Origin of the sequence: Ruegeria lacuscaerulensis, assembly GCF_013031245.1 — a bacterium.
In the GTDB taxonomy this organism is placed as follows: Bacteria; Pseudomonadota; Alphaproteobacteria; order Rhodobacterales; family Rhodobacteraceae; genus Ruegeria; species Ruegeria lacuscaerulensis_C.
This window is the reverse complement of sequence record NZ_WPZL01000013.1, coordinates 57,672-108,808: the sequence shown is the minus strand read 5'-3', so window position 1 is coordinate 108,808 and position 51,137 is coordinate 57,672. Positions and strand designations below refer to the sequence as shown.

General features: G+C 57.6%; 47 protein-coding genes. 18 read left to right on the top strand and 29 right to left on the bottom strand.

Annotated elements, in window-relative coordinates; genetic code table 11:
• The first annotated feature begins 116 nt into the window (after positions 1 to 116).
• The 4 genes from GOX66_RS15710 to GOX66_RS15695 all read left to right on the top strand — a co-directional run bounded on the left by GOX66_RS15710 (position 117) and on the right by GOX66_RS15695 (position 4,512).
• On the top strand, positions 117 to 1,124 hold the full coding sequence (locus tag GOX66_RS15710) for a helix-turn-helix domain-containing protein (protein ID WP_170763680.1): 1,008 nt from the start codon (positions 117 to 119) through the stop codon (positions 1,122 to 1,124).
• Positions 1,125 to 1,295: 171 nt separating this feature from the next.
• Positions 1,296 to 2,867 carry a DUF4153 domain-containing protein gene (locus tag GOX66_RS15705; protein WP_170763679.1) on the top strand — a complete coding sequence of 524 codons (1,572 nt, stop codon included), beginning with the start codon at positions 1,296 to 1,298 and terminating at the stop codon, positions 2,865 to 2,867.
• Entirely contained in the window at positions 2,864 to 3,541 is a 678-nt protein-coding gene (locus GOX66_RS15700; RefSeq protein WP_170763678.1) for a response regulator transcription factor, read from the top strand. Before GOX66_RS15705 ends, GOX66_RS15700 begins: the two co-directional genes overlap by 4 nt.
• Positions 3,538 to 4,512: a sensor histidine kinase gene (locus GOX66_RS15695; protein WP_170763677.1), complete on the top strand. Its 975-nt coding sequence runs from the start codon at positions 3,538 to 3,540 to the stop codon at positions 4,510 to 4,512. Before GOX66_RS15700 ends, GOX66_RS15695 begins: the two co-directional genes overlap by 4 nt.
• A 6-nt stretch (positions 4,513 to 4,518) precedes the next feature.
• Here the strand turns inward: GOX66_RS15695 and GOX66_RS15690 are convergent, their stop codons facing one another.
• The 4 genes from GOX66_RS15690 to GOX66_RS15675 form a co-directional block, all read right to left on the bottom strand.
• The gene (locus tag GOX66_RS15690) at positions 4,519 to 4,884 is read right to left on the bottom strand and encodes a hypothetical protein (protein ID WP_170763676.1); all 366 of its coding nucleotides are present in this window, start codon (positions 4,882 to 4,884) and stop codon (positions 4,519 to 4,521) included.
• A 197-nt stretch (positions 4,885 to 5,081) separates the two neighbouring features.
• Entirely contained in the window at positions 5,082 to 6,887 is a 1,806-nt protein-coding gene (locus GOX66_RS15685; RefSeq protein ID WP_170763675.1) for a BCCT family transporter, read from the bottom strand.
• Positions 6,888 to 6,989: 102 nt separating this feature from the next.
• On the bottom strand, positions 6,990 to 10,112 hold the full coding sequence (locus tag GOX66_RS15680; RefSeq protein ID WP_170763674.1) for an efflux RND transporter permease subunit: 3,123 nt from the start codon (positions 10,110 to 10,112) through the stop codon (positions 6,990 to 6,992).
• An 8-nt stretch (positions 10,113 to 10,120) separates the two neighbouring features.
• Positions 10,121 to 11,221: an efflux RND transporter periplasmic adaptor subunit gene (locus GOX66_RS15675; RefSeq protein WP_170763673.1), complete on the bottom strand. Its 1,101-nt coding sequence runs from the start codon at positions 11,219 to 11,221 to the stop codon at positions 10,121 to 10,123.
• A 201-nt stretch (positions 11,222 to 11,422) separates the two neighbouring features.
• On the opposite strand from GOX66_RS15675, the gene GOX66_RS15670 reads away from it, so the two are divergent.
• The 4 genes from GOX66_RS15670 (at position 11,423) to sstT (ending at position 14,490) form a co-directional block, all read left to right on the top strand.
• Positions 11,423 to 11,836 (top strand): VOC family protein, encoded by a 414-nt coding sequence (locus tag GOX66_RS15670; RefSeq protein WP_170763672.1) that lies wholly within the window; start codon positions 11,423 to 11,425, stop codon positions 11,834 to 11,836.
• Positions 11,837 to 11,880: 44 nt separating this feature from the next.
• Entirely contained in the window at positions 11,881 to 12,348 is a 468-nt protein-coding gene (locus GOX66_RS15665) for an isochorismatase family protein (RefSeq protein ID WP_170763671.1), read from the top strand.
• Between the two features lie 36 nt (positions 12,349 to 12,384).
• Complete coding sequence (locus GOX66_RS15660; protein ID WP_170763670.1) at positions 12,385 to 12,912, top strand: hypothetical protein; 528 nt, start codon at positions 12,385 to 12,387, stop codon at positions 12,910 to 12,912.
• A gap of 348 nt (positions 12,913 to 13,260) precedes the next feature.
• Complete coding sequence (sstT, locus tag GOX66_RS15655) at positions 13,261 to 14,490, top strand: serine/threonine transporter SstT (protein WP_214652673.1); 1,230 nt, start codon at positions 13,261 to 13,263, stop codon at positions 14,488 to 14,490.
• 27 nt (positions 14,491 to 14,517) lie between these two features.
• On the opposite strand, the gene GOX66_RS15650 is transcribed toward sstT, so the two are convergent.
• Positions 14,518 to 15,840, bottom strand: coding sequence for a tetratricopeptide repeat protein (locus tag GOX66_RS15650; RefSeq protein ID WP_237212630.1), 1,323 nt, complete (start codon positions 15,838 to 15,840; stop codon positions 14,518 to 14,520).
• 121 nt (positions 15,841 to 15,961) lie between these two features.
• On the opposite strand from GOX66_RS15650, the gene GOX66_RS15645 reads away from it, so the two are divergent.
• From GOX66_RS15645 to GOX66_RS15625, 5 genes are all read left to right on the top strand, one after another.
• Positions 15,962 to 16,225 carry a hypothetical protein gene (locus GOX66_RS15645; protein ID WP_170763668.1) on the top strand — a complete coding sequence of 88 codons (264 nt, stop codon included), beginning with the start codon at positions 15,962 to 15,964 and terminating at the stop codon, positions 16,223 to 16,225.
• A gap of 10 nt (positions 16,226 to 16,235) precedes the next feature.
• Complete coding sequence (locus GOX66_RS15640; RefSeq protein WP_170763667.1) at positions 16,236 to 17,873, top strand: sulfatase-like hydrolase/transferase; 1,638 nt, start codon at positions 16,236 to 16,238, stop codon at positions 17,871 to 17,873.
• A gap of 106 nt (positions 17,874 to 17,979) precedes the next feature.
• Complete coding sequence (locus tag GOX66_RS15635; RefSeq protein ID WP_170763666.1) at positions 17,980 to 19,647, top strand: sulfatase-like hydrolase/transferase; 1,668 nt, start codon at positions 17,980 to 17,982, stop codon at positions 19,645 to 19,647.
• 45 nt (positions 19,648 to 19,692) lie between these two features.
• On the top strand, positions 19,693 to 20,937 hold the full coding sequence (locus GOX66_RS15630; protein WP_170763665.1) for a DUF3179 domain-containing (seleno)protein: 1,245 nt from the start codon (positions 19,693 to 19,695) through the stop codon (positions 20,935 to 20,937).
• Positions 20,938 to 20,993: 56 nt separating this feature from the next.
• The gene (locus tag GOX66_RS15625) at positions 20,994 to 21,746 is read left to right on the top strand and encodes a porin family protein (protein ID WP_170763664.1); all 753 of its coding nucleotides are present in this window, start codon (positions 20,994 to 20,996) and stop codon (positions 21,744 to 21,746) included.
• A 246-nt stretch (positions 21,747 to 21,992) separates the two neighbouring features.
• On the opposite strand, the gene GOX66_RS15620 is transcribed toward GOX66_RS15625, so the two are convergent.
• From GOX66_RS15620 to GOX66_RS15570, 11 genes are all read right to left on the bottom strand, one after another.
• Positions 21,993 to 22,400 (bottom strand): acyl-CoA thioesterase, encoded by a 408-nt coding sequence (locus GOX66_RS15620; protein ID WP_170763663.1) that lies wholly within the window; start codon positions 22,398 to 22,400, stop codon positions 21,993 to 21,995.
• Entirely contained in the window at positions 22,400 to 23,086 is a 687-nt protein-coding gene (locus tag GOX66_RS15615) for an ABC transporter ATP-binding protein (protein ID WP_170763662.1), read from the bottom strand. The genes GOX66_RS15620 and GOX66_RS15615 overlap by 1 nt, the downstream gene beginning before the upstream one ends.
• A complete protein-coding gene (locus GOX66_RS15610; protein ID WP_170763661.1) occupies positions 23,083 to 23,832 on the bottom strand; it encodes an ABC transporter ATP-binding protein in 750 nt (249 codons plus the stop codon). Before GOX66_RS15610 ends, GOX66_RS15615 begins: the two co-directional genes overlap by 4 nt.
• Positions 23,825 to 24,811 carry a branched-chain amino acid ABC transporter permease gene (locus GOX66_RS15605; RefSeq protein ID WP_170763660.1) on the bottom strand — a complete coding sequence of 329 codons (987 nt, stop codon included), beginning with the start codon at positions 24,809 to 24,811 and terminating at the stop codon, positions 23,825 to 23,827. The genes GOX66_RS15610 and GOX66_RS15605 overlap by 8 nt, the downstream gene beginning before the upstream one ends.
• Entirely contained in the window at positions 24,808 to 25,728 is a 921-nt protein-coding gene (locus GOX66_RS15600; RefSeq protein WP_170763659.1) for a branched-chain amino acid ABC transporter permease, read from the bottom strand. Before GOX66_RS15600 ends, GOX66_RS15605 begins: the two co-directional genes overlap by 4 nt.
• A gap of 52 nt (positions 25,729 to 25,780) precedes the next feature.
• Positions 25,781 to 26,911 carry an ABC transporter substrate-binding protein gene (locus GOX66_RS15595; protein ID WP_237212629.1) on the bottom strand — a complete coding sequence of 377 codons (1,131 nt, stop codon included), beginning with the start codon at positions 26,909 to 26,911 and terminating at the stop codon, positions 25,781 to 25,783.
• A 105-nt stretch (positions 26,912 to 27,016) separates the two neighbouring features.
• The gene (locus tag GOX66_RS15590) at positions 27,017 to 27,388 is read right to left on the bottom strand and encodes a helix-turn-helix domain-containing protein (RefSeq protein ID WP_170763657.1); all 372 of its coding nucleotides are present in this window, start codon (positions 27,386 to 27,388) and stop codon (positions 27,017 to 27,019) included.
• Complete coding sequence (locus tag GOX66_RS15585; RefSeq protein WP_170763656.1) at positions 27,385 to 28,116, bottom strand: SDR family NAD(P)-dependent oxidoreductase; 732 nt, start codon at positions 28,114 to 28,116, stop codon at positions 27,385 to 27,387. Before GOX66_RS15585 ends, GOX66_RS15590 begins: the two co-directional genes overlap by 4 nt.
• Positions 28,117 to 28,407: 291 nt before the next feature.
• Complete coding sequence (locus GOX66_RS15580; protein ID WP_170763655.1) at positions 28,408 to 29,133, bottom strand: MbnP family protein; 726 nt, start codon at positions 29,131 to 29,133, stop codon at positions 28,408 to 28,410.
• Entirely contained in the window at positions 29,133 to 30,254 is a 1,122-nt protein-coding gene (locus tag GOX66_RS15575) for a cytochrome-c peroxidase (protein ID WP_170763654.1), read from the bottom strand. Before GOX66_RS15575 ends, GOX66_RS15580 begins: the two co-directional genes overlap by 1 nt.
• Positions 30,255 to 30,269: 15 nt before the next feature.
• Entirely contained in the window at positions 30,270 to 31,568 is a 1,299-nt protein-coding gene (locus GOX66_RS15570; RefSeq protein ID WP_170763653.1) for a hypothetical protein, read from the bottom strand.
• Between the two features lie 308 nt (positions 31,569 to 31,876).
• On the opposite strand from GOX66_RS15570, the gene GOX66_RS15565 reads away from it, so the two are divergent.
• From GOX66_RS15565 to GOX66_RS15550, 4 genes are read left to right on the top strand one after another with little or no spacing between them, the layout of a single operon-like run.
• The gene (locus tag GOX66_RS15565) at positions 31,877 to 33,976 is read left to right on the top strand and encodes a hydantoinase/oxoprolinase family protein (RefSeq protein ID WP_170763652.1); all 2,100 of its coding nucleotides are present in this window, start codon (positions 31,877 to 31,879) and stop codon (positions 33,974 to 33,976) included.
• Complete coding sequence (locus GOX66_RS15560) at positions 33,973 to 35,622, top strand: hydantoinase B/oxoprolinase family protein (RefSeq protein ID WP_170763651.1); 1,650 nt, start codon at positions 33,973 to 33,975, stop codon at positions 35,620 to 35,622. The genes GOX66_RS15565 and GOX66_RS15560 overlap by 4 nt, the downstream gene beginning before the upstream one ends.
• Positions 35,619 to 36,701, top strand: a complete 1,083-nt coding sequence (locus GOX66_RS15555; RefSeq protein ID WP_214652670.1) for a pyridoxal phosphate-dependent aminotransferase — start codon at positions 35,619 to 35,621, stop codon at positions 36,699 to 36,701. The genes GOX66_RS15560 and GOX66_RS15555 overlap by 4 nt, the downstream gene beginning before the upstream one ends.
• Positions 36,698 to 37,438, top strand: coding sequence for a maleate cis-trans isomerase family protein (locus GOX66_RS15550; RefSeq protein WP_170763650.1), 741 nt, complete (start codon positions 36,698 to 36,700; stop codon positions 37,436 to 37,438). Before GOX66_RS15555 ends, GOX66_RS15550 begins: the two co-directional genes overlap by 4 nt.
• A 22-nt stretch (positions 37,439 to 37,460) precedes the next feature.
• Here the strand turns inward: GOX66_RS15550 and GOX66_RS15545 are convergent, their stop codons facing one another.
• The 11 genes from GOX66_RS15545 to GOX66_RS15495 form a co-directional block, all read right to left on the bottom strand.
• Positions 37,461 to 38,561, bottom strand: coding sequence for an alpha-hydroxy acid oxidase (locus GOX66_RS15545; RefSeq protein ID WP_170763649.1), 1,101 nt, complete (start codon positions 38,559 to 38,561; stop codon positions 37,461 to 37,463).
• Positions 38,561 to 39,115 (bottom strand): sulfopyruvate decarboxylase subunit beta, encoded by a 555-nt coding sequence (gene comE / locus GOX66_RS15540; RefSeq protein WP_170763648.1) that lies wholly within the window; start codon positions 39,113 to 39,115, stop codon positions 38,561 to 38,563. The genes GOX66_RS15545 and comE overlap by 1 nt, the downstream gene beginning before the upstream one ends.
• Positions 39,112 to 39,618 (bottom strand): sulfopyruvate decarboxylase subunit alpha, encoded by a 507-nt coding sequence (gene comD, locus GOX66_RS15535; protein ID WP_170763647.1) that lies wholly within the window; start codon positions 39,616 to 39,618, stop codon positions 39,112 to 39,114. Before comD ends, comE begins: the two co-directional genes overlap by 4 nt.
• Positions 39,619 to 39,665: 47 nt before the next feature.
• On the bottom strand, positions 39,666 to 40,076 hold the full coding sequence (locus GOX66_RS15530; RefSeq protein WP_170763646.1) for a universal stress protein: 411 nt from the start codon (positions 40,074 to 40,076) through the stop codon (positions 39,666 to 39,668).
• Between the two features lie 23 nt (positions 40,077 to 40,099).
• Complete coding sequence (locus GOX66_RS15525; protein WP_170763645.1) at positions 40,100 to 41,080, bottom strand: zinc-dependent alcohol dehydrogenase; 981 nt, start codon at positions 41,078 to 41,080, stop codon at positions 40,100 to 40,102.
• Complete coding sequence (locus GOX66_RS15520; protein WP_170763644.1) at positions 41,077 to 41,838, bottom strand: SDR family NAD(P)-dependent oxidoreductase; 762 nt, start codon at positions 41,836 to 41,838, stop codon at positions 41,077 to 41,079. Before GOX66_RS15520 ends, GOX66_RS15525 begins: the two co-directional genes overlap by 4 nt.
• Positions 41,831 to 43,138 (bottom strand): histidinol dehydrogenase, encoded by a 1,308-nt coding sequence (hisD, locus tag GOX66_RS15515; protein ID WP_170763643.1) that lies wholly within the window; start codon positions 43,136 to 43,138, stop codon positions 41,831 to 41,833. The genes GOX66_RS15520 and hisD overlap by 8 nt, the downstream gene beginning before the upstream one ends.
• Positions 43,139 to 43,150: 12 nt before the next feature.
• Positions 43,151 to 44,479, bottom strand: coding sequence for a TRAP transporter large permease (locus tag GOX66_RS15510; protein WP_170763642.1), 1,329 nt, complete (start codon positions 44,477 to 44,479; stop codon positions 43,151 to 43,153).
• Positions 44,480 to 44,490: 11 nt separating this feature from the next.
• Positions 44,491 to 45,003 carry a TRAP transporter small permease gene (locus GOX66_RS15505; RefSeq protein WP_170763641.1) on the bottom strand — a complete coding sequence of 171 codons (513 nt, stop codon included), beginning with the start codon at positions 45,001 to 45,003 and terminating at the stop codon, positions 44,491 to 44,493.
• A gap of 111 nt (positions 45,004 to 45,114) precedes the next feature.
• Positions 45,115 to 46,260 carry a TRAP transporter substrate-binding protein gene (locus GOX66_RS15500; RefSeq protein ID WP_170763640.1) on the bottom strand — a complete coding sequence of 382 codons (1,146 nt, stop codon included), beginning with the start codon at positions 46,258 to 46,260 and terminating at the stop codon, positions 45,115 to 45,117.
• A 22-nt stretch (positions 46,261 to 46,282) separates the two neighbouring features.
• Positions 46,283 to 46,468 carry a hypothetical protein gene (locus GOX66_RS15495; RefSeq protein WP_170763639.1) on the bottom strand — a complete coding sequence of 62 codons (186 nt, stop codon included), beginning with the start codon at positions 46,466 to 46,468 and terminating at the stop codon, positions 46,283 to 46,285.
• Between the two features lie 136 nt (positions 46,469 to 46,604).
• On the opposite strand from GOX66_RS15495, the gene GOX66_RS15490 reads away from it, so the two are divergent.
• Positions 46,605 to 47,630, top strand: coding sequence for a LacI family DNA-binding transcriptional regulator (locus tag GOX66_RS15490; protein ID WP_170763638.1), 1,026 nt, complete (start codon positions 46,605 to 46,607; stop codon positions 47,628 to 47,630).
• Here the strand turns inward: GOX66_RS15490 and GOX66_RS15485 are convergent.
• Both GOX66_RS15485 and GOX66_RS15480 read right to left on the bottom strand, forming a co-directional pair.
• Complete coding sequence (locus GOX66_RS15485) at positions 47,627 to 48,598, bottom strand: LysR family transcriptional regulator (protein WP_170763637.1); 972 nt, start codon at positions 48,596 to 48,598, stop codon at positions 47,627 to 47,629. The genes GOX66_RS15490 and GOX66_RS15485 overlap by 4 nt on opposite strands.
• Positions 48,599 to 48,689: 91 nt before the next feature.
• Positions 48,690 to 51,125, bottom strand: coding sequence for a GcvT family protein (locus GOX66_RS15480; RefSeq protein WP_170763636.1), 2,436 nt, complete (start codon positions 51,123 to 51,125; stop codon positions 48,690 to 48,692).
• Positions 51,126 to 51,137: the final 12 nt, after the last annotated feature.

Sequence of the window (51,137 nt, the reverse complement as noted above, 5' to 3'; positions counted from 1 at the left end):
GCCGCAGAATAACCACCACTCAAAAACAAAACCCCCCGCCGCTCCAGCGGCGGGGAAAAACCAAAAGAGAGCAATGGCGCGGCTGGTATTGTCCGCACCTTGCAGGTGGAGGAACAATGAAACACTATGTCCTCAGAAACGACCATGCCCATTTGGCCAGAACAGCGCCCTCGACGCCTGAAAGAATACAAAACATTGACGTCATTCTAAGCGATCCGGAAGCCAAAGCTTCGACCGAGATGGTCGTCGAATTTTTCCGCGCTTTGAATGACCTCGTTGAAGACTACACCTACATCGTCAATTTCCGAAAGGTCGCCGAGGACACCGCAGGCGGGCCGTTGTATTGGGCGGGCCGTACAGCGATTTTCTGGGGAGACATCCACAAGAACTGGCAATTCAAGGGACGGGATAAGGCCTGGATCACACAGGTGATGAATTTGTCTTCTCGCTCTATTTTTGTCGGAGGGGCGGTCCTGCTTCTTGCTCAAACGGGGCGGGCAGACGGGGCCATTGCTTCCATTCACCCGAATTTCTCTGCCGCTGCGCAGGAAGTCGGGCTTATCGATTGCGGAACCGGCACACACAAGTCAGTAGATGGTCGAACGCACAGTGCTTCGACGAAGCTAAGTGCGCTGACACTGATGTCAGAGTTCGTTTCTCTGGATCACGGCGAACATTTGGCGGATACATTGCGCAGCTATATCGGGCTGACAGAACCGAAACGAACATGCGCAAGCCAACTCGCAGTTCGCCTCATTCAGCGATCCGGGGCTGATCCAATGGTGCGTCAGGTTATCGACAAGATGCTGGACAACGTTGAGGATCCGCTCAGGATTTCAGATCTGTCGCAGTCACTTGGCACGTCCACACGCCAGCTTCAGCGACGGTTCCTGCACAAAACGGGCGTCAAACTTTTGACGACCTATCGGGAATTGCGCCTGGAACGCGCCCACAGCCTGTTGCGATACACAGACATGCCCCAACTGGAAATATCGACGGCGACGGGCTTTTCTTCAGCCGCAGCACTGGGTCGCGCGTTCCGCGCGCATTACAAAACAACACCCGAAGACGTTCGTAGCCGTCGTTACGCAGGGCACCTATCAGATCAGCATCGCACACATTAGCCAGGTTTCTGCGCGGTAAGTGTGGCAGCAGCGAACACTGACCTGAATTCAGGACAAACCTCGGCCTCGGCAGGTAGGCCTGCAAAATGACCTGCGAGTTTTCTGCACAACTCCTACGGATTAACTGCATTCCACTTGTCCAATCTTGAGAAACTCAAGTTGGAGAAAGTCATGCCTAAAGAACTCGTCATACGTGGATTGCCCCATTCCCTTGCTCGGGATGGCTGGTGGCTTGCAAGTGAAGGCGGCCTTCCCGCCGACCTGACGCCCCCGGTGTCGCGGTCTGGTTCGATCTTGGGAAGTGATAGGAACTATCCCAGACTTATCGGGCTTTTCGCCCTTGTTCTGCTAGGCGATCAGTTGTTTTGGGCGCACAGGCCAGGCCTTTCACTGGCGATATTCGCCTGGAGCATTTTTGCGATCGCCTGCCTGGAAAACCCCATCGGCAGGCGGGTTCTGGCGCCCGCCGGGCTGCTGATGCTGACCACGCTTCCGATACTCGAGCACGTCCAGCTATTGTCGCTGTCATTCCTTGCAGCAGGACTTCTGAGTGCTGTTGCCTTCTTACGTCTGCCCGCTGAGATCAAGGCAGGAGACATTTGGCCATGGTTGGCATCTGCTGTCATCCGCCTCATCGAAACAATTCCGACCGCAGGTGTATGTGAATGCGTTGACCGGATCAGGGCCCTGAAAATCCATATGAAGTCGCAGGGCCGGTCCGGCAGATTCTCTGTCATTTCGTTTGCCCGCGATTGGGCCTTTCCGCTGGGCGGTGTGATGGTGTTAAGTGCCCTGTTAATAAGTGCCAATCCGGTATTGGAACACATGTTGCTGAGGATGTGGCGGATCGATATTGAAGTTTTCACTCTTGTCCGGCGGTTGGCGCTTTGGGTTGGTTTGGCGTTGTTGGTCTGGCCATTTTTGACCGTCCGGGCGCCCGATGCACCTATTGAGATTTCAACGCCCAATTGGGATCTGTCGCGCGTCCTGAACTCCAGGTCGGTTTTCCGGGCTCTGGTTCTGTTCAACTTGCTTCTGGTCCTCCAGTCAGTGATGGACATTTCGATCTTGTTCGGAGGCGCCGCCCTGCCCGAAGGAATGAGCCACGCAACCTATGCACATCGTGGCGCTTATCCCCTGCTGATCACGGCCTTGCTGGCCGGCGCGTTCGCCCTGGCCGCCCGCCCGTTTCTGAAACAGCATCACGCCTTGAAACCCCTGCTGTTGCTGTGGCTGACGCAAAACGTTCTGCTGACACTTTCTGCCGCGTTTCGGCTGAACTTGTATATCGACGCGTTCGGCCTGACATATCTGCGCGTCCATGCACTGATCTGGATGGGATTGGTCGCTGTCGGCCTCGCGATGATAGTCTGGCAAGTATTGCGTGAACATTCGTCTTTCTGGTTGTTGTCGCGAGTTGCGGGAATGGGTGCTGCAACGCTTTATGCCTGCACCTTCATCAATTTTGCAGCGTTGATCGCAACGGATACGCTGTCGCGCGCCGCTGACCCGGAGCGCAAAATCAAGCCGGACTGGGCATATTTGTGCACACTGGGGCACTCGGCGGCCAAAGCCATCGTGACGCAGATTGAGCTTCATCCGATCCCTGACGTTCCCGGGTGGGCTTACGATTGTGTACATCCAGACCCAGCCGCCCTGGACTGGCGTGAATGGGACTTTCGCACCGCACGTGTGAACGGCTATCTTGCTGCGAAATCGATTGCACAAGGCGAGGCGCGATGAAAATCCTGTTGGTTGACGATGACCCCGGCCTGCGCGACCTGGTCGGTTTGGCGCTGGAACGCGCGGGGTTTCAGGTGGTTACGGCCAGCGACGGCCAGATCGCTGTGACTCACGCCGCCCGCGAAGCGCCAGACCTGATCGTTCTGGATATCGGTCTGCCTGAGATGGACGGGTTCGAGGTGTGCCTCCGCATCCGCGCCAGATCCGAAGTGCCAATCCTGTTTCTGACCGCCCGAGACGACGAGATCGACCGGGTACTGGGGTTGGAAATGGGGGCGGATGACTACGTGACCAAGCCCTTCAGCCCCCGCGAACTGGTGGCCCGGGTCAAAGCAATTCTGAAACGTACGGCGGCACCTCGCCCTGCATCGACCTTATCCCACGGACGGATCACGATGGATGCCAGTGCGCACATATGCAAGTTGGACGGAAACACCGTGCCGCTGACGGCAACCGAATTCACATTGCTCGCCACACTGATCGAACGCCCCAGCCACGTACACAGCCGCACCCAGCTGATACAGGCTGTCTGGGGCGTACTTTCGCAAGTGTCCGACAGGACTTTGGACAGCCATCTGCGAAACCTTCGGGCGAAGCTGTCGCAGGCGGGCTGTGCAGGGGTCATTCAAACTGTCCACGGAGTTGGCGTGCGCATTCAGGACTTACCGGCATGAGGCGCAAGTGGCGCCCGGGCCTTGCCTTTGTTCTTGGAGGCGCCCTGTGCGGCACGTTGCTGCTGTCGCTCAGCGGGCTGGTGACGTTTCGTTACCTTGGGCCAGAACTGGGCTATCGCAACGCGGCCATCCTTCTGACGATTGTCATCACGGCGGCTACGGCCGTCTTAGGCTGGCTTCTGGTCCGGCTGCTGCTGCGGCCGATAACTGCGCTTGAGCGGTTCGCCACGCAGGTTGTCAGCCACCCTGCTGATCCGCTGTTACCACCGACCCGTTTCGGCACGCGTGAACTTGGGACGACGGCGCAAAGCGTCATCGACATGGCCGACACCTTGAGAAATCGCGAAACCACCATCCGCAGTTTCTCAGACCATGTCACCCACGAGTTGAAAACTCCGGTTGCGACGCTCAAGGCGGCCACTGAGATGCTAAAGGATGATGCTACGCTGTCGGACGAAAACCAGCATCTGGTCGATCAGATCGCCAACGCGGCAGGCCGGTTGGAACAGCAAATCGAGGCAATGCGTCAGGTAGCCCGGGCACGTGAAGCGCGTCATGAGGGGACGACTACCCTGAACGCAGTGCAGGACAGGTTGCGCCGCGACTTTACCTCATTGGATATTCGGATTGATGGTGGCGAAGTTGAAATCCCGATTGGTCCCAGCGGGCTATTGGTCGTGCTGTGTCAAATGTTCAACAACGCAGGTGAGCATGGCGCGCAGGCAGTGAGGCTGATCGCCGAGAAACGAGAATCGCAAATTATACTGCTGGTGAGCGATGACGGCCGCGGAGTATCGTCCGGCAACGCACCACGGGTGTTCGACCCGTTCTTTACGACGAAACGGGATCGGGGCGGAACTGGTATGGGTTTGGCAATCGCTCGCAATACTCTGCGCGCGCATAGTGCGGATATCTCGTTGGCACCCGTTACCAAGGGAACGACTTTTTCAATCTGCTTCGAGGTTAAATAGGCGACCTCAGTTGCAAGCCGGGTTAACGCTGCTGAACGCGTCGGAAGATGGCGTCAGATGCGCCTCTGATATCTGGATGGGATGAAAGAGCGGCATGTCCTGAACAGATGGGTCGACCTGTATCAAGGTATAACACCCCTCGAAGACCTTGCTCGATCCATCGGACTGATGCGTCCGAATGGCGACAGGCAGTTTTGTCTGCACGGACCCCGCCGCGCCCTCGGATTTTGCCTTGCCCAGCCTTAACTCAACCTTCTCGGTGTTGCTGTACCCGGATTTGAACGCAGCATAGGCAGGCGCTGCGCCGGATTGAAAATAGCTCCAGGCCCGCAGGTATTCGTTGCGGTTGATCGCGCTGTACAACGAATGCACCAAGTCTTCGGGGGGTCGAGCGGTCGTCCAGGTAGACCGGCAAAGCCGCCGGTGCGACCGAGGTGCCGAGTGTAGCAACAATAAGAGTGATCACACGCAGCATGGCTGGAACGTTCCCTTGCAGGTCTCGGCAGTGCACCTTAGCCGCGCAAGATGAAAGTGCTCAGCCACAAGTATCAGGAAATACACAAGCGGGCTTAACGATTGGACGATCTCTCTTCTAAGCTGGACCGCCGCAGGTCGTTTATCATTGCCTTGGCCAGAGAAATACACATCAAAAGCAAAATAAGGCTGAAGGGCAGCGCGCCGATGATCATCGAGTTGGTCAGCGCCTCCAACCCGCCGCCTCCGGCAATCAACAACGTGCCGATCACTAACGTCAGCAGACCGCCCCAAAGAACCCGGTGTCTGGCATCGGTTTTCTCTGCTCCGCCGGACATGATCGTGTTCATCACCAGAATCCCGGAATCCGCCGAAGTTACCAGGAATGTCATCGTCAGAACCACGCACATGACGCTGATGATTGTCAGCAGATTGCCCGAGATCATCTCACTGAGCGTCACAAACAATGTAGCCGTGGTCGAGGCCGCGAGAATGGCGCCGTTGGCATCTCCGTTCAATTCCAGATCAATGGCCGATCCGCCCAGAATTGTCATCCACGCGAAACAGACAAGAGATGGTGCAACGACTGCGCCCAGAATGAACTCTCGCACCGTCCGCCCACGTGAAATGCGTGCCAGAAACAAGCCGACGAAGGGCGAAAAGGCGATCCACCATGCCCAGTAGAAAGTGGTCCAGCCTGATTGCCACTCGAATAGCCGCCCCGGCGTACCGGCATCATAGACCGCGTTTTTGGTGGCGTCTGGCAGTTTCGCTACCTCGTCACTCAACCCGGCCAGAAAACTCTCTTTCGTTCCCCATGCGTTGGTCGCGCCCGGGAATAATTCCGCGACGAAGGGCGCTGCTTCGGGCGGCAGGGCGGATGCAAAATCCGCTTGGGTCATTGGGCTATAGGCCTGAAGGCTCAGCGGGACGAAGTTGAGGATATAGTCCAGCAACGCCTGCCCATATGTCGTCAGGGCAAAGACGAATGAGCCGAAGACGATAAACACCAACAGCAGGATCAGCGACAGGATCAGATTGAGGTTCGAAAGATATTTCACCCCCCGTCCCACGCCCGAGACAGCGGACAGGGTCGACATCAACATCACCAGCACCAGCGCCACGATCAGCCCGGCAGTCGAGGGTTTCATTACACCATCCATTAACCACTGTGCACCCGTGATCAGAAAGGCTCCGTCGACAAGTTGCGATACGCCATAACCAATCGTGACCGACACCCCGAGGATCGTGGCGACGACGCCCAGAATGTCGATCACATGCCCGGCGAAACCGTTGGAATGCTCTCCCAACAAGGGTGTCAGCGCGGTTCGGATCGTCAGCGGCATGTCACGGGTATAGGCGTAATAGGCCAGGCTCAGCCCCGTCACGACATAGATTGCCCAGGCGTGAAATCCTGTGTGCAGAAAGGTATAGCGGTATGCGCCCTTAATCGCCTCTTCGCTTTTCTGGGCAACTTCGCCGGACACGGTCAGCGGATTGGTCTCCCACAGGCCCAGCGGTTCAGCTGTGGCGTATACCATCAGGCCAACGCCCAACCCGGCGCCAAACATCATCGAAAACCAGGAGAAGTTCGAAAACTCGGGCCTTTCGTCATCGGATCCCAGCCGCATTCGCCCAGTCGCGGGAATGATGGCGATTACGATCAGAAAAAAGGCAAACAGCGCTACGGAAATGTCGTAGAAAACGTTGAATTCGCTCAGCAGCCCGGATTTCCAGGACCGCAACGTATCATTCGCAGTCAGTGGCCAGATCAGCGCCCAAAGGACCAGAAACGACACTGCTATTTTGCTGATCAGAGCAATTGGCAGGCTGTAGCCTTTGTAGAACCCGCTCGACTGCCGTTCGATTTTTAGGTCGGTAAAGGGGTCTTGAAGCGACATATGCTCTGGCCCACCTCCGTTCCGTTGCGATTTCCGCAAAGTTCAGCATCCGGGAAACATCATGGAACTGCAACATTTTTTGGCTTAGAAGCTTTCCGCCTGTCAGCTTTCTGCTTGCCTTAGACCAACCAGCCATTCCCGGGCCGTTTGGAATGCCGCGTAAAGCACCGGGATCATCAGCAGCCCCAATGTGCTATCGAGGATCATGCCGAACAGGACCGGGTAACCGACGGACACCCGCGCCGCCGCCCCTGCCCCGCTGGACAGAACCAATGGCATGACGCCGACGATGAAACACAGACCTGTCATCGTAACCGGTCGGAACCGGATTTCCGCCGCCTTCAGGGCCGCATCGCGGATACTGGCCCCGTTTCCGCGCTGTTGATTGGCAAACTCGACCACCATGATCGCCTTTTTCGCAGCGAGCCCGATCAGCAGGACCATCCCGACCTGCGCAAAGATGTTGCTTGTCAGGAAAGGCACCAACGCCAGAGGAATCAGCGCGCCCAACAGCGCAAACACAGCGGATGTTATGATGGACAGCGGTAGGATCCAGCTTTCATACAGCACCACGAGAAACAGATAGGCCAACAAGACGGCCGAGAGAATGATGTAGGGAACAAGGCCCTGCGCTTTCACTTCTTGCCGGGTGACGCCGGACCAGTCGATCCGAAACCCGTTGGGCAGGGTCTTATCGGCAATCGCCTGCATCGCGGTAATGCCATCGCCAGAACTGACACCATCCGCAAGCTGGGCGCTGACCGAGGCTGCCATGAACAGGTTGTAGCGAGGGATCGTATCCGGGGCGAGAACCGGCGCGTTGCTTACGAAATTGTGCAGAGGCAGCGCGTTTCCTGTGCTGTTTTTGACATAGATATTGTCGATGTCGTCCAGGGTCTGGCGGTACTTGGCATCCGCTGAAATCACGACCCAATAAACCTTCTCATTCAGGAAAAAATTGTCCACGAAATACGAACTCAGATTGGCCCGCAGCGCGGTGAAGATATCGGCCACGCTGACGCCCAGCGTCTCGGCCCGGTCGCGATCGACCGACAATTGGTATTGCGGGCTTTGGGCCGAGAATTCTCCGTGCGCGTGCGCGAATTCCGGAGCGGCGTTCAGCGAAGTGACAAACGCGTTCATCACTGCATCCAGCTGCGATCCGTCGCCTTTTCCCAAGTCCAGTAATTCGGCTGAAATACCCCCCGTTGAGCCGAGCCCGTGAATTGTTGGAAAGGGGAACACATAGGTTTCCGCTTCGGGCAATGCGGCCAGTTGCTGGTCCAGGTTGTGCATGATGGCGAACCACTGCAATTCCGGGCTTCGGCGCTGATCCCAAGGTGTCAATGTGACGATGGCCATACCTACGTTTGAGCGCCCTCCGGCCAGCATACTATGACCCGACACGGTAGTTACCGACTCCACTCCCGACGACTTTTCGATCAATGCACCTGCCTTGGACATAAATGCCTGTGTACGCTGGAGCGAGGCGCCGTCGGGAAGTTCCATCGACGCCATCAGCACACCGTTGTCTTCCTGTGGGATCAGACCGGTCGGGACGGTTCGGAACAGGTACACCGTCGCTCCGACCGCGAAAGCAAACACCAGCAGTGACACCGCCATGTAGCGCAGCATAAGAGACACAAGGCGCAAGTATTGCCGCCGCAACCCTAAAACCACGGCCGGAACTATTGCCAGTGGCCCGACAGGCTTGCTGTCAGCTTTCAGCATCATCGCGCACAGCACCGGAGCCAGAGTCAACGCATTCACCGCGGACAGGACAAAAGCAAAAATAATGGTCAGTGCGAACTGAAAATAGATCGTTCCGGTCACTCCGGGAAAGAAACAGACCGCAACAAAAACGGCCGCCAGAACAAAGGTTGTCGCAATGATCGGGCGGTTAACCTGAGACATTGCTTTCAGCGTCGCTTCGCGCGGTTCCAACCCCTCGTCCCGAAGGATACGCTCGGCGTTTTCAATGATGATGATCGCATCATCCACCACCAGCGTGATAGCCAGAACCAGGGCGAACAACGTGATCATGTTGGCGCTGAAACCAATGGCATAGATCAACGCCACAGCCCCAAGCAAAGACACCGGAATGGCGATGGCGGGCACGATTGTGGCGCGCAGGCTGGCCAGAAACAGGAAGGTCACGCCAATCACCAGCCCAGCTGTCAGAGCCAGCGTGGTCAGGATGTCCCGGATCGAAACGCGGACAGCATCGGTGACGTCATAGGTGATCTCATAAGACACACCCGCGGGGAACTTCTTCGACAACTCCTGCATCAGCGCGCGCAGGTTGTCGGAAATATCAAGCGCGTTGGCCGCGCTTTCCTGATAGACCGCGATAGTCGCGGAATCCTTGCCGTTCAGCTTGGTCGAACCGGAATAGGTTGCCGAGCCCAATTCGATCCGCGCGACGTCCTCAAGCCGGGTGACCGAGCCGCTGGGGTCGGAGGCAACAATGATGCGCCCGAATTCCTCGGCATCACGCAGCAACCCCTCGGCCCGCAGTTTGAACTGAAAATCGGTCTGTGCCGCCCCAAAGGGTGGCGCGCCGACCTGACCCGCTGCGACGATAACGTTCTGGTCTTTGATTGCGTCAGCAATTTCGGCGGCGGTGATGTTCAACGCCGCCATGCGCACCGGGTTGATCCAGACCCGCATGCTGTATTCCAACTGACCGAACTGGCGGACTGTCCCCACCCCCGGCAACCTTTGCAGCGGATCATGCAGGAAATCGGCGCCAAAATTGCTGAGATACAACTCATCCCGCGATCCGTCGGGCGAGGTCAGGTTCAGGACCACAATCATGTTGCCCGACCGCTTGGTTACCTCGATCCCCTGCTGCAACACGACCGAGGGCAATTCGGCACTGGCCAGCGCGATGCGGTTCTGCACCTCAACGGCGGCCACGTCCGGATCGGTTCCCAACTCAAAAGAAACATTCAGCGTATAAGAACCGTCATTCGAGCTTTTCGAGGACATCGACAACATGCCGGGAATGCCGTTCACACGCTCTTCGATCGGGGTAGCGACGGACTCCAGAATTACCTGAGCGTCTGCGCCCGGATACTTCGCATCGACGTAGATTTGCGGAGGCGTGATATGGGGATATTCGGTGATCGGGATCAGGCGCACGCAGACCGCACCGAACAGAGCCATCAGGATCGCTATGACAGCGGCGAAATGCGGCCGATTGATGAAATAGCGCGCAATCAAACCAGCCCCTAACCCTGACTGTCGACCGCTTTCACGACCAATCCATCATGTATTTTCTGCAAGCCCTGAACCACCACGCGGTCGCCTTCGGCCAGCCCCGATATCACTTGCGTACGGGTTGCGTTCTGATTGCCTATCTCGATGTTTCGCCGGTGAACCGAACTTTTGTCATCGACTGAGAACACAAAATACCCCTGATTGTCGAACTGCACGGCGTTGCGCGGCACGGTCAGCACTTTGGAGTCTTCTGATCCGGACAAGGCTACGGTCACGAACTGGCCCGGAATCAGCACACCGTCCGGGTTGGCGAAACTGGCGCGCAGCTCGATGGTATCGGTGTCCTGGTTGACGCTGTCATCGACAAAAATAACCTTGCCCGGAGTCGGATATGCCCCTCCGTCGGCCAGAGTAATATCTGTGGTCAACTTGGTATCACCTTGCGTGATCCGGCCCTTGCGACGCTCGCGCAATAAAACCGGTTCACTGACATAAAAGCTGACCAGTATCGGATCTACGCTGGTGACCGTTGCCAGAACGCCCGTGTCGGAATTCACGAGGTTTCCGGCATCAACTGCAGACAACCCGATCCGACCGTCGATGGGGCTGGTGATTTCCGTGTAGTCCAGATCTATCTGCGCTATTTTCAAAGCGGCCTGCGCCTCGTCCACGTCGGCCTGACCTTCGGCGTATGTGGCCACTGCCGTATCCAGAACAGCCTGAGGGATATCGCCCTTGTCAAACAGGGCCTGCTGCCGATCCAGCGCGGCCTTGTCGCTTTGCGCACTGGCCTGCGCGCTTTTCAGCGCCGCTTGCGCGCTTTCCACGCCAGCCGCATATTTTCTTTCTTCGATCCTGAAAAGGACGTCACCTTTGGCCACGGTTCCGCCTTCGGAAAAGTTTACCTCTTCAAGAATTCCCTCGACACGGGCCTGCAAATCGACGCTTTGGTCCGCCACGACCCGACCGACAAACTGATCCTGTTTCTGCAGATCCTCGAGTGAGGCCGTTGCGACAGTCACACTGGGAGGCGGTGCGTCGGACTGAGCCAAAATCGGACCCGTCGGAAACACTGCGGTCATAGTGCAAACAAACAGAAAAGCGCGTTTCATCCGACACTCAATAGTTTGTGATCACTTCACTATCCCCGCATCACCACAATGGCGCAACGGTTTTCTAAATCGCACCAACCGGACCGGAATTAGCTTCTTGCTGCTGTATCAACAGTTTGGGCGCCCCGACCCGCAGGACTTGCCTGCGTCCCGTTCTTACGATTTGCTGCCCACATACGCCAACCAATTCACCGGGCCTTCATGAAACTTGAATTCCATCACATCAATTTTGTGTCCAATGACGTCGAGCGTCTGCATCGGTTTTACACACAAGTCCTCGGGCTCGACGATATCCCGATCGAGAATTTCCCAAGACCAGAGGCGACCGACGACACAGGCTATGGCGGCAAAATCCGGTTCGCGACGGACGGGGCGATGCAGATGCATCTGGCCGAGAAAAACCTGAATGTTGCATTCAAACATGGTGAGACCATCAACCCGGTCGAGCGCGGCCATATCGCGTTCCGGACGGACGATATCGAAGCCTTCAAAAAGTTGTTGGATGAACACGGAGTTCCTTATTCAGATTATGGCACGGCCTTTGCGAAAGAGTGGCATCAACTGTTTTTCCACGATCCCGAAGGTAATATCATCGAATTTCATCAGGCCGTTTGAGCCATACCGGACGTGACCGGTGCCGGGAGAAAAGGGGAAGCACTTTGAAAAAGGCTGTGTTGGTTGTTGATGTTCAAGCCAGCTTTGATCCCCCGCAATGGCTGGTGGATCAATGTCAGATGCTGGCCTCTGGATTTCTTTCTGCCGCCACCGTTGAGCGTCACGATGAACAGAAGGTGCCGTTTTTTCGCCAGCTCGGATGGAAACCCGGATCAGTCGACAACAGCCTGGTGAGGGCAGACCGTGAATTCATCAAGTACGGGTACGGGCCACCCCCTGAAGTGATCGACTTCTTTCAGGATTGGGAAATCGACCGCGTGCTTGTATGCGGTATTCAAGCCGACACATGTGTTCTGGCAGCTGGCTTTGCCCTGTTTGACGCTGGTCTGCAGCCGACACTGGTCGCCGATACGGTTGTGGGATCTTCGCTGGATCGCAGCGGAAAACTCGGCGTCAACTTGTGGCGTCATCACTTTGGGCAGGTGATCGAGAAACACTCGGACATTCTTTGACAGTGTAAGCCGTTTTCGGACAGGAGGGCTGAACCCATGTTGACCACAATTCGAGTTTTGGGACGTGCCGCCGGTTTAGCTATGGTGTCGGGTCTGTTTTTTCAGACAGCATATGCAGAAAGCTTTTCGCTGACCGGTCAATACGAAGGGCGATACGCCTGTGACAGCACCACGGCAGGCGTTCCATCCAGCTGGTCAGACCCCATGAGCGCCGGGATCGTTCAAGAGGGTGACCGTATTTCCATCGACCTGCGCTACACTGACAAACAAGAGCTTGGGGCGGAGTACTCGCTCTACTCAGGCTCGGTCGCCCTGACCCCCGAAGGCTCTCTGGTCAGCGGATATTTCGAAGCATGCGATGGAACTTTCCCGTCGAAAGAACTCGCCCGGTTCTTTCCGGCGTCGACCACAGCCTCGCCGTTCAGCCTGTCGATCACGAGCGTCTGGGCTTCGGATCAGGTGCCAAATCTGCCGGGCCTGACAGTTCAGACCTGTATGTGGAGCCTGACGCGCGTGTCCACGGATATGCCAAAGATACGGTCTTGCGACGCGGACACACAGTAGCCAGTCCTCCGATTTTTCCAGTTTCAAAAAACAAATTTTGAGATTTCTTTAAAAAATTTTCTGGCTCACCATCATCGCCGCAGAAAAAAGCCTTAGCTTCCCAGGTGAAAAAATTTCCGTTATATTGACGCCCATTAGCGTCAAATTGGAATTTTCATGCCCGCCCGAAGCGCATTTTCACAATGGCGGGCTGGCGGGTTTTACGGGTGGCCTCTTCTAATTCAGGGTCATCGGAAAGGTTAAAATCGTATCCGTAACGCCCATATAGCCGCCAATCTGTCAATTATCACCGTGCCTTGACGGGTGTTCCATGCATCTGCAAGGCCCACAACAAACAGGATGGTCCCGATGAGTTTCATTCTAAAAGGTAGCCTGGTTACACAGATCATCGTCGGCCTTATCGCCGGTGTCCTACTCGCCGCCGTTTGGCCCCAGGCAGGCATGACCGTGGGTTTGCTTGGCGATTTCTTTGTTGATGCGCTTAAGGCGGTGGCGCCGGTGCTGGTGCTGATCCTGGTCTGCGCTGCGATTACCAACCACAAGAAGGACAGCGAAGCCCGAATGGGCCCGGTGGTACTTCTGTACATCGTCGGCACATTTGCGGCTGCACTGGTTGCGGTGGCGGCAAGCTTCATGTTTCCGGTCACGCTGCAACTGACCGGAACACCGGAAATCATGAACGCCCCCGACGGACTGGGAGAGGTTGTAAAGAACATCCTGCTGAAGGTCGTGGACAATCCGGTGAACGCCCTCGCGCAGGCCAACTATATCGGCATTCTCGCCTGGGCCATTGGGCTTGGGCTGGTTTTCCGTCACGCCAGCGACACAACCAGAACCTTTATGCAGGATCTGGACAACGGGATCACGAAAATCGTGGCGGCCATCATCCGCGTCGCACCCATCGGTATTTTCGGCATCGTTGCCTCAACCATTGCAGAAACCGGATTTGGCACGCTTGTCAGCTACGCGAACCTGCTGGTGCTGCTGATCGGTTGCATGGCGTTCATGGCGCTGGTCGTTAACCCGCTGATCGTGTTTCTGCGCATTCGGCAAAACCCCTATCCGCTGGTGTTCACATGCCTGCGGGAATCCGGTATCACCGCATTCTTCATGCGCAGCTCGGCCGCCAACATTCCGGTCAACATGGAGTTGTGCCGGCGCATGAACCTGGATGAAGAGACCTATTCGGTCACCATCCCAATCGGTGCCACGATCAACATGGCTGGTGCGGCTATTACTATCACAGTTATGACGCTGGCGACCGTGCATACCATGGGTGTCGAGGTTGATTTCCTCTCGGCCCTGTTCTTAAGCATCATCGCAGCGGTCGCTGCCACTGGGGCGTCGGGTGTCGCAGGCGGGTCACTGCTACTGATCCCAATGGCCGCCAGTCTGTTCGGGATCGACAACGCGACGGCCATGCAGGTGGTCAGCATTGGATTCATCATCGGCGTTCTGCAGGATTCCGCGGAAACAGGGTTGAATTCGTCCACGGACGTGCTGTTCACCGCTGCAGGATCGTACAAACAAGGTGATCCCTATCCGCACAAACTCCCCATGGAAGAGGTCGCCGCTTAGGCGGCCTCGCTGAGCCAGTTCAATCATTCACTGATCGTTTCGAGCCTCGCTGCCGGTCCATCCTGCGGCACGCATCGCAGCGATCAGTTGCTGAACCGGCTCAGGATCGGCAAAAACCCTGTGCTTGATAGCCTCCAGAGGGAATTTCGGCCAGGTTTTCGCATAAACCTCGGCCAGTTTGCGCGCCTCGGACTGCTCACCATTGTTCCAATGTGCTGCCATCAGGTATGCCGTCGAAATCGGCCCGAATGGGCCGCCGCTTGCAATTGTGTCTTCGTAAGTCTGAATGGCAGCGCCGAAATCGCCGGTGTGAAAATACGCCGCCCCCAGCGCATTGCCCGCAACCAACCCACCGCTATCCTCTGCCAGCGCCCGGTAACGTTCCGCATGCGAAATGACGCGATCAAAGTCAGAGGTGTAAAGCGAGATCAAAGCGTCAAATTCAGCGATATGCGGATCGTCCGGAGCCAAATTTGTCGCCCGGTCAGACAGGTTTTTTGCACTGCCGTAGTTGCCGACACCGAATTCGAACCAGGCGCGGGCGGACAATGCCCATGGGGCGTCCGGGGCCAATTCCAACGCGTAGGCGCTGTTGTCATCAGATGCCTTGAACAATTCATCTGTGACGGGCTGACCGAACTGAAGCACGGCAAGCATGGTTTCCACCTGAGCCGCACCCGCAAAACCGCAGAAATACAGCGGGTCCCGCTCGATCGCCGTTTCAAAGACCAGCAGAGCCGGACGAAGACGCGCAAGATCAACAACCGGGAAAATCAGATCACGTCCTGCGCTGCACAGATTCATGGCCTCGACGCGCGTTGGTGACACATCGTAAAAAGTAGATTGATCACGGTCCGGCGACGTCGTCTTTGCGCCCCCAAAAATTGATATCGTAAGAAAACCGGCAATCCCAAGCACGGCGGCAACCGCGACACCGCCTACCAGAAGCGAGCCGTGCTTTCGCTGATTGCCGTGACCTTCGCCCGGTTTGAATTCAGGCGCATAGCTGCCAACCGGCAGCGATATGACCAATGTGTCCGACGCGCCCTCGCCCCCGTAATATGCTTTCAGCTTGCGCCGCACACGCCCGGCATCGACGCGCACAACCCCCTCGCGTCTGGATAGGTCATTGGCGTCATAGCCATAAACATCCATGGCAATTGTTTTTGCCCGGATCTCGTCAATGTGGCCTGACAGCGCTTGATTCACGACATAGGACAGGAACGACTGCATCCGAGCCGAGCCTTTGAATTCTTTCGACGCCAGAACCTTTTCCAGCGCTGCCTGGATTTGTTCCGGTGCGATCGCGCGCGCACCCTGTTGCGGTTCATCGTTGGCCAGGGCGGTCAAGAACTATCCCTTCAAGGTAAGGACTTGGCGGCATGTTGCTACGGTAGCATGCGGTGTTTTACGTTCAAGACATATTCTTATGCTGGCATGCTTGGGCGGCGAATCCGATGGAAGCCCGCCAATGTCAGATGACGACTTCTTTGCAGAGCAATTTCCCGGCACAGCTCAACGGCTGCGGGAGTTGCGCGCCTGCGACGAAGAGTTCGATCAAATTTGCGCTGACTACCAAGAGGTGTTTGCGGAAATGGCCGAAGGCTCAAAGACGGCGACGGTATCACAAACCCGATACCTCGCGGATTTGGCCGAAAGTCTCTCGGATTTGCGAAACAGTATTGAAATGCAGCTGGTTGCAACTGCCCCCTCCGCAGCCCGCGATAGTGAGTGAAAGGTTCGACATGCGACTCCAGCACATTCTGCCACTTCTGTTTCTTGGCACCGGCCCGGCACTCGGCCAGGACAACCCAATCATTCATGACGGCGAATTCCAATACTTGCGTGCCCAGTTCGGTGAAGTTTGGGACACGCAGGATGTCGAGATTGATGCCAGACTGGCTGAAATCCGGGACGCCAACGGTGGTCAGCCCCCCAACTTTCTGTACATCCTGATTGACGACGTCAGCTTTGGTCAGATGGGCGACCGCAAGATGAATTACGTCATGGGGATCGAGACACCGAACATCAACCATCTGGCCACTGAGGGCCTGTCTCTGATGCGGATGTACACCGAACCTTCTTGCACGCCTACACGCACCGCGATGCTGACGGGCCGCCATCCGGTGCGCGCCGGGGTTGAAGAGGTCAAGGTGGCGCTGGTTGGCGAGGGCCTTCCGGCCAGTGAAGTAACCCTGCCAGAAATTTTGAAACAGGTCGGGTACAACACCGCGCATATCGGCAAATGGCATCAAGGCGATATCGAACAATCCTATCCGCATAATCAGGGCTTTGACTGGGCCGCCTTCCCGCTGCACCAGCAAGTCCAGCTGAGCCTCATGATCCCCGAGGCGATGCAGGCCAATAATATGCTCGGCTATGTTCCAGAGGGGCAGAATAATCAGTTCCTTCTGGACGAGCGTTTCAAGCCATACGGTCTGGTTACAGGCGTCGAAGCCGCAGCCGGTGGTTTGGCGCGCGAAGTCGACATAGCCGCGGGCGAGGAGTGGACACAGGCCAAATATGAAGAAATGAATCTGCGCTATCAGCAACAGGCGTTGGAACAACTGCAGCGTGTCGCGGCCGAAGATGCTCCGTTCTTCCTACAATACTGGCCGCTCTACCCGCTGAATTTTGTCTATCCGGATCAGGCGATTTCGCGCAATGGCGGGTTTCACGCGGACAAGCTGCAGCTGCTGGATGGCTGGATCGGCGATCTGTTGGCCAAACTGGAAGAAACCGGAAAAGCAGACAACACGATTGTCGTGCTGATGGCCGACAATGGCCTGATGTACCATTACGAAGGCACCTCTGGCCTCAATCAACTGATTTACCGTGGTGGCAAGACGCAGCACCTAGAGGGCGGTGTACGCACCGATGCTTTCATACGCTGGCCCAATGTGATCGAGGCCAACAGCGCCGCAGGCGACATCTTTCACGTATCAGACATATTCACAACGATGGCACGGATCGCAGGGGCGACCGATTACATCCCGCGAGACCGTGTGATCGACGGCATCGACCAGACGGCGCTATTGCTGAACGGCGAGGGCAATGGGCGACGCGACTATGTCTATGTGTACGAAGGACCGGTGCTGCGGTCGGTGGTCAAACAAGAGTTCAAAATGCATCTGCCCGCGCCCGGCCAACCCGGTGCCGCTGCACCCACGTACAACATCTATCGCGATCCGCGCGAAGAACACCCACTGGTCGGGTATTCGTTATGGGCCGGTGCATCCTTTCAGGACATGGTCAAGCGTCACCAGAAAATGATCGCCAAATACCCGCACTCCGAGATCGGCAGAGGGCAGCCCTATGAAGGCATCGAAAACCTGCGCCCGGAAACGGAACTGACGCGCGATGTTTTCATGAGCTGGCAATAAATCAGCGCCGTAGAAATTTCCGCAGAAACATTTTAATGTTTCAATGTGATACGATTTTCGCGTTTTCAGTCGCAGATCGCATCACCAATAAAAGGGGGAGAACGGAATGAAACTGACAAAGGTGATCGTTCTGTCGACAGGCCTTGCTGTCTCATCGGCGGATGCGCAGGAAAACCCAATTCAACACGACGCAGAGTTTTATATCCTGCAGGCGCAACTTGCCGAGCAATGGGCGCAGGATGATGTAGCCGTTGACGAAGCACTGGCCGCATTTCGGGAAAACAACGGGGGAAACCCTCCGAATATCGTCAGTGTTTTGATCGACGACATGGGCTTTGGCGACATGGGCATACCCGAGCTCAATGCCGTACGGGGATATGAGACGCCGAACATCAACGACTTCTCGGATCAGGCCATGAGGATGGTACGAATGTACACCGAACCCTCCTGCACTCCGACCCGCGTGGCGCAGATGACCGGGCGTTTGCCCGTGCGGATGGGCATGGGTGATACGACTGTGGATATTGCCGGGTTTGGCCTGCCGGAGGACGAGGTAACGCTGGCCGAAGTTTTGAAACAGGCGGGTTATGCCACCAGCCATGTCGGCAAATGGCATATGGGAGATATCGCCGAAAGCTGGGCCATGAACCAGGGCTTTGACTACGCCCAACACGCCATTCACCAGCAGGGTCAGCTGACCATTTTCAATGACGACGCGATCAAAGAGCAAGTTTCGGTCGCGATCCGGGATTATGATGATAAATACACGCTGGACGGCTGGTTCAGGCCGGATGCCGCTGCAATGATGACGGTCATCGAAGGCGAAGCCGGCGGTCCGATCCGTGAGATTCGGATGGAGACCGGTGAACGCTGGAACGCTGCCAAATATGACGAAATGAACCAGGCGTTTCAGGACAGGACCCTGGCCGAGCTTGAACGTCTTGCCGACGGCGAGCAACCGTTCTTCCTGCAATACTGGCCGATGATCCCATTGGACAACACCCGCGCCGGGCGGGAGGGGCCGGAAAGCGCCAATGGCGGCCTTTACGTAGACAAGATGCAGCTGCTGGATCAGTGGCTGGGCGATCTGTTTGCGCGAATGGATGAGCTCGGACTGGCGGACAACACTGTGGTCGTTGTCATGGGCGACAACGGTCATTTCACCAAATACGCGCCGCAATCGGGCTTTACTCCGCTAATCTACGCCGGTGGCAAAGGCGACACGACCGAGGGCGGTGTGCGCGTGGACGCGTTTATCCGCTGGCCGGGAATGATTGAGGCGGACGGGTTGCTCAACAGCATCATTCATGTCTCTGATCTTTACACCACGTTGTCCCGCTTTGCCGGTGCCCATCAGCATATCCCGCGGGACCGGTTGGTGGACGGAGTTGACCAGTCAGCTGCGCTGCTGTTCGCCGATGAATCCAAGGCGCGCCGCGATCACGTCATCATCTATTCGGTCGCCAAACCCGAAGCGATCGTGAAGGACCAGCTCAAGCTCAAATTGCCGGGACCCGGTGAAAACGCGATCGTCGCCGAATTCTTCGATCTCTATCGGGACACGCGCGAGCAATACTCGGTATCGACCGAGGTTGGCGCATGGGGCGGTCAGGAATTCGTACGAATTCTAGGGCGGCATTTGGCGCGGAAAGAGAAGTATCCTGATACAACGCCTGCCTACGGCGTGCCTTACGAGGGGATCGAAAACATCCGCCCCGAAACGCAACAGGCGGTTGAGGCGTTTCTGACCAAGCGCGCATCGCCACAACAATAACCGTAACTGCTCGCAGTATCCGAATTCAGACACCAGGAGGCCCAAATGGCAGGGAACATACTTTTCGCTCTTGGCTTGATCGTCTCGCTCGGCATCGGCTTTGTATACTTCCGGGATCTGGGCGACGTTTCACAAATGCTGCTGAAAGTAAAACGCGAGAACATGGTGCGTTTTATCCGGCACGAATACCGTCTGATCGCCATCGGGTTGGGTGGGTTTCTAATCGCGACGCTGGCGCATTTCCTGCTCGGCGGAGGTCCGTTCTGGGTGTGGGTCATCGCGACGTTGCTGACCGTTCTGCTTTATGGGTTTCCCTATGTCTGGGTGCATTTGGGGCTGCGAAACCAACTTAACGATGCAGCGTTCTTTCCTATCAGTGAGGCCAGAAAGTACGTCGGCCCTACGGCGCCGGTCATTGTGATTGAAAACGACGGTCACGCGCGCGCGCACCCGGATGCGCAGATCATGCGGCCGCATCTGGCGGGCGACACGAACGGGCTGGGTGGGGAAGACATCGTCATGACCTACTGCGCGATGGCGAACCTTGGGCAGGGATACGCCCCGCGCATCGAAGGCAAGCGGCTGGACCTTGAGGTTCTGGCCCAGCACGGAAACAACCTGATCCTGCGCGACAACGAGACCGGAGAGCCGATCCAACACATTTACGGATTTCGCGAGGCCGACCGCGACCCCAATGCCGACGGTCCCGCCTGTCCCCTGCGCCCCGAGGCGCAGATGAAGCCCTGGCCGACCTACCGCATGACGTTTCGCGGGTTTCAGAAGGCTTTTCCGGAGGGCGAGGTTTTTCTGAACAAACCTTCCTCAAACCCCTTGCTCCGGCTGCTGGACATGGCGACCGAGATCACCTTTGGCTGGGGGATCGGCCGCCAGCATCAGGAAGACGCACCGGTGATGGACAACATGGACCGGTCAGATGATCGGCTGCCCAACAAGACCTATGTCTGGGGGATCACCATCGGCAAAGATGCCGCCTGCTGGACGGATGATTTCGTTATTGAAAACGACTGGATCGTCAACGCCACCGTCGGTGGGCGCGATGTCGTCGTCAGTCTGGACCCGAAATACGAAAGCCTTGGCGTCTGGTACAACGACAGCGGCACGCCTGTTACGCGCTGCGATTTCTGGGGCATGTCGGATCAGGGCAAGTTGCAAAGGGTCGAGACCCTGCGCGCGGGCGTATTCTGGCACGTCTGGGCCGAGTTCTTTCCAGAGACAGACATCAATCGCATCGGGACCGGTGCCGAGAAAACCGATGACGTGGCCGCATGAACGAACCAATGGTTAACGATAAAGTTTAAAATTATTCGATCCTAGGGAGGGACAGAATGGGTTGGAAACGGCAATTGAAATGCACAGCGTTCGGTGTGGCTCTCCTCGCATCTGCGGCGACGACGGCTGCAGCTCAGCAGTCGGATTGGTCTTATGAGGCCTCTATTTACCTGTTCATGCCCGAGACCGAGACAAGCTTTGACACACCCAGAGGAACAGTGGACGGCACCCTCAGCTTTTCGGATGCTTTAGAAAATCTGGACTTCGCATTCATGGGCGCAATTGCCGCCACGAACGGGCGTTGGAGTGTACTGGCCGATTATAATTATACAAACCTGTCCTTCAGCAATGCCGCCCCCGGACCTGCCAACGCGGATTTGGACGTATCGGTAAAGACCCAGTTTCTGACGGCAGCATTGGGATACCGTGTGCGACAGGATTCTTCGGTTGCAGTGGATCTGACAGGTGGTTTCAGATGGTACAGCACCGAAACTGAATTCACCCTGACACCGGGGACAATGCCTGGTCGCACCAACACAGCAGATGACAGTTGGTTCGATCCGATCGTCGGTGCAAGAGCGCGGTTCACGTTAGCTGATAGATGGACCGGCACAGCCTATGTGGACTACGGCGGATTCCGTAGCGGCAGCCAGACCTGGCAAGTTCTGCTAACGGCAGACTACATTATCAACGACAGATGGATGTTGCGCGGCGGATACCGATACATCTCGTTTGATCACGAGATTAACGGCAGTGATTACAAGTTCACTCAGTCCGGGCCGATGTTTGGCGCCACATATCGGTTTTAGCTTGGATTTCGATAACCGTTTTATCTTCGACCAGATTTGCGTCGATGATAATCGACATTGCGGGGAAGTGCTTTCCAAAATCCTCGTGGATTGCAGCCCCAACCTGGACCTATTTGGCAGGATATGCGCTTTTGTCCGAGGCAAACCAGATTAGCGGGACCACATCGCTGGCCCTGCCATCTGCGGCCTCAACAATTTCAGCGTTTTTCCGCAGCGGCTGTTCCCTTTGGGCGATGGACCCGCCGCTCATAACGCCTCACCCCTGAAGGTCTCTAATTTGCCGCGAATATCGTCCGGCCAGGCCTCGGGCCGGCCATTTGCGCCAACATGGACGAGAGTCGCGGAGGCCGTCAGCCGCATTTCATCCCCGCAACGGGCGGTTACGGTGTAATCCGCCGAACTGCGGCCGATTTTCCGGATCTCCAGTCGAAAAATCAAATGGTCGCCATGGCGACTGGGGGCCGGGAACTGGGTCTGGATCTGCGCGGTTGGGACGGCACCAACACGATGCAGATCATGGAACGGAGCGTTCAATCCCTGATCAAAGAACGCCTCGACACAATCATTGATCATCTCAAAATAGCGCGGAAAGAAAACGATCCCGGCGGGGTCGCAATGTTTGAAAAGTACTTTTTGGTGAAACTCGAACGGCATCAGACCCCCACGTATTTCTCTGTGATGTCATGGCTCAGCTCTGCCATCGCACCGGACCAGACAGTGCGGCCACGTTCAAGGATGACGGCCCTGTCCGAGACCGTTGCCAGTTCCTTCAGCGACTTGTCTATCAGCAGGATCGCCACATTTGTCTCTTGCTTCAGGCGATGCAAAGCCGCCCAGATTTCCTGCCTGACAATTGGGGCAAGGCCCTCGGTGGCCTCATCCAATATCAGCAGACGAGGGTTGGTCATCAGAGCCCGGCCAATGGCCAGCATTTGTTGCTCCCCTCCAGAAAGGGAAGCCGCCCGTTGTTCCTGCCGCTCTCCCAGCCGGGGGAACAGCTCTGTTATGCGTCGCAGCGTCCAGTTACCCGGGCGCGCCGCCGCGATCAGGTTTTCGCGTACGGTCAGATCGGCAAAACAGCGCCGCCCTTCCGGCACAAGGCCAACACCTTTTCGGGCAACCTTGTGACTGGGCAGGTCGTGCAGATCCTGACCGTCCAGAGTCAACGTACCCTCGGAACGGATCATCCGGCAAATGGCCTTGACTGTCGTCGATTTGCCCATGCCGTTTCGGCCCATCAGGGCGGTCACTTCGCCCTGAGTCATTTCAAGATCAACACCGAACAGCGCTTGGCTGACGCCGTAGGTGGCCGTAAGGTTTTCGATCTGAAGAAGGCTCATGCCTCATCCCCCAGATAAGCGTCGCGCACTTCTGGGCTGGTACGGATTTCGTCCGCGGTGCCGGTGGCGATCACCTTGCCATAGACCAGCACGCTGATCCGGTCGGCCAGGGTAAACACGGCATCCATGTCATGTTCGACCAACAGGATAGGCGCTTCTTCACGCAGACCGTCAAGGAACCCGGTCAACCGTTTTGATCCTCCGGCACCAAGACCTGCCATCGGTTCATCCATGACGAAGGCCCGTGGCGAGAGTGTCAAGGCCACCGCAACCTCAAGCTGGCGCCGCTGACCGTGGCTTAGGTTGGCGCAGCGCGTGTCCCGCTCGTCGCTCAGACCCACACGTTCCAGCGCGACCTCGGCCCTGTCACGCAACTCAGGTCGTTTCAGGGCCGGTCGCCAGAACCGCCACGACAGATTCTCTGCACCCATCGCGCCCAGTACGGCGTTTTCCAAAACGGTATCTTCCATACAAAGTTCGGAAATCTGAAACGTGCGTCCCAGCCCGGCCTGCGCCCTAACCTGCGTACTTTGGTCCGAGACGTCCTGCCCACACAGCGTGACGCGCCCGGAATCGGGTTTCAGCCCCCCGCAAATCTGTTTGATCAGCGTCGACTTTCCTGCGCCGTTGGGGCCGATGATAGCGTGAATTTCGCCAGGTTTCAGGTCAATGGAGACATCATCAGTGGCCTTCAGTGCACCAAAGCTCTTGTTCAGGTTCAGCGTGGCGAGAACGGGATCAGACATGCGCGCCCTCCTTCCCGGTCAGCAGACCAATCAGCCCGCCACGACCGAACAAAACGATGCACAACAAGATCACGCCCAGATAAACGTGCCAGAATTCGGTAAGGTCGCCCAGAAAATGCTCAAGCGCCACAAAGACGCAGGCCCCGATCACCGGACCCATCAGACGCCCGACCCCACCGATAATGATCAGCACGATCAGCTCACCCGACAATTGCCAGCTGAACATCGTGGGCGAGACAAAGCGGTTCAGGTCCGCGAACAGCGCCCCGGCCAGCCCGGTGACCGCGCCCGAAAGGACAAACGCCAGCAGCTTAAGCCGCATCGGGTTCAGGCCCACGGTCTCGACCCGCGTCGCCGTCTGGCGCGCGGCGTTCAGAGCCAGCCCGAAGGGCGAGGCCTGCAGCCGCGCAAACAAAAACAACACTGCGCAAAGCAGCGTGAAACAGATGGCGTAGAACTGAATCGGCATCAGCGTGTTCAGTCCGGGGAAATCGTTGCGGACATAGATCGATAGCCCGTCCTCACCTCCGTACTGCGCCCAGGAGATGGCGAAATAGAAAAACATCTGCCCGAAGGCGAGCGTAATCATGATAAAGTAAACACCGGACGTGCGCAGAGACAAAAGCCCGATGAAAAACGCCACGATGCCCGAGGTAACCATAGCCATCAGCCAGATCACCGGCATGGATTTAGTGCCGTCCGTAGTGAAAAACCCCAGATCAAGCGCCGTGTAGGTCTGCGCATGATAGGCTAGGATGCCCATCGCATAACCGCCGATCCCAAAGAACACCGCATGCCCAAAACTGACCATACCGCCAATTCCAAGGATGATGTTCAGACCGACCGCCGCCAGAGCAAGGATCACAGCCCGCGTCACCAGCGTGATGGTAAAGGGCTGATCCATCACCAGCGCCCAAAGCGGCAGCGCCAGCAGGCCCGCGATCAACAATCCATTGAGGTACTTCTCGTCCAGCCTCATGCACGTGCCCCAAACAGGCCGGTGGGCCGCCAGATCAGCACCATCCCCATCAGCACATAGATACCCATCGAGGCCAGCGCCGCGCCGCTTTTCTGCGCCGCGCCAGTGTCCATGAACAGCTTGAACAACTCGGGCAGAAATACACCACCAAGGGTGTCCGTCAGGCCCACCAGCAGCGCGCCGATGAAAGCGCCGCGCACCGAGCCGATGCCGCCAATGACGATGACCACGAAGGCCAGGATCAAAACCGGTTCTCCCATACCCACCTGAACCGATTGGATCGCCCCAACCAGCGCTCCGGCAAGTCCGGCCAGCGCCGCGCCGAGGGCGAAGACCAGCGTGTAAAGTTTCGAGATATCGACCCCCAGCGCCGCGATCATTTCGCGGTCGTTTTCTCCGGCCCGGATCTGAATGCCCAGACGGGTACGCTCAATCAGCGCCCACAGCCCAACGGCCACGGCCAGCCCAATTCCGATCAGTGTCAGTCGATAGAGCGGGTATTCTATCCCTCCCGGCAGCGTAACTGGGCCGGACAACGCATCAGGAATGTCCAGAAACAACGGGAAAGATCCAAAGACCCAGCGGGTGCCTTCAGAAAAGATCAGGATCAGCGCAAAGGTCGCCAGAACCTGATCCAGATGCGGCGCTTTGTACAGCCTCCGGATAACGGCCATCTCGACAATTGCCCCGGCCAGGGCAGCGGCTGCCAATGCGGCGACCAATGCCAACAGAAACGAGCCAGTCGCGCCGGCGACGGCAGCGGCGGCGAAGGCACCCACCATATAGAGCGAGCCATGGGCCAGATTAATCAGACCCATCACTCCGAAAATCAGCGTGAGGCCAGCCGCCATCAGAAACAGCATGACACCGAACTGCAGCCCGTTCAGGATCTGCTCGATAATCAGGATCGAGGACATGGAAACTCCGGTGATCTGCCCGCCCCGCTAAAGGGGGCGGGCAGTAGGTCAATTACATCTTGCACTCAGCCGCGTAGGCGTCCGAGTGATTTTCAAGCGCGACGCCGATGATCTTGTTGGTGAAGACGTCACCTTCTTTGATCACTTCGCGCGCATAGATCGTCTGGACCGGGTGGTGGTTCGAACCAAAGCTGAAATCCCCTCGGGTACTGTCGAACTCGGCAGCCCGCAGCGCCTCGCGGAAAGCGTCGCCATTCGACGGGTCGGCCTTGTCGAGCGCGGACAACAGCAGGTTCGCGGTATCGAACCCCTGGCTTGCGTAAAGCGAAGGCAGACGACCGTATTCAGCCTGAAAACTCTCGACAAATGCCGCGTTGGCCGCATTGTCGATGTCTTTGTTCCACTGCGAGGTGTTTACCACGCCCAGCGCCGCATCACCGACCGCCTGCAGGATACCCTGATCAAAGCTGAAGGCAGGGCCAACGACAGGAAGGTCGATACCGCTGTCGGCATATTGCTTCAGAAATGAAATCCCCATGCCGCCCGGAAGGAAGAAAAACACGCTGTCCGCATCACTCGCCCGGATCTGGGCGATTTCAGCGGCATAGTCGGTCTGGCCAAGCTCTGTGTAAACTTCACCCGCCAGGTCGCCCTCAAAAAACCGCTTGTAACCGGTCAGCGCGTCAACGCCCGCCGGGTAATTCGGCGCCATGATGAAACTGTTTTTGTAGCCCGCACCGTTGGCATAGGCCCCGGCGGCCTCGTGCAAGTTGTCATTCTGCCAGGCAACGTTGAAATAGTTCTTGTGACAGCCTTTCCCGGCCAAGGGTGAAGGACCCGCGTTGGGCGACAGATAAAACACGTTCTGATTCACCGCCGCAGGCACAACTGCCATGGCAAGGTTGGACCAGATGATACCGGTCATCACATCGACCCGCTCGGACTGGATCATCTTGTCGGACAACTGCACTGCGATATCCGGCTTGCGCTGATCATCCTCGATCACGACCTCAATGTCATCGCGGCCCGACTGTGCAATGGCCAGCATGAATCCGTCGCGCACATCGATGCCCAACCCGGCTCCGCCACCTGAAAGAGTGGTGATCATCCCAACCTTGACTTCGGCCATCGCCCCGGTCGCGCACAGCGCTGAAACCGCCGCGGCCGCTAGAAACTCTTTCATCTTCATCTCCCTTCGTTGTTCTTTTGTAAGCAACTTATGTCATTTTCGTCGGCGTTCGGTCTACGTCCCTGACGAGGCAAAACTTTTTGTTGTCTATTCTGTGGATCAAACAATCACCAATCGCGCCCCTTCGTCGAGAGGTATTTGCCCGACAGGCCGCCGCACGCGATGTGGCCGGCGGTCGCCGGGCTCTGGTACACACACCAGCATGCCTTCATCAGCCGACTGGTCCACGATGCCGGTCACATTGCCATTGGACGCCCGCAGGACACCCGAAATCTCACTCATATTCAGGCCGCCCTCAAAACGCGAAAGGGCGGCCAACAGGTCGAACCGCGGCAAGGTCGTGTCGAATTCGTTGCGAAAATTCTCCCGCAGCTGCGCTTGGATACGGCGCGTTGTCATGAGCAGTCGCCAGGGGTGTGGCCGCTCATTCGAGGCTTCCTCAAGCGGTGCCTGTGCAAGGCGCGGGGTCAAACCTCGCCACCGGACATGCTGAGAGCGTGGCCATTGACCGATTTGGCCGAGTCCGAGCACAGCCACATCACTGTGCCAGCGACCTCCTCAGTTTCGATAAAACGGCGCTGGGGATTGCTCTTGAACAGCGTGGCTGCTGCCTCCTCTTCGCTCATCCCCGTCTTTTCGACGATGTTTGCGATGGAACGATCCAGCATCGGTGTGTCCACATAGCCGGGGCAAACGGCATTCACCGTGATCCCGGTCTGGGCCAGTTCCACCGCCAGGGCACGGGTCAGACCCACGACGCCATGTTTGGCGGCGCAATAGCCCGAAATATAGGCGCCCCCTTTCAAACCCGCGATCGAGGCAATGGCGATCAGACGTCCTGAACCTGCTGTCTGCATATCCGCCAGCCCGGCCTGCCAGACGTTGAAGACTCCGACGAGGTTTACCTCAGTCATGGCCCGCAGATCATCCGCCGTCATTTTTCGAAACGGGATCGATGTCGCCGCGCCCGCATTTGCGATGACGGCCGCGACAGGCCCGCGCGCCGCTCGAGCTGACTTGAAAGCGGCCTGCACCTGTGCCGCGTCGGTTACGTCGCAGACTTCATAGGGCAATCCCTGTTGCTGCAAATTGGTCTTGGTCCGGCCCAGTATGGTGACATTGGCACCGCTTCTGGCAAAGCTCTGCGCAATTGCTGCACCAACGCCGGTGCCCCCGCCTGATATGACTACGTGACTCATACTTTACCTGCCATTTCTGCTTCTTGGTCGGTCAGGCGCCTGGTTTGATCGCGTCTCGCTACATAGGGGATTGGCTACACTCCCTGCCTGTCACCTTATGCAGTTGCAGCGTGCAACGCGCATCAAGACCCTCCCCCAATCAGTTTACGCACCTGAAAAGCTAAACCGGGTCTACGATCCCTTCAAGTCAAAATATTTTATGCTTGAAGCTTACACTCACCAAACCAAGCTTTCAAAATAATTCCTAATTGCCATCAACAATCCGCCTGTAAGGGCGGGCTGAAACGGAACTCAAAAGGCTGGGGCAATCATGGTGGAATAATTGTTGGCCAGCGCCTCAGCGTCCACACGGTTGAACTTGACTGAAGACAGCGCCTCCATGTTGATCTGCGTCGTGCCTTCGAACAGCCCCCCCACGTCCACGTTCAGATGAACCTCTTCGCCTCCGTCCGCCAAAATGTCCGGTGGCAGCGTGAATACGACCTCACGGGCGTTTTCAGAGAACCCAACGTGATAGACAAGCGGTGTTACATCTTCCCCGATCTGAAGACCGCCTTCGAAGACCACAAATTTGTATCCTACCTCCCAGTTCCACGCCATCTGGCTGTTGGGGTCCAGATCACCGCGCGCTTCAATCGAACTGTTGGCCTCGGGGTCGACACCAATCAAAAACCTGACAGTTTCGACTGTGCGCAGGGGTACATCCGTCAGGCTGATTGAATGCGTTTTGTCCGCATTGTCGAACCGCAGAAGATGGTAACTGTCTGGTTCGGCAAAGGTATCGTCTCCGCCTCGCAGTGACAGGTTACTCAGGTAAAACCTGAAATCACGTATCCTGAACGTGCCCTCGCCACCCGGGTTGGAATAGACGAACTGATCGTAAACCAGGGGCTCGCCCCCCATGACGGCGTGGAATGTCAGTTTAACCGATGTACTGCTGTTTTGCCTGGGGCCCAGCGCCAGCCAACCGACAGTGATCACAATCAAAACAGCCATGAATCCTAATAACTGTCGCATCAGGTATCTCCGTGAAATGGGTCGGAAAAATTGGGGTTCGTCAGAAATGCCTCATCCGTCAGCGTGTGGAGAAAGGCGATTATGGCCTGCATTTCCTCAGGCGTCATGCGCAACCCGACCGTGCCTTGCCCATTGTCCGGCGCATTGTCGGCCTCAAGGATCAGCGGGCTAAGCGTGTCGCTGACAACTATGCCGTCATTGTAGTGATCCATGACGTCTTCGAGCGTTTCAAACCGGCCGTCATGCATATAAGGCGCAGTCACGGCGATGTTGCGCAGCGTCGGCACCTTGAAGAACCCCTTATGCGCCGGGTTTCCTGTCACGGCCATCAGACCGGGCGGCAGGGCTTCGTCCGGGTCCAGACCGTTGTTGGAAAACCCGTCCAAAGCATCCCGAAACCCCGACGTCAGAAACTGACTGTGGCAGTCGATGCAATTGCCGCCCCGCAGGGAAACCTTGGTGTCCGGATGCGCCATAAACAGTTTGCGCCCATGTTCCTCTTGCGCAGTCAGCCGGACCTCGCCCCGCAGGTACTTGTCATATTTCGACTCGGACGAGATCAGCATTCGCATGAACGTGGCCAAAGCCTTGGCAGTGTTTTCCGCAGAGACACTCCCATAGGCCCTGCGAAACATCTTTCGATATATACCCGAGGCTTGCAACTCGGCGATCAAGTTGTCCAAGTTCTGACCCATCTCGTCCGGGTGCTGGATCGGCAACAGCGCCTGTTCCTCCAATGATGCAGCGCGCCCGTCCCAGAAAAACCTCTCCTGCCCCCAAAGAAGGTTGGCCAGGCTCATCGAACTGAAATCCAGCTCGCCCCCGGACAGAGTCGGTGATTTTGCCCGTCCGTCGGTGAAGGCCAGTGCCTGTACGTGGCATGTTGCACAGGACACTTCATTGTTGCCCGACAGCATTGGGTCATAGAAAAGATGCCGACCAAGGATGAAGGATTCTTCGGTCAGCGGGTTGTCGGGCGGGACGGAAAATCGCCCGAAGACAAATGGTGCCGAAAAATCTGCAATCGGTGTCGCCACCGGTGCGCGGGCACGTTCCCAGAGCACCCAGCCCGCCACCGCAACGATTGCGGCGGCGGTCAGGGATAACAACACCCGGCGCATAACGCCCTCGGGCCGTTAATGGTGGTGAACAAAGCCCGAGCCGAACAGCCCTTCGACGTTATCCACCCCCTTATTGTAACGCTCTTTGAAGTCGATCGTGGCGATGCGTTCACCGGTCTCAAGGTCATGCACCGAGATCGTATGCGCGTTGAGATCAGCAATGAAATCCACATCCGTCGGATCCTCATCGGCGCTGTTGCCCAGATTCAGCAAGTTGTTCTGAATGGCGATCAGGTCCCGGCCCGAAGCCGAGGTGAAGAAGATCATGTGATGCGCACCCGGATCGGCCACAATGTCCGGCCCGCTGGACACGAGTTCCGGCAGCGCCGCCAGCTCATAGCGCTTCACCACGCCTGGAAGCGCATGAGAGATAAACAGTTCGTCTTCACTGCCATAGAACTCCAATGGCACCGCGGTTTCGTTTGCCACGCCACTGTAGATCACCTCGGCCTCACCAAAGGATTTTGAGTCGGCATCGTACGGCACCTTCCAGGTTTCGAAACCGAACATCGTATTCGCCAGAATGGCTGGCTCGATTTCGGGATGCATGGTGGGCCGGACGAACAGGACCTCAACTGGCGAGGACGGGAAGTTCAACGGTTTTTCCTTTTCGACCACAATGTTTTCAATGGGTTCCAGCGTGTTCAGATCAATGATCGTCAGCATATTCCCGACCCCGGTGGTCAGATCAGGATGCACGGTCGAAGTCACGACCATACGGTCCTCAAAGGCGGAAATGCCGTGCGGGTACATGATATAGGGCTCACCCTCACCCACCTGACTTTTCCGTGCCTCGATGACTTTGACGATTTCATTCGTCTGCGGGTCGAAAACGCCAACAGTGCCGCCGTCATCGCCACCGACGCCGCCCATGAAGGTCACGAACATGTACTCCTGACCGTTAGAGGTGGCCCACATGATATCTTCACCGACCATCTGCCCCTGCGTGTCGAGGCAGGTGATACCCGAAATCACAGGCGCGCCGCTGGAATCACGGGACAGCCCGATCTCGGCCAGGCTGCAGGACGGATCGAGCCCGGTCGAATACAGCCGACCATTCGGACTGTAGTACAGATGGTGCAGCGGGTGCTCCATGTCAGGCTGTTCAACCTCACTGAGGATTTCGCCAAACCGGTCGGATTCCGGGTCCAGTTCGACGATCGCGATACTGTGGCTGGTATCCAATGTTGGAAGTCCGCGCAGCAGCACCATTCCCTGGCTTTCCTCACGGTTCTGAGCCAGCGCCGGTGACATTCCCATCAATGCCAGGCCTGTGCCGATTAGGATACTTTGCGCAATGTAGCTGAATTTCATGACTTACCCCCCTTTTGACAGAAACTCAAAAATCTCAGTGCGGGATGCGCCTTACCCGACGTCATATCACAATACCGGAATGGAACCAAATCTGGGTGCGCGAGAAAGATGTATTGACGACGGGCCTGGCTCTCGCCCAATGTCTGATGTAGCCAAACGACAGGAACCGAAGTTGTGAGAGTCAGTCTTCGACAACCGATGATGCGCCGCGATACCGGGTGTGATCTGGTCGCTTGTCCGGCAGGGAACTGACCGTCTTCACCTGACCCGCCTTCGGGTTTGTTCCACTTTCTCAGGCTGATACCCCAATGACCCAGACAGATGGATTGCGCATGGCAATCGACATCGGTGGCACGTTCACCGATACCGTCCTTCTGAATCGTGACTCTCAGATCGTGGCGACCACCAAAACGCCGACGACCGCAAAACGCCCTGCCCTTGGCGCTTTGGCGGGCGCGACGCACGTTCTGGAAACCGCTGGCACAGACTGGCAGAAGGTAAGCGGGTTCATTCACGGAACGACACTGGCCACCAACGCCCTAATCGAGCGTCGGGGCGCGGCAACGGCGACCATAACCACGCGAGGTTTTCGCGACATCCTCGAAATCGCTTATGAACGCCGCTACAGCCAATATGCAATTGATCTGGTCAAACCCGATCTGATCGTTCCGCGCACCCACTCGCTGACCATCGGCGGGCGCATGGATGCAAATGGGCAAGAACTGGAAGCACTGGATGAAACGGGCATCGCGCTGCTTGTCGCCGAGCTAAAGGCGTTAGAAGTCGAGGCCGTTGCCGTCTGTCTGCTGCATTCCTATGCCAACCCGGCGCATGAACTGAAGCTGCGAGACCTGCTGACCCGGCACATGCCCGATCTGGTCATATCGCTGAGCCACGAGGTCAGCCCCGAAGCCCGCGAATTCGACCGGCTGTGCACCACGATAGCGAATGCCTATGTGCAACCTCTCATGGCCGGATATCTACAGGATTTTGAAGCGCGGTTTCGGCAGCTGGGTTTGGCCTGCCCGATCCTGATGATGACAGCAGGTGGTGGTATGACCACACTTGAAACCGCCTCCCGACTTCCGATCCGGCTGGTCGAATCCGGCCCTGCCGGAGGGGCCGTACTTGCCGCGCGCATTGCTGAGGCAACCGGCGAAAAGAACGTCCTGTCCTTCGACATGGGTGGCACAACCGCCAAGTTGTGTCTGATCGATGACTTTCGCCCGCAAACCGCAAGAAAATTCGAAATCTCAAGGGCTGAAAGGTACATCAGGGGCTCGGGCATGCCTGTCCGTATCCCGGTTATCGAAATGATCGAAATCGGCGCTGGTGGCGGCTCGATCGCCAGCGTTGATCGCCTTGGCCGCCTTCAGGTTGGCCCACACAGTGCGGGGTCCGACCCCGGTCCTGCCGCCTTTGGCAAGGGCGGCGACAAGCCCACCGTCACCGACTCTGACCTGACACTGGGCTTGATTGAACCGGGCCGGTTTGCCGAGGGGCGACTTCAGGTCGACCCGGACGCCGCGCAACGGGCCTTGGCCAAGGATATAGGAGGGCCGCTGGGCCTGCAGTCCGATCAGGCCGCGTTTGCTGTCAGTGAAATTGTCGACGAAAGCATGGCCAGCGCAGGCCGGATGCACGCCGTCGAATCCGGCAAGGACCTGAGCAACAGGGTAATGATCGCGTTCGGCGGCAACGGCCCGCTGCATGCCACACGTGTCGCGCGGCGCGCCCAGATGCGGCGGGTTCTGATCCCACGTGACCCGGGCGTAGGCTCGGCGGTCGGGTTCCTGTTTGCCCCCGTGTCGTATGAGGTTATCCGGTCACGTTATGCTCAGCTGGATACCCTGGACATCGACGGCCTGAACCAGTTCTTCGCGTCGATGCAGGCCGAAGCGGAACAGGTCGTTCGGGCTGGTGCACCCGATGGCCCACTGCTGCAACGCCGGGTGGCCTATATGCGGTATCATGGTCAGGGCCACGAGATCGAAATTCGCTTGCCTGACCGGGAGCTGACCACCTCGGAAATCGGCGCTTTGAAAGCAGCATTTGAAACGGAATACAGCCGACAGTTCAGCCGTATTGTTCCGGACATGACCATTGAGGTCCTGAATTGGGGAATGTCCGTGTACTCCCATGCGCCCGCGCAAGCTCCTCAATCCGAAACCCAGAATTCGCATCCCGCTGTACCAACTGGAAGACGCGAAATCCTATGTGACGTGAGCGGAGAATGGCGTGCGGCCGGCGTGTTCAACCGCCCCGACCTGCCCCCGGGGGCAACCGTCAACGGCCCGGCCCTGATTGTCGAGGCCCAAACAACAACATTCGTCAGTGCCGATTTCAGCGCCGCCGTGGATGGTCAGGGCAACATCTGGCTGACACGTCACGAGGAGGCCCAGAAATGATCCAATCAGATACACGTCTGCAGGTGATGTGGAACAGGCTGTTGGCCGTCGTTGAGGAACAGGGCCAAGCGCTGATCCGCGCGGCTTTCAGCCCGATCGTGCGGGAATGCGGGGATATCTCGGCCGGGATATTTGATGCACAGGGCCGAATGCTGACGCAGGCGGTGACCGGCACACCCGGCCATATCAACACCATGGCTGAAGCGGCTAAAACTCTCAGCGCCCAGTTCGCCCAAAGCGAAATGGAGCCCGGTGATATCTACATGACCAACGATCCATGGATCGCCTCAGGGCACCTGAATGACTTTCTGCTGATGATGCCCGTGTTCTATCGCGGCACCGTCATCGGATATACGGCCTGCACCTCGCATCTGGTTGATCTTGGAGGTCTGGGTATGGGGCCGGAAGGGTCGGACATTTACGACGAAGGGCTGCTGATCCCTCCCTGCAAGCTGGTCAGTAAGGGTGAAGTTAACGCGCTGCTGCTTGAGATCGTGAAAGCCAACTCGCGCGAGCCGATTGGCAATGAAGGCGACATATACGCCCTGATCGCCTGCTGCGAGGCCGGGTCCCTCCGGCTGACCCAGATGATGCAGGAATTCGGCATCACCGACCTGCATGCGCTGTCCGACTACATCATCCAGACGTCCAGACGGGGAACTCTGGAAGCCATCGCCGACCTGCCCAAAGGAACCTGGCACCATGTGCTGAAAGTCGATGGCTATGATGAGGAGATTGAACTACACGCCGCCCTCACGATTGCCGAAGACCATCTTTTGCTGGATTTCGACGGTACCGCAGCCTGCGTCGGCAAGGGGATCAACGTCCCGCTGAACTATGCAACGGCTTACTCGGTCTTTGCGCTGCGCTGCATCATCGGGGCGGATATCCCCAATAATGCGGGATCGCTCGACCCGTTTCGGGTGACCGGTCCCGAGGGCTGTATCCTGAATGCGCAATCACCTGCGCCGGTCGCGATGCGGCATACGCTGGGGCAGATGACGCCTGATCTGGTTTACGGCTGCCTGTCTCAGGCTTTGCCCGACAAGGTCCCGGCCGAAGGGGCATCCTGCATGTACGACCTGCCCCTGCGCCACGCTCCCGAAGCCGTTGACAGGGGTGATGACCTGTTTGCGCTTGAGCTTGTCTTCAACGGCGGCACTGGGGCCCGCCCAAGGCTGGACGGCCTGTCTGCCACCGCCTTTCCCAGCGGTGTCTGGGGCAGTCAGGTCGAAACCACCGAGGCCGTGGCGCCAGTGCTGTTTCATCGTCGTGAATTGAAAACCGACTCCGGCGGCGCGGGCAGGTTCCGCGGTGGTTTGGGGCAGCACATCGAACTGAGCGCATCGAAAGATCAGGACCTGATGTTGTTCCTGTCTGTGGAGAGGATCAAAAACCCCGCACAGGGCCGCGATGGCGGGCAGGACGGCGCGCCCGGCCGTATCACGGTCCAACCCGGAGACCGCAGCTTGCCCGGAAAAGGAGAAGTTCGGATCAGATCCGGTGAAACTCTGATCTTTGAAACACCGGGTGGCGGCGGTTTCGGCCTTCCGGATGAACGATCGCCTGAGGCTGTGCACAACGACATCCGCTCTGGCCTCGTTAGCAGCGATGCAGCCCAAAGCCTGTACGGGAAGAAGATATGACCTACGCTCATCCTCATATTGCGCGCATGTCGCCATACGCTCTGGCTCAACTCAACGCGCCAGGCGGCAAAACTCTGATCTCGCTGTCCCAGAATGAAAGCCTGCGCCCGCCCAGCCCCACAGCGCTTGAGGCCGCAGCGACGACATTGGGAACGTCGATGCTCTACCCCGACCCGGATTGGACGGACCTGCGCCATGCATTGGCAGATCTGCATGGGATTGATGCGGGAGGCATCTTGTGCGGCAGCGGATCGCTAGATCTGATTGCCTGTCTTGCGCGCGTTTTTTCAGGACCAGCGCGCGCTGTCTTTGCGCCTGGGCATGCCTATCCTTTTTTTCGGACCGCAGCGCAGGTTGCCGACGCCCGGTTTGATACGGCCGAGGAAATTGACGCCGTCGTCAGCGTCGACGCCCTGCTTGAGGCGGTTCGACCGGATACCGGACTTGTTCTTGTCGCAAACCCCGGAAATCCGACCGGTACACGCATCCCAAAATCGGAAATCCTCCGTCTGCGCCAAGGTCTTCGCCAGGATATCCTGCTGGTGGTCGACGAAGCCTATGGCGAGTTCGCCGACCATCTGGGCGAGCGATGTTTCGATCTGGTTCAGGGCGGAAACACGGTGATATTGCGCACATTCTCCAAGGCTTACGGTATGGCCGGTTTTCGTGTTGGGTGGGGGCTGTTCCCGCCAGCCATTGCACAGGAACTGCGCAAGGTCATGAACCCGAACAATATCCCGGCAAGCTCTCAGATCGCGGCCGCAGCGGCAGTTCGGGACGACGCCTATATGCGCGAAACATGCGCGATGACGGCTACTCTGCGAGATCAGACAGCGGCTCACCTAAGAAAAGCAGGGCTCGACCCTTATCCGAGTTTTACCAACTTTCTGCTATTGAACATGGGCAGTCCCGAGGCCGCGCAAAGCGCAGACACAGCGCTGCGAGCAGACGGCGTGTTCTTGCGACCCCAAGGCGGCGCGGGTCTACCGCACACGTTGCGCATGACCATAGCGGACCCTGAAGCGATGAACACGGCCATAGGCAGTCTGATGCGTTGGAAAGAGGAGTATCGGGCATGAACACCTCGAGAGGACGCGCACGGTTCGGCGTACTGGTCCCCTTCACCAACACCAACCTTGAGCCCGATCTGGCGCTGATGTGCCCGGCCGGCATTTCGCTGCACGTTGCGCGGATGGGCGGGTATGACGAGGACGAAATCCCCGATGAATCGCAGATGCATGGCCTGGGGGCCGCCGATCTTGACGAGTCGCTCCGTCTGTTGTTGGGGGCAAAGCCGGATGTTGTCTTGTACGGATGCACTTCGGCCACGCTAACCCATGGCCCCCAATTCGATCGCGAACTGGCCACGCGGATCAGCGCGGAAAGCGGGGCAAAGACGGTGACCGCAGCCGGGGCGCTGGTGCACGCTTTGACCACGCTTGGGGCAAAACGCATCGGGTTTGCCTCGCCTTATGTCCCCGCGATCAACAATATGGCGATTGGGTTTCTCGATGAATTGGGATTTGAAACAGTTCAACGGTCCGAAGTCACTCAAACGCTAGACAATACAGGTCAGGGGGCGCTGGACCCGGACGCCGTTTTCCAACTTGGCCTTGCGGCCGATCATCCCAAAGCGGATGTGCTTGTCCTATCCTGCACCGATATGCGCAGCGTCGAAACGCTGGCCCGTTTGGAAATTGCGGTTGGCAAACCCGTAATCAGTTCAAACCAGGCTATGCTCTTTCAGGCTATGCATCTGCTGAACCTGAAAGAGCCGATCCAGGGGTTTGGTCAATTGCTGGAAAGGCCGCGGTGAAATACCCAGCCACTGCGGACGATCAGGTTTTCAGTTTACTGATTGATGTCACACCGATCTGAGCCATCGTGACGCTGAATTCGTCGCTCAAAACGTCCCAAAGTTGCCGCAGACCCTTTTCGCCTGCTGCGGCCATGGCAAACTGCATGACCCTGCCATAGAACACGAAGTCTGCACCCGCGATCAGGGCTTTGACAGCGTCTTCGCCCGACCGAAGCCCGCTGTCGTAGAAAACCGGATAATCCTCACCCACGGCTGCGCGTATGTTCTGAAGTGCTTCAAACGCCGCCGGGGCGCTGTCCAACTGCCGCGCGCCGTGACTGGAGACCTGTACCGCGTCCGCCCCGGTCGACTTCGCAGCCAAAGCGTCCTCGGGGTCCAGAACGCCTTTTACGACCAGCTTACCGCTCCACTGGTCGCGCAGACGGGCCAGTGTGTCCCACGTCGCCCTTGCCCGGCTTTCCGTGCGGTCGAACTGATACCCGTCCGTCAGAAAGTTGGCCATTTGGGGCTTTCCGCTCAACAATGTAGAAAGCGACCACCGGGGGTGTAGCGCAAAATCCAAGAATTGACGCGGACCAATTCGAAAGGGCATTTTGAACCCATGGCGAAGTTCTCTCGGGCGCCGCCCGACCTCGGGCACATCCACGGTCAGCACCAGCGTTTCATAACCGGCGGATTGCGCACGATCGACCAGCCTGAACGTCCCCGACCCATCTCCGCTGAAATATAGTTGAAACCACGCGTTGCCTTCAGCAACTTCAATAAGTTGCTCCATCGGGGTCGACGCAACGGTGGAGACACCCAGTGGTACTGAATATCGCGCCGCCATCTGTGCCAACATCAGATCGGCCCCCGGCGCGGACAGGTTGCACATGCCCATCGGTGCAATGCCAAAGGGGCGCCGCGTCGGCTTGCCAAACAATTCGGTTGCCAGAGACCTTTCACTCACGTCCCGTAAAACACGCGGGCGAAGGGTCATTGCATCCAGCGCCAACCGATTGCGCGCGGCTCCGATCTCGGCCCCGGCAGCCCCGTCAATATAGTCGAACACCATCCACGGCAGACGCCGCCGTGCAATTCGGCGAGCGTCCTCTGCACAGTGAATGGCGGGTGATCCCATCAGGCCTGAACAGCCTTCATGAACCTGTCACGGATCACCACCGGGTCCATGGTGATCGGCGGCATCTTGGCATTGCCGCTTTCGCATTTGCTGACAATGACGGTCATCTGTCTGGCGTCCAGCGCCTCTTGCAGCACGCGCCCGGTCTCCTCGGCCTGGCACTCAACCACGCGGTCACACCCGGCGGCTTCGGCCATCTTTGCCAGCGAGGTCTTCTGCCCCGCATATGTGGGCTGATCTCCGGTCGAGCCGTATGAGCCGTTATCGACAATCAGCAAAATGTAATTGTCGGCCACGTTGTTGGCGATGGTTGGCAGCGTGCCCAGATTGGTCAGAACCGAGCCATCCCCGTCAATCACGATCACAGGCTTTGGTTGCGACAGGGCCAGTCCCAGACCGATGGACGAGGCCAGACCCATGGTACCCAGCATGTAGAAATTGCTTGGCTGGTCGTCGATAGCGTGTAGTTCCTGACTGGGGATGCCGATGTTGCAGACAACCAGTTGATCACGCAGGATCGGGGCGATTTCTTTCAGGATTTCAGAACGGATCATTGGTCGCCGTAGCCTCCCCAGAAATTAGCGTCGGTCAGGATGGCGACCGGCTTGTTGCACATGAAGGTGTATTTCAGAATCGCGTCCAGCTCTGCGACATCCGCTTGATGGTGGAAATGGTAAGTTGGGATGTTCAGCTGAGCCAGCAAGGCCTTGGTGTGCACGGCCATTTCGACCTGACAGGCGATGGGTTCGCGCAATTCGCCCCGGTACGAGATCAGCATGGGCAACGGCATCCGGTAATACTGGATCAGCGTCGCCAGCGTGTTAATGGTCACCCCAATGGCGGTGTTCTGCATGATGATCGCCGGGCGCTTGCCCCCCATCCAGGCCCCGGCACACAGGCCCATGCCCTCATCCTCTTTGTTCGAGGGGATGTGGTAAATGCCATCACGCTTGTCGATTTCATCTATGACCCCGGCCAGTTGCTTGCACGGCACAGTGGTTACAAACGAGATATCGTTTGCGACCAGATCATCGGTGATCTTCTTGTCTATATTCATGTCCGGTCTGTCAGTCCTGTTTGGGCGCTCCTGGCGCGATTGTCGGGTTAGATCCTGCGATGCACATGCACTGCACAGGCGGCGTGACGGACGACACGCGACGCGGTCGATCCAAGAAAATAGTCGCTCAGGCCGGGCTTGTGCGAGCCTATAACGATGCAATCAACGTCGTTTGTATTGGCAAACTCGATAATGGTTCGGGCGGTGTGGCCCTTGACGATTTCCGGTTTGACACCTTCCAATTTCGAAACCTTTTCGCGTAGAAGGGTGCGTGCCGCGCGGAACCCTTCGGCAACGACGTCCTTGTCCAGATAAGCACTGACCGACCCCTGCGGCATCTCATAGACATGCAGCGCTACAATCTCGGTTTCGCCCGTAGACAAGGCGCGCGCCACCTGCAACGTGTGCTGCGAGATGTCATGATCCAGCGCCATTGGAACAAGAATTTTTTTATACATGAGCCCCTCCGTTTCTGCTGGGCCTAAGCCCATGGCGTGAGGATGATTTTCGGGGCCGCAACGACCCCTTTACGCAAGTCGTGGAACGCCCTGCCTCCCTCGGACAACGCCCGCTCCTCTATCCAGTCCAACGCACCCAGACGGCCATCGAAAATAGCTTGCGCGGTTTGTCTGAAATCCTCAGCCGTGTAGGTATAGGTGCCGACAAATGTGATTTCCTGCAAGGTCATACGGCGGATATCCAGGCCACCGGTATCTTCACCCAGCCCGATATGTGCGATCACGCCGCCCGGCCGAACCAGAAGTGAAGCTCTGGTGCGAGTGAAGGCATAGCCAACCGCGTCTACTACCAAGGGGAATGTTTCGGCCGTTGTATCGACGATGTCGAAGGGTCCAATGCCCTGCAGATAGGCACGCCGCGCTTCGTTCGGTTCGACGATCACGACATCGTTCACCCCCGCAGCAGCCAGCGCCAAAGCTGCGGCCACTCCTATTGCGCCACCGCCGATCACCAGCGCTTTTCTCTCCATCCCGGAATGCAGTGCCTCAAGGCCCAACCGGACCGCGTGCCAACTGACGGCCAGCGGTTCGGCCAGAGCAGCCTTGGCAAAACTCACATGATCCGGCACTGCCACCAAGTTGGTCTCGGGCATGGCGACATATTGGGCAAACGCCCCTTCACGTGGTGGCATAGAGATAATCTGGCGATCGGGGCACAGGTTTTCGCGCCCTGACATGCACGCCCCGCACTCACCGCACGCCACCAGAGGGTTGATGGTCACGCGTGCTCCATCGCGCGCACCACCAACGATCACACCGGCAGCTTCGTGTCCCAAAATCAACGGGGCTGGTCGGCGTGCATCATGGCCGAGATAGGCGTGCATGTCCGACCCGCAAATACCCGCCGCTTCAATGCGAATGAGATGCTCGCCCCAGTTTGGAACAGCGTCGGGAACGTCCCGAAATGCTACCTGTTCGACCCCTTCGTAAACCAACGCTTTCATTTCGCGGTAAACCCCCCATCGACCATGAGAACCTGCCCCGTGACGTAACCTGAGGCTTTCGAGCACAGAAACAGGATCGGCCCGTCGATATCCTCCATCCGACCGTTACGCTGGATACAGGTCTGCGCAGCATTGCGTTCGGCGCGCCCTGGATCGTCAAATACAGCGTGCGTCAATTCTGTCGGAAAAAATCCCGGCCCGATGGCGTTGGCCGTAATACCGAACGGAGACCATGCCTCGGCCATCGCGCGGGTCAGTTGACCGATCCCGGCCTTGGTCGCGCCGTAGGCAATGCCTCCGGGAAAGGCCCGCGTGGTCTGCAAAGAAGCGAAGTTCACAATCCTCCCCCAGCCGCGTTCCTTCATCGCCGGAACAATCGCCTGACTTAGAAAAAATGGCGCGCTGAGGTTCAGCGCAACGGTCGTATCCCACCCGTCCGGTGTCACGTCGTCCGCTGTCTCGCGCGTGTTGATCCCAGCCGCATGGATGAGGATATCGGGGGAACCAAACCGGGAACTGACCTCATCTACCAAAGCCCCGATGCGCGACCTGTCCGCCACGTCCGCCACCACTGTTTCGGCGGCGTTACCGATCTCGTTTCTCAGGTCAGCCAAGGCATCGCCCCGGCGTGCTACCCCAACAACACGCGCACCGGCCGCAGCCAGAACCTGAGCCGCACGCCGACCAAGGCCAGAACTTGCCCCCGTAACACAGGCAACCCGCCCCGTCAGATCAAACAAGGCGCGCGGATCATCCATCGGCGGTCAGGTCGAACTGTTCATCGGGGAAATACTTGGCAAGACGCACGTCCGCCGCGCGGGCGTGGCCCTCCATCCCTTCCAGCCGTGAAATGCGGGCGGTTGCCACCGCAATCGGCTTGGACCCTTCCCGGGTCGCCCGCTGCCATGTGACGATTTTCATGTATTTATGGACACTTAGGCCGCCAGTATAGCTGGCTGCGCCTGAGGTGGGCAGCACGTGGTTGGTGCCTGTGGCCTTGTCGCCATAAGACACAGTCGTCTCTTCACCCAAAAAAAGTGAGCCATAGCAGGTCAGGCGATCCAGCCACCAATTCAGATCCTCGGCTTGCACGGTCAGATGTTCCGGCGCGTATTCGTCCGAGCAGGCCGCCATCTCCTCGCGATCCGGGCAGACAATCACCTCGGCATAGTCGCGCCACGCGGCCGAGGCGTTTTCCCGGTTCAGTTCCGGCAGGTCTTCGATCAGTGTCGGAACCAGTTCCATGACTTTTTGCGCCAGTTCGCGATCATCCGTCACCAACCACACCGGCGAGTTATACCCGTGTTCTGCCTGGCTGACCAAATCCGTCGCCACCACATGCGGATCCGATGTGCCGTCGGCAAGGATCAGGCTGTCGGTCGGTCCGGCAATCATGTCGATGCCAACCTTGCCGTAGAGGATGCGCTTGGCCTCGGCCACGAACTGATTGCCTGGCCCAACAAGGATATTCGCGCGCGGCAGGCCAAACAGACCATAGGTCATCGCAGCCACGCCCTGTACGCCACCCATGGCCAAAATGCTGTCGGCACCGCAGATATGTGCAGCATAGACAATTGCCGGTGCGACGCCCTCACCCGGACGCGGTGGAGAGCACGCGGTGATGTGCCGGCACCCCGCGACCTTGGCTGTTGTGACGGTCATGATCGCGCTGGCGATATGGCTATAGCGCCCACCGGGCACGTAACACCCTGCTGCATCCACCGGGATCGCTTTTTGACCGGCTATGAAACCGGGTACAATCTCCATCTGCACGTCGGAAACCGTGGCCTTTTGCGCTTCCGCGAACCGGCGCACGTTGTCGTGGGCAAATCGAATATCTGCCTTCAGCTTTTCCGGGACCAATGCGATGGCGGCGTCAATCTCGGCCTGAGTCAACAGCACGTTGCCCTCGTATTTGTCGAATTTGGCCGCATATTCAATCGCCTTGGCGTCGCCCCCGGATTCGATGTCGCCGAGGATCGTCTTGACCGTCTCATGTACTTCGGTGGCGTGGGATTGCGGGGTCAGCGTTGCTTTTTTCAAATATTCGCGCGGCATAGTCAGCGGGTCCTATCGGTAGATTTCAGGAAGCAGAGTAGTCGAAACCGCCGGAATATAGGCGATCAAAATGACGACAATCAGCATGGTCAGAACGAAGGGCACCGCGCGCGCGGCGATCTTCAGGATGGATTCACCCGTGATGCCGGACACCACGAACAGGTTCAAACCCAGCGGTGGCGTGATGAAACCCACGCCCAAAGCGGTGATCATCATGATGCAGAACTGAATCTCGTTCATGCCGATGTTGTCCGCCAAGGGCTTCAGAATGGGGGCAAGGATGACGATATTCGGCGTCGTTTCCATCACGCAGCCCGCAGCAATCAGGATGCCGATCATCAGCAGGATCAGCAAATAGGGGTCATCGGTCAACGAAGTGATCGAGGCCACAAAGCCCTGAGGGACGCCCATGATCGCCAGCGCCTCGGCCAAGGGAGCTGAGAAGGCAATGATCGGCAGGATCACTCCGTTCACCTTGGCCGAACTGACCAACATCGAGGGGAAGTCGGCCAGTGTCAGCGTGCGCAGGATGAAACCCATTATGATGGTGACAACCACGGCGGTCGCTCCGGCCTCGGTCGGCGTCAGGCGACCCGAAAAAATACCGTAGAAGATGATCCCCGGCACGATGAATGCATACCAGCCGGACTTGAGCGCTGTGCCCAGATTGGCCAGCCACTCGCCCATCGTCATCATACCTCCACCCTCATAAGCGTAGAGTCGGTTCATGATGATGTTGGTGATCAGTATCGATACCAGAATAGCCAGGCCGGGGATCAGCGCCGCAAGGAACAATGTCGAGGCGGAAATGCCCAGCACCAGACCAATAATGATATAAGCAATGGACGGCGGGATCAGGATGCCGGTGCAGGCCCCGGCCGCAACCAACGCACAGGCGTAGGGACGCGGATAGCCACTTTCGACCAACCGATTGATGGTCATGCGCCCCACGGCGGCGGCGCCAGCCGCGTCCGAGCCGGAGATGGCCGCGAACATGCCGCAGACCAGAACGGTGGCCGAGCCGAACCCGCCCTTGGCGAAACACGTCAACGCTTCGGCCACGTCCAGGAATTTGCGCGACAGGCCAGTGCGGACCAGCACGTCCCCGGTCAGGATGAACAGGGGCACAGCAGTCAGGGCAAAGGCGTCGATACCGGTGAACAGGCTTTCGCCAACTAGGCTCAGCGGCAGATCGCCGGACACGATCAGCATGACGATTGCGGCCGACCCAATCGCAGCCCAGACCGGAACGGCCAGCGCGATGAGACCCACGAACATGATCACAGGCAGATAGAAAGCCCACCCCAGCTCGACCGTTTGATTGAGAGAACTCCAGAGCATCCTGCCTCTCCTCAGTCAAACAGCTTGTCGCCTTCGAAAACGGGCGTGCCGTCACGAAGGGATTTCAGATCGCGCAGGAAAGATTGGATCAGCCGCCAGATCATCAGCGCAAATCCGGTGGGCACCGCCATCAGGAACCAGACTTTGGACACCCGCAGCCCGTCCGTCACCGAGCCGAACTTGGCCGAGACATGTACGGCCTCGAAAGACCAGTAGAGCGCGATTATGGCGACGACAAACATCACCAGATCACCGAATATATACAGCAGCGCCTTTGGGCGCGGCCCGAGGTAGTGCATGATCACGTCGATGCGGATATGGGCGCGTTCCTTGACCGCAGCTGCGGCCCCGATCCACGCAAGGTATATGAAAGAATAGCGGACAATTTCCTCGCCCCAGATCGAGGAAAACGCAAATATTTCCCGCCGCAGAACCTCGATGGCCATCGTAATGACCAGCATCACGTAGAACACCAGCAGCAGCCAGCGTTCGGCATTGCGGTCTATGTTTTGAAGAACGGTCATCTTATCCCTCGGCAAAAGAGCAGTCAGGCGTTGGCCTTCTGTCACGGGCCGGTTCAGACCTGACTGCTAAGGAAGATCGCGGGCAAATTGGTTGCACCCGTCGGCTTGGTATTATGCGTCGTGGACGAAGTACTTGCCTTGCGTTCCAGCCGCCTCGACCAGCTTTTCGAAGTTGTCCATCGATCCGGCCAGCTCAGTCTTGAACGGATCCCATTCCGAGCGCTGATAGCCGCCAACGTCCTGCCATTCCGCCAACTGATCGTCGTTCAGCGACTGGAACTGCACGCCCGCCCTGTTTAATTCGGCCATGGCATAAGCCCGGGCCGAAGGCACTTTGGACAGGTTCTGATGGCTGGTCATCTCTGCCCCCCACATGATGCCTTCCTGCACGTCCGCAGGCATCGAATTGAACCATTCGAGGTTACAGGAATAGACCTGACTGTCCGGTACGGCCTGAGTAAAGGTCACGTGGCTGAGGATATCCTTGAAGCCAAAGACATAGAGCGCACCAACCGAGGGATCGAGCGCATCGGCCACACCTTGTTTGATCGCCGAAGGCGTCTCGCCCCACGCCACCGGTGTCGGGTTCGCACCGACCATGCGGTAGTATTGCTGCAGCATCTTCGAGCCGGGCACGCGGAACTTCACGCCGCTCATGTCGCCCGGAGTGACGATGGCATTGCCACCCTGGCGAACCGCTACAACCCGCGGGTCAATCACCACATAGAACAGTGCCTTGAATCCGGCGGCTTCGACTTTTGGATGGACTTCGTTTTTCCACGCGTCCGAATGCACCAGATTGGTGAACCGCTGATTCGAACCGCACAGATACGGCATGTTGATCAGGTCAACAGTCGATGCAAATGGCGCAAAGTTCGACAGCGAGTGTTGTGCGGCCTGGATCGTACCGCCCTGAACCTTCTGTACCAAAGCACCACCTGCCCCCAATTGCCCGCCCGGAGCCAGCTTGACGTAGACTTTGCCATTTGTTGCGTTCTGGATGTTCTCTTTCAGATCCAGTTGCATGATCGGGTAGCTGCGCGATGCGCCCAGTACGTAAGCGGTCGCAACAGTCATGACGTGGTCAGCCGCGCTCTCACGTTCCTTCTCTTCCTTGGCGGTCTGTGCCACGGCTTCGGATGACCAAAGTACGCCGCTTGCCCCCGCGACCAATGCTGCGGTGAATGCGCCACTGGCGCTAAGCTTCAGAAAATTACGGCGCTCTTCTGACGCCAGTTCACTTTTGTCGTTGTTCATCAATTGCCCTCCCAAGCAAAATTCAGCTGTCGCTTTCTGCGTCGCGGTCAGCCTCCTTTTTCAGAATTGCGACAACGAACAGGATCGACGCCGCGAACAGGACCAACATTTCTCCTACGTCCCCAAGAAATGCGCTGCTGGCAAACGCCCCCAGCGCCACGTTCGCAAAGTAGATGGCAAACACGATGATGGATGCGGTCAGATACATTTCCCGGACTCCCTTGGAATCAGTCCAATGCCATTTGTAAGCGCTTACATGAGAAATGCAAGCGCTTACATATCTGCTTTCCTTGAGGTGCGGTTGCGTTTAGACTTATAGGCAAAGGTGAATTGCGGATTTGGAAATGTCGAAACTTGGATCAGTGCCGACACTGGATGATGTGGCCAAAATGGCCGGTGTTTCGACGGCAACCGTATCGCGCTGCCTGAACAATCCCGACAGGGTAGTCGAAGCAACGCGCCAGCGCGTTCTGACGGCGGTGGATGCGCTGGGGTACACACCCAACTTTGCCGCCCGGGTCATGGCCGCCAAACGGTCATCCACAATCGGTGCGATTATTCCAACCATGGAAAACGCCATTTTTGCGCGTGGCCTGCAGGCGTTTCAGGAAGAACTGCACCAACACGGCTATACGCTGCTGGTTTCAAGTTCTGCATACAAACCCGACATTGAGGATGAACAAATTCGCACTCTGGTAGCGCGAGGGGCCGACGGGTTGCTGCTGATCGGCCACGACCGCGACCCGCATATCTACGACTATCTTGAACAGCGCAAAATTCCGGTACTTGTTGCGTGGTCTTTTCAGCCTGACGCGCAGATTCCCTCAGTTGGCTTTGACAACCGCGCGGCGATGTTTGAACTGGCGAACCATGTCATTGGGCTCGGCCACAGGCAAATCGGCATGATATCCGGCGTCAGCGCGGGCAATGACCGTGCGTACCTTCGGATCGAAGGCGTTCGGGATGCAATCAGCCAGAACGACATGACACCTTCGAACCTTACAATCATCGAAACTCCCTATGATATCGACAACGGCGCCGAAGCTTTTACCCAACTGATGTCACAGGAGACACCGCCAACAGCAATCCTGTGCGGTAACGATGTTCTGGCAGTCGGTGCTGTGCGCCGAGCCCAGGAAATGGGCCTGAAAGTGCCTGAGGATATCTCCATCACCGGGTTCGACGATATTGAACTGGCGCGGATCGCCTCCCCTGGTCTGACGACCGTACATGTCCCGCATCGGGAAATGGGTCGGCAGGCTGCATTGGAGTTGGTTGAAATGGTCGAAAACAAGGCGATTAGCGCAGGGCTGAGACTGGATACAAAGATCGTTGAGCGCCAGTCCCTTGGGCGGCCGGCCCATGCCTAGGTACCTTCGGCTTCCAGCGTAACGAATTCGTCCTTCAGCCAAAAATGTGCTTTGCACATCGGATCGGTAAAGTGCTGCCGGATCAGATTTACCATGACCTTCTGGATTAGTTTCGAGGTGGTTTCCGGATAAACCTCGGTCGTGAACAGTGACACCGTTCGAACGAAATTTCTGCCCGGAAACGGTATGACTTTGACACTGTCATGAAACCTTTGGGCACGATGGAAACAAGCCGCCGTGGTGATCGCCCAACCACTGCCTTCGGCGACGAGGCCGGTAATGGATTGGTTGCATTCCAACTCAAACCGGTTGGGCAAGTTGTATTTGTTGCGCGTAAGCTGGATTTCGATCTGCTTGCCGATCATGTAATCCCGCGAATATCTCAGCAGGGGCAGATCGGAATCCGGTGTGAAAAGTCCTTCGGGATCGCCCTCGAACGAATTGGGCAATATCACCACAAACGGGTCACGCATCAGTGGGTATTCGATCAGGCCCACCGTTCGTTCGGACGGACGGGTGGCGACCCCGGCGTCCAGCTTGTGTTCCTGCAGTTTTGCGATGATCTCATGGCTCGGGCGCGTATAGTGTCGGAAATTACACCGCGGCAGAGCATGGGCCAGAAATCGGAACAGATCAGGTGCGATCTGATTGTCGAAATCATCGATCAATGCCAACCGCAGGTCTGTCGCATGGCGCCAGTTTCCCGAACGAATTTCGGCCTCGCCTCGTTTGAGAACTGTCAGACCGTCGCGAACATAGCGCGCGAAAACTTCGCCTGCGGGCGTCAACCCCATTGGGCGACGTCCATGATCGACAAGGTCAATGCCCAGCGCGGCCTCCAGACTGCGCAGGTGGTTTGAAACGGTGCTGATGGACAGCCCCGTTTCGGATGCGACTTTCTGGATCGACCCTGACTTGGCAACCAGCCGGAACACTTCCAGCCAACGCAGGCTCAGAGATTTTGACATCTTGGACGCCCATTGTTTCGATTGGATCGAAACAAGCGAAGCAAAAATTTGCACTTGCGGCAATGGTGAAGTTGTACGGGACGCGGAGGTATCACATTCGCAACCGTTCAAAATCCGGATCATAGGGCGACGGCGGTATGACCAAGGCACGGGCGCGTTGCCCACAGGAATCCAACTCCATTTCGCATCCCACGTCAGCCAGCCCGGGATCAACATACCCATGCGCCAGGTTTAGGCCGGTGCGATGCCCCCAATCGCCCGAAGTGATTGTGCCAATAACTTTTTCGCCCAGCATCAGGGACGCCCCCGGATGCGCGGGTCGTTGCGCCATACCGATTTGCAATGCAATCAGCTTTTTTCGCGGGCCTTCTGACTGGCGCTTCATCAGAGCATCGCGCCCAACGAATTCGCCTTTACCCAACTTGACGAACCGATCCAATCCAGTCTCGAACGGATCAAACTCGGTAATCAGATCGGCCTTCCAATGCAGAAAGCTCTTCTCCATCCGCATGGACTCTACCGCCCGCGCGCCGAACAGTTTTAAGCCGTGCTCCTCCCCTGCCTGCCGCAACGCAAGGTAGGCCGCATAGAGCGACGCATTGGGAACGTGGATTTCATAGGCCATTTCGCCCGAAAAACTGACACTCATGACCGTGGCCGGAGCAATACCGACAAAGCACTCCCGAACGCTGAGCCATGGAAACGCGCCAGCGGACCAATTCCCCCGGGCGCAGGCAGACAAAACATCACGCGCTTTGGGACCTGCAAGGATCAGGATGGTCTGATCGTTGGTCAGGCTGCGCAGGTGAACGTCTTCATCCGCCCTCAGGTGTTGGCCCAGCCAGTCCATGTCGTGAAATTCGCTGGCCGCGGCAGAGCCATACCACAGCCGGGCCGGTCCCCGGTCGCTGGCAGGAAGGTTTGCAATGGTCGCCTCGGCTTTGACCATCCCGTGATGGTTCAGCAGATAGCCCAACCCCACCCGGCCGTCGCGCCGGATGACAGTACCGCAGAACATCCGGTCCAGAAAAGTGCGCCTATCTGCCCCTGTGATCTCAATCCGATTGAACCCGTTAACCTCGGCCAGCCCGACGCCGGTCTGAACATTCGCGACCTCGGCCGCGACCAGATCGAAGGTTTCGTCAAAATCGAAACTGAGAGTGGGTGAAAAACTAGTGTTGGGCTTGATGTAATCCACCCTCTCCCATCCGTTGACCACAGTGAACTCGGCCCCTTCCGCCGCCAATACAGGTGTCAGAGGGGTCGTTTTGGCCGGTCGCCCTGCAGGCCGGTGTTCGTGCGGGAAATGGAACCGGAACTCGTTTTGATAGTCCTCAATCGCCTTCAGCGCTGTCAGTTCCACATTTGCATGAGCCGCAAACCGCCGGGGGTCGAGGCACCATGTGTCATAGCACGCCTCACCATGCACGATCTGCTGGGCCAGCAGCCATCCGTGGCCGCCACCTTCGCCCAAACCGGCCCGCAGACCGATGATGCAGAACGCGTTGCGCTTGCCTGGTATCTGCCCGACCAGTGGTGCCCCGTCGATTGTGTAAGTGATCGGACCGTTGACTACGGTATGAATCCCGACCTCCATCAGAGCGGGCATCCGGGCGAAAGCGCCTTCCAGAACATCCGTAACGCGATCCAGATCATCCGGGCACAGGGCATTGACGAAGTTTGGGTCGATCCCGTCCATGCCCCAGGTCTTGCAGTCCTGCTCGTAAAACCCCAGCAACAGGCCGTTCTTTTCCTGCCGACAATAGTAATCGCTGATCGGGCACCGCAGCAGAGGCATCCTGTGGCCCGCATCCCGAATGGCCGCAATCTCTTCTGTCAGAAAATACTGGTGCTCCATGGACGAGACCGGATGATGCACGCCCATCATCGCACCGACTTCATTGACCCGGTACCCGCAAGCGTTGACCACGATGTCGCAATCGATGTCTCCAAGTTGTGTGTGAACGGTCCAGGTATCGTCGCCGTGCTGCGTCAGCTCTGTTACCGGAGTGTTGCGATAGACCTCGGCCCCTGCCCTCCGCGCCCGACGAGCCAACGCCTGACACAGCTGCGCGGGGTCGATATCGCCATCCAGCGGATCCCACAAACCGCCGATCAGGTTCTCGGTCGAGATCAGCGGATGACGACGGGCACATTCTTCGGCATCGATCACTTCGAAATGGACTTCCATCCCCCTGGCCATCGACGCGAAATGGCGATAGCCCTGCATCTGCGCTTCGGTGTTGGCCAGACGGATGCCGCCATCGCCATGGTGGTAGTTGATCGGGTAGTCCGGGTCTTCAGCCAATTCCTTGTACAAATGGATCGAGTGGGATTTCAGCCCCACCATCGTCTGGTTCATGCCAAAATTCGTCACCTGCGCGGCGGAATGCCAGGTGGTGCCCGAAGTCAGTTCATTCCGCTCGACCAGAACCACATCTGTCCACCCCTCCTGTGTCAGGTGGTACAGCGTCGAACATCCGGCGATCCCGCCGCCGATCACAACAACTTTGGTGCGCGACTTCATTGGCACTGCTCC

Coding starts and splice junctions, on each gene's coding strand:
- GOX66_RS15700 (WP_170763678.1), top strand. CDS start 2,864: ATGAAAATCCTGTTGGTTGACGATGACCCCGGCCTGCGCGACCTGGTC.
- sstT (WP_214652673.1), top strand. CDS start 13,261: ATGAGTTTCATTCTAAAAGGTAGCCTGGTTACACAGATCATCGTCGGC.
- GOX66_RS15585 (WP_170763656.1), bottom strand. CDS start 28,116: ATGAGTCACGTAGTCATATCAGGCGGGGGCACCGGCGTTGGTGCAGCA.
- GOX66_RS15545 (WP_170763649.1), bottom strand. CDS start 38,561: ATGGGATCACCCGCCATTCACTGTGCAGAGGACGCTCGCCGAATTGCA.
- GOX66_RS15635 (WP_170763666.1), top strand. CDS start 17,980: ATGAAACTGACAAAGGTGATCGTTCTGTCGACAGGCCTTGCTGTCTCA.
- GOX66_RS15580 (WP_170763655.1), bottom strand. CDS start 29,133: ATGCGACAGTTATTAGGATTCATGGCTGTTTTGATTGTGATCACTGTC.
- GOX66_RS15695 (WP_170763677.1), top strand. CDS start 3,538: ATGAGGCGCAAGTGGCGCCCGGGCCTTGCCTTTGTTCTTGGAGGCGCC.
- GOX66_RS15610 (WP_170763661.1), bottom strand. CDS start 23,832: ATGTCTGATCCCGTTCTCGCCACGCTGAACCTGAACAAGAGCTTTGGT.
- GOX66_RS15660 (WP_170763670.1), top strand. CDS start 12,385: ATGTTGACCACAATTCGAGTTTTGGGACGTGCCGCCGGTTTAGCTATG.
- GOX66_RS15645 (WP_170763668.1), top strand. CDS start 15,962: ATGTCAGATGACGACTTCTTTGCAGAGCAATTTCCCGGCACAGCTCAA.
- GOX66_RS15530 (WP_170763646.1), bottom strand. CDS start 40,076: ATGTATAAAAAAATTCTTGTTCCAATGGCGCTGGATCATGACATCTCG.
- GOX66_RS15555 (WP_214652670.1), top strand. CDS start 35,619: ATGACCTACGCTCATCCTCATATTGCGCGCATGTCGCCATACGCTCTG.
- comD (WP_170763647.1), bottom strand. CDS start 39,618: ATGAATATAGACAAGAAGATCACCGATGATCTGGTCGCAAACGATATC.
- GOX66_RS15670 (WP_170763672.1), top strand. CDS start 11,423: ATGAAACTTGAATTCCATCACATCAATTTTGTGTCCAATGACGTCGAG.
- GOX66_RS15625 (WP_170763664.1), top strand. CDS start 20,994: ATGGGTTGGAAACGGCAATTGAAATGCACAGCGTTCGGTGTGGCTCTC.
- GOX66_RS15575 (WP_170763654.1), bottom strand. CDS start 30,254: ATGCGCCGGGTGTTGTTATCCCTGACCGCCGCCGCAATCGTTGCGGTG.
- GOX66_RS15500 (WP_170763640.1), bottom strand. CDS start 46,260: ATGAACAACGACAAAAGTGAACTGGCGTCAGAAGAGCGCCGTAATTTT.
- GOX66_RS15520 (WP_170763644.1), bottom strand. CDS start 41,838: ATGGATGATCCGCGCGCCTTGTTTGATCTGACGGGGCGGGTTGCCTGT.
- GOX66_RS15615 (WP_170763662.1), bottom strand. CDS start 23,086: ATGAGCCTTCTTCAGATCGAAAACCTTACGGCCACCTACGGCGTCAGC.
- GOX66_RS15565 (WP_170763652.1), top strand. CDS start 31,877: ATGACCCAGACAGATGGATTGCGCATGGCAATCGACATCGGTGGCACG.
- comE (WP_170763648.1), bottom strand. CDS start 39,115: ATGATCCGTTCTGAAATCCTGAAAGAAATCGCCCCGATCCTGCGTGAT.
- GOX66_RS15485 (WP_170763637.1), bottom strand. CDS start 48,598: ATGTCAAAATCTCTGAGCCTGCGTTGGCTGGAAGTGTTCCGGCTGGTT.
- GOX66_RS15570 (WP_170763653.1), bottom strand. CDS start 31,568: ATGAAATTCAGCTACATTGCGCAAAGTATCCTAATCGGCACAGGCCTG.
- GOX66_RS15495 (WP_170763639.1), bottom strand. CDS start 46,468: ATGTATCTGACCGCATCCATCATCGTGTTTGCCATCTACTTTGCGAAC.
- GOX66_RS15605 (WP_170763660.1), bottom strand. CDS start 24,811: ATGAGGCTGGACGAGAAGTACCTCAATGGATTGTTGATCGCGGGCCTG.
- GOX66_RS15600 (WP_170763659.1), bottom strand. CDS start 25,728: ATGTCCTCGATCCTGATTATCGAGCAGATCCTGAACGGGCTGCAGTTC.
- GOX66_RS15510 (WP_170763642.1), bottom strand. CDS start 44,479: ATGCTCTGGAGTTCTCTCAATCAAACGGTCGAGCTGGGGTGGGCTTTC.
- GOX66_RS15685 (WP_170763675.1), bottom strand. CDS start 6,887: ATGTCGCTTCAAGACCCCTTTACCGACCTAAAAATCGAACGGCAGTCG.
- GOX66_RS15640 (WP_170763667.1), top strand. CDS start 16,236: ATGCGACTCCAGCACATTCTGCCACTTCTGTTTCTTGGCACCGGCCCG.
- GOX66_RS15480 (WP_170763636.1), bottom strand. CDS start 51,125: ATGAAGTCGCGCACCAAAGTTGTTGTGATCGGCGGCGGGATCGCCGGA.
- GOX66_RS15630 (WP_170763665.1), top strand. CDS start 19,693: ATGGCAGGGAACATACTTTTCGCTCTTGGCTTGATCGTCTCGCTCGGC.
- GOX66_RS15490 (WP_170763638.1), top strand. CDS start 46,605: ATGTCGAAACTTGGATCAGTGCCGACACTGGATGATGTGGCCAAAATG.
- GOX66_RS15550 (WP_170763650.1), top strand. CDS start 36,698: ATGAACACCTCGAGAGGACGCGCACGGTTCGGCGTACTGGTCCCCTTC.
- GOX66_RS15560 (WP_170763651.1), top strand. CDS start 33,973: ATGATCCAATCAGATACACGTCTGCAGGTGATGTGGAACAGGCTGTTG.
- GOX66_RS15595 (WP_237212629.1), bottom strand. CDS start 26,911: ATGAAAGAGTTTCTAGCGGCCGCGGCGGTTTCAGCGCTGTGCGCGACC.
- GOX66_RS15705 (WP_170763679.1), top strand. CDS start 1,296: ATGCCTAAAGAACTCGTCATACGTGGATTGCCCCATTCCCTTGCTCGG.
- GOX66_RS15710 (WP_170763680.1), top strand. CDS start 117: ATGAAACACTATGTCCTCAGAAACGACCATGCCCATTTGGCCAGAACA.
- GOX66_RS15525 (WP_170763645.1), bottom strand. CDS start 41,080: ATGAAAGCGTTGGTTTACGAAGGGGTCGAACAGGTAGCATTTCGGGAC.
- GOX66_RS15620 (WP_170763663.1), bottom strand. CDS start 22,400: ATGCCGTTCGAGTTTCACCAAAAAGTACTTTTCAAACATTGCGACCCC.
- GOX66_RS15505 (WP_170763641.1), bottom strand. CDS start 45,003: ATGACCGTTCTTCAAAACATAGACCGCAATGCCGAACGCTGGCTGCTG.
- hisD (WP_170763643.1), bottom strand. CDS start 43,138: ATGCCGCGCGAATATTTGAAAAAAGCAACGCTGACCCCGCAATCCCAC.
- GOX66_RS15675 (WP_170763673.1), bottom strand. CDS start 11,221: ATGAAACGCGCTTTTCTGTTTGTTTGCACTATGACCGCAGTGTTTCCG.